Source organism: Brevibacterium sp. 239c, from assembly GCF_900169365.1.
In the GTDB taxonomy this organism is placed as follows: domain Bacteria; phylum Actinomycetota; class Actinomycetes; order Actinomycetales; family Brevibacteriaceae; genus Brevibacterium.
The window spans coordinates 115,344-172,256 of sequence record NZ_FXZH01000006.1 but is presented as its reverse complement, the minus strand read 5'-3'; the positions used below and the strand labels follow the sequence as shown (position 1 = coordinate 172,256).

55 protein-coding genes (2 of these 55 running past the window's edge) are annotated in these 56,913 nt (G+C 62.7%); 37 read left to right on the top strand and 18 right to left on the bottom strand.

The genetic code is table 11. The features are described from left to right. The 21 genes from BSP239C_RS07890 to BSP239C_RS07790 all read left to right on the top strand — a co-directional run. Positions 1-324 carry the 3' portion of a hypothetical protein gene (locus BSP239C_RS07890; protein ID WP_101571606.1) on the top strand. It extends 678 nt beyond the left edge of the window, so only the last 324 of its 1,002 coding nucleotides appear in the window; its start codon lies beyond the left edge, outside the window; the stop codon is at positions 322-324. A gap of 237 nt (positions 325-561) precedes the next feature. Next, positions 562-3,606: a Na+/H+ antiporter subunit A gene (locus BSP239C_RS07885; RefSeq protein WP_101571604.1), complete on the top strand. Its 3,045-nt coding sequence runs from the start codon at positions 562-564 to the stop codon at positions 3,604-3,606. Beyond that, positions 3,603-4,142 (top strand): Na(+)/H(+) antiporter subunit C, encoded by a 540-nt coding sequence (locus BSP239C_RS07880; protein ID WP_101571602.1) that lies wholly within the window; start codon positions 3,603-3,605, stop codon positions 4,140-4,142. The genes BSP239C_RS07885 and BSP239C_RS07880 overlap by 4 nt, the downstream gene beginning before the upstream one ends. After that, complete coding sequence (locus BSP239C_RS07875) at positions 4,139-5,722, top strand: Na+/H+ antiporter subunit D (RefSeq protein WP_101571601.1); 1,584 nt, start codon at positions 4,139-4,141, stop codon at positions 5,720-5,722. The genes BSP239C_RS07880 and BSP239C_RS07875 overlap by 4 nt, the downstream gene beginning before the upstream one ends. Next, entirely contained in the window at positions 5,719-6,312 is a 594-nt protein-coding gene (locus BSP239C_RS07870; protein WP_101571599.1) for a Na+/H+ antiporter subunit E, read from the top strand. Before BSP239C_RS07875 ends, BSP239C_RS07870 begins: the two co-directional genes overlap by 4 nt. Beyond that, positions 6,309-6,947: a monovalent cation/H+ antiporter complex subunit F gene (locus BSP239C_RS07865; RefSeq protein ID WP_101571597.1), complete on the top strand. Its 639-nt coding sequence runs from the start codon at positions 6,309-6,311 to the stop codon at positions 6,945-6,947. The genes BSP239C_RS07870 and BSP239C_RS07865 overlap by 4 nt, the downstream gene beginning before the upstream one ends. Then, a complete protein-coding gene (gene mnhG, locus BSP239C_RS07860; RefSeq protein ID WP_101571595.1) occupies positions 6,944-7,339 on the top strand; it encodes a monovalent cation/H(+) antiporter subunit G in 396 nt (131 codons plus the stop codon). Before BSP239C_RS07865 ends, mnhG begins: the two co-directional genes overlap by 4 nt. After that, positions 7,329-8,081, top strand: coding sequence for a response regulator transcription factor (locus BSP239C_RS07855; protein WP_101571593.1), 753 nt, complete (start codon positions 7,329-7,331; stop codon positions 8,079-8,081). Before mnhG ends, BSP239C_RS07855 begins: the two co-directional genes overlap by 11 nt. Next, the gene (locus BSP239C_RS07850; protein WP_101571591.1) at positions 8,078-9,454 is read left to right on the top strand and encodes a sensor histidine kinase KdpD; all 1,377 of its coding nucleotides are present in this window, start codon (positions 8,078-8,080) and stop codon (positions 9,452-9,454) included. The genes BSP239C_RS07855 and BSP239C_RS07850 overlap by 4 nt, the downstream gene beginning before the upstream one ends. Continuing rightward, on the top strand, positions 9,454-10,146 hold the full coding sequence (locus BSP239C_RS07845; RefSeq protein ID WP_101571589.1) for a hypothetical protein: 693 nt from the start codon (positions 9,454-9,456) through the stop codon (positions 10,144-10,146). The genes BSP239C_RS07850 and BSP239C_RS07845 overlap by 1 nt, the downstream gene beginning before the upstream one ends. Before the next feature lie 44 nt (positions 10,147-10,190). Then, positions 10,191-12,266 carry an alpha/beta fold hydrolase gene (locus BSP239C_RS07840; RefSeq protein ID WP_101571588.1) on the top strand — a complete coding sequence of 692 codons (2,076 nt, stop codon included), beginning with the start codon at positions 10,191-10,193 and terminating at the stop codon, positions 12,264-12,266. Between the two features lie 154 nt (positions 12,267-12,420). After that, positions 12,421-13,329, top strand: coding sequence for an SIS domain-containing protein (locus tag BSP239C_RS07835; RefSeq protein WP_226830945.1), 909 nt, complete (start codon positions 12,421-12,423; stop codon positions 13,327-13,329). Continuing rightward, positions 13,326-14,273, top strand: a complete 948-nt coding sequence (locus tag BSP239C_RS07830; RefSeq protein ID WP_101571584.1) for an ROK family protein — start codon at positions 13,326-13,328, stop codon at positions 14,271-14,273. The genes BSP239C_RS07835 and BSP239C_RS07830 overlap by 4 nt, the downstream gene beginning before the upstream one ends. Beyond that, positions 14,270-15,283: a 1-phosphofructokinase family hexose kinase gene (locus tag BSP239C_RS07825; RefSeq protein WP_101571582.1), complete on the top strand. Its 1,014-nt coding sequence runs from the start codon at positions 14,270-14,272 to the stop codon at positions 15,281-15,283. Before BSP239C_RS07830 ends, BSP239C_RS07825 begins: the two co-directional genes overlap by 4 nt. Further along, the gene (locus BSP239C_RS07820) at positions 15,280-16,125 is read left to right on the top strand and encodes a class II fructose-bisphosphate aldolase (protein ID WP_101571580.1); all 846 of its coding nucleotides are present in this window, start codon (positions 15,280-15,282) and stop codon (positions 16,123-16,125) included. Before BSP239C_RS07825 ends, BSP239C_RS07820 begins: the two co-directional genes overlap by 4 nt. Before the next feature lie 4 nt (positions 16,126-16,129). After that, entirely contained in the window at positions 16,130-16,924 is a 795-nt protein-coding gene (locus BSP239C_RS07815; protein ID WP_101571578.1) for a DeoR/GlpR family DNA-binding transcription regulator, read from the top strand. Further along, positions 16,921-18,120: an N-acetylglucosamine-6-phosphate deacetylase gene (locus tag BSP239C_RS07810; protein WP_101571576.1), complete on the top strand. Its 1,200-nt coding sequence runs from the start codon at positions 16,921-16,923 to the stop codon at positions 18,118-18,120. Before BSP239C_RS07815 ends, BSP239C_RS07810 begins: the two co-directional genes overlap by 4 nt. A gap of 5 nt (positions 18,121-18,125) precedes the next feature. Continuing rightward, on the top strand, positions 18,126-18,695 hold the full coding sequence (locus BSP239C_RS07805; protein WP_101571574.1) for a hypothetical protein: 570 nt from the start codon (positions 18,126-18,128) through the stop codon (positions 18,693-18,695). A gap of 109 nt (positions 18,696-18,804) precedes the next feature. Further along, positions 18,805-19,455 (top strand): hypothetical protein, encoded by a 651-nt coding sequence (locus tag BSP239C_RS07800; protein WP_101571572.1) that lies wholly within the window; start codon positions 18,805-18,807, stop codon positions 19,453-19,455. Between the two features lie 228 nt (positions 19,456-19,683). Then, positions 19,684-20,292: a copper chaperone PCu(A)C gene (locus BSP239C_RS07795; RefSeq protein WP_257930123.1), complete on the top strand. Its 609-nt coding sequence runs from the start codon at positions 19,684-19,686 to the stop codon at positions 20,290-20,292. Further along, entirely contained in the window at positions 20,282-21,595 is a 1,314-nt protein-coding gene (locus BSP239C_RS07790) for a Dyp-type peroxidase (protein WP_257930122.1), read from the top strand. The genes BSP239C_RS07795 and BSP239C_RS07790 overlap by 11 nt, the downstream gene beginning before the upstream one ends. A 1-nt stretch (position 21,596) precedes the next feature. Here the strand turns inward: BSP239C_RS07790 and BSP239C_RS07785 are convergent, their stop codons facing one another. The 7 genes from BSP239C_RS07785 to BSP239C_RS07755 form a co-directional block, all read right to left on the bottom strand. Beyond that, positions 21,597-22,154 carry a methylated-DNA--[protein]-cysteine S-methyltransferase gene (locus BSP239C_RS07785; RefSeq protein WP_219618861.1) on the bottom strand — a complete coding sequence of 186 codons (558 nt, stop codon included), beginning with the start codon at positions 22,152-22,154 and terminating at the stop codon, positions 21,597-21,599. Between the two features lie 132 nt (positions 22,155-22,286). Next, a complete protein-coding gene (locus BSP239C_RS07780; protein WP_101571568.1) occupies positions 22,287-23,285 on the bottom strand; it encodes a glycine betaine ABC transporter substrate-binding protein in 999 nt (332 codons plus the stop codon). Positions 23,286-23,494: 209 nt separating this feature from the next. Then, positions 23,495-24,481, bottom strand: a complete 987-nt coding sequence (locus BSP239C_RS07775) for a glycine betaine ABC transporter substrate-binding protein (protein ID WP_101571566.1) — start codon at positions 24,479-24,481, stop codon at positions 23,495-23,497. Between the two features lie 156 nt (positions 24,482-24,637). Next, a complete protein-coding gene (locus BSP239C_RS07770; protein ID WP_101571564.1) occupies positions 24,638-25,636 on the bottom strand; it encodes a glycine betaine ABC transporter substrate-binding protein in 999 nt (332 codons plus the stop codon). 32 nt (positions 25,637-25,668) lie between these two features. After that, a complete protein-coding gene (locus BSP239C_RS07765) occupies positions 25,669-26,532 on the bottom strand; it encodes a proline/glycine betaine ABC transporter permease (protein WP_101571562.1) in 864 nt (287 codons plus the stop codon). Then, positions 26,532-27,893: a glycine betaine/L-proline ABC transporter ATP-binding protein gene (locus BSP239C_RS07760; RefSeq protein WP_101571560.1), complete on the bottom strand. Its 1,362-nt coding sequence runs from the start codon at positions 27,891-27,893 to the stop codon at positions 26,532-26,534. The genes BSP239C_RS07765 and BSP239C_RS07760 overlap by 1 nt, the downstream gene beginning before the upstream one ends. Before the next feature lie 380 nt (positions 27,894-28,273). Next, entirely contained in the window at positions 28,274-29,074 is an 801-nt protein-coding gene (locus BSP239C_RS07755; RefSeq protein WP_101571558.1) for an alpha/beta fold hydrolase, read from the bottom strand. Between the two features lie 50 nt (positions 29,075-29,124). Here BSP239C_RS07755 and aroD point away from each other — a divergent pair, with 50 nt between their 5' ends. Continuing rightward, positions 29,125-30,000 (top strand): type I 3-dehydroquinate dehydratase, encoded by an 876-nt coding sequence (gene aroD / locus BSP239C_RS07750; protein WP_257930121.1) that lies wholly within the window; start codon positions 29,125-29,127, stop codon positions 29,998-30,000. Between the two features lie 71 nt (positions 30,001-30,071). Here the strand turns inward: aroD and BSP239C_RS07745 are convergent, their stop codons facing one another. Then, complete coding sequence (locus BSP239C_RS07745; protein ID WP_101571554.1) at positions 30,072-30,371, bottom strand: DUF4235 domain-containing protein; 300 nt, start codon at positions 30,369-30,371, stop codon at positions 30,072-30,074. 197 nt (positions 30,372-30,568) lie between these two features. On the opposite strand from BSP239C_RS07745, the gene BSP239C_RS07740 reads away from it, so the two are divergent. Further along, positions 30,569-30,841, top strand: a complete 273-nt coding sequence (locus BSP239C_RS07740) for a hypothetical protein (protein WP_101571552.1) — start codon at positions 30,569-30,571, stop codon at positions 30,839-30,841. On the opposite strand, the gene BSP239C_RS07735 is transcribed toward BSP239C_RS07740, so the two are convergent. Together BSP239C_RS07735 and BSP239C_RS07730 are read right to left on the bottom strand one after the other, a co-directional pair. Next, entirely contained in the window at positions 30,828-31,712 is an 885-nt protein-coding gene (locus tag BSP239C_RS07735; protein WP_101571550.1) for an aminotransferase class IV, read from the bottom strand. The two genes, BSP239C_RS07740 and BSP239C_RS07735, sit on opposite strands and share 14 nt — an antisense overlap. A gap of 47 nt (positions 31,713-31,759) precedes the next feature. Further along, on the bottom strand, positions 31,760-32,863 hold the full coding sequence (locus BSP239C_RS07730; RefSeq protein WP_101571728.1) for a VIT1/CCC1 transporter family protein: 1,104 nt from the start codon (positions 32,861-32,863) through the stop codon (positions 31,760-31,762). A 413-nt stretch (positions 32,864-33,276) separates the two neighbouring features. On the opposite strand from BSP239C_RS07730, the gene BSP239C_RS07725 reads away from it, so the two are divergent. From BSP239C_RS07725 to BSP239C_RS07710, 4 genes are all read left to right on the top strand, one after another. After that, a complete protein-coding gene (locus BSP239C_RS07725) occupies positions 33,277-35,295 on the top strand; it encodes a M28 family peptidase (RefSeq protein WP_101571547.1) in 2,019 nt (672 codons plus the stop codon). 121 nt (positions 35,296-35,416) lie between these two features. Continuing rightward, positions 35,417-35,875: a DUF3817 domain-containing protein gene (locus BSP239C_RS07720; protein ID WP_101571545.1), complete on the top strand. Its 459-nt coding sequence runs from the start codon at positions 35,417-35,419 to the stop codon at positions 35,873-35,875. 128 nt (positions 35,876-36,003) lie between these two features. Beyond that, positions 36,004-37,833, top strand: coding sequence for a flotillin family protein (locus BSP239C_RS07715; protein ID WP_101571726.1), 1,830 nt, complete (start codon positions 36,004-36,006; stop codon positions 37,831-37,833). Between the two features lie 195 nt (positions 37,834-38,028). Next, complete coding sequence (locus BSP239C_RS07710) at positions 38,029-38,937, top strand: cation diffusion facilitator family transporter (RefSeq protein ID WP_101571543.1); 909 nt, start codon at positions 38,029-38,031, stop codon at positions 38,935-38,937. 226 nt (positions 38,938-39,163) lie between these two features. Here the strand turns inward: BSP239C_RS07710 and menC are convergent, their stop codons facing one another. After that, positions 39,164-40,288, bottom strand: a complete 1,125-nt coding sequence (gene menC / locus BSP239C_RS07705) for an o-succinylbenzoate synthase (protein WP_101571541.1) — start codon at positions 40,286-40,288, stop codon at positions 39,164-39,166. A 222-nt stretch (positions 40,289-40,510) separates the two neighbouring features. Between menC and BSP239C_RS07700 the strand changes: the two genes are divergently transcribed. Then, positions 40,511-41,455 carry an FkbM family methyltransferase gene (locus tag BSP239C_RS07700; protein WP_101571539.1) on the top strand — a complete coding sequence of 315 codons (945 nt, stop codon included), beginning with the start codon at positions 40,511-40,513 and terminating at the stop codon, positions 41,453-41,455. A 10-nt stretch (positions 41,456-41,465) separates the two neighbouring features. On the opposite strand, the gene BSP239C_RS07695 is transcribed toward BSP239C_RS07700, so the two are convergent. Further along, the gene (locus tag BSP239C_RS07695; protein ID WP_101571537.1) at positions 41,466-42,638 is read right to left on the bottom strand and encodes a M20 family metallopeptidase; all 1,173 of its coding nucleotides are present in this window, start codon (positions 42,636-42,638) and stop codon (positions 41,466-41,468) included. A 100-nt stretch (positions 42,639-42,738) separates the two neighbouring features. Here BSP239C_RS07695 and BSP239C_RS07690 point away from each other — a divergent pair, with 100 nt between their 5' ends. After that, positions 42,739-44,217: a glutamate-cysteine ligase family protein gene (locus BSP239C_RS07690; protein ID WP_101571535.1), complete on the top strand. Its 1,479-nt coding sequence runs from the start codon at positions 42,739-42,741 to the stop codon at positions 44,215-44,217. Positions 44,218-44,285: 68 nt separating this feature from the next. Here BSP239C_RS07690 and BSP239C_RS07685 read toward each other — a convergent pair whose 3' ends face one another. Further along, positions 44,286-44,582 (bottom strand): cupin, encoded by a 297-nt coding sequence (locus BSP239C_RS07685; protein WP_101571533.1) that lies wholly within the window; start codon positions 44,580-44,582, stop codon positions 44,286-44,288. Positions 44,583-44,708: 126 nt separating this feature from the next. Here BSP239C_RS07685 and BSP239C_RS07680 point away from each other — a divergent pair, with 126 nt between their 5' ends. The 3 genes from BSP239C_RS07680 to BSP239C_RS07670 are packed head-to-tail and all read left to right on the top strand — an operon-like array spanning position 44,709 to position 47,416. Further along, positions 44,709-45,281: a peroxidase-related enzyme gene (locus BSP239C_RS07680; protein ID WP_219618860.1), complete on the top strand. Its 573-nt coding sequence runs from the start codon at positions 44,709-44,711 to the stop codon at positions 45,279-45,281. A gap of 9 nt (positions 45,282-45,290) precedes the next feature. Then, positions 45,291-46,496, top strand: coding sequence for a pyridoxal phosphate-dependent aminotransferase (locus BSP239C_RS07675; protein WP_101571724.1), 1,206 nt, complete (start codon positions 45,291-45,293; stop codon positions 46,494-46,496). Further along, entirely contained in the window at positions 46,493-47,416 is a 924-nt protein-coding gene (locus BSP239C_RS07670; protein WP_101571529.1) for a DMT family transporter, read from the top strand. The genes BSP239C_RS07675 and BSP239C_RS07670 overlap by 4 nt, the downstream gene beginning before the upstream one ends. Before the next feature lie 16 nt (positions 47,417-47,432). Here the strand turns inward: BSP239C_RS07670 and BSP239C_RS07665 are convergent, their stop codons facing one another. From BSP239C_RS07665 to BSP239C_RS07655, 3 genes are all read right to left on the bottom strand, one after another. After that, positions 47,433-47,792 (bottom strand): helix-turn-helix transcriptional regulator, encoded by a 360-nt coding sequence (locus BSP239C_RS07665; RefSeq protein ID WP_101571527.1) that lies wholly within the window; start codon positions 47,790-47,792, stop codon positions 47,433-47,435. A gap of 113 nt (positions 47,793-47,905) precedes the next feature. Continuing rightward, entirely contained in the window at positions 47,906-48,922 is a 1,017-nt protein-coding gene (locus tag BSP239C_RS07660) for an ABC transporter substrate-binding protein (RefSeq protein WP_101571524.1), read from the bottom strand. Positions 48,923-48,925: 3 nt separating this feature from the next. Next, a complete protein-coding gene (locus tag BSP239C_RS07655) occupies positions 48,926-49,513 on the bottom strand; it encodes a peptidoglycan-binding protein (RefSeq protein WP_226830941.1) in 588 nt (195 codons plus the stop codon). Between the two features lie 205 nt (positions 49,514-49,718). Between BSP239C_RS07655 and BSP239C_RS07650 the strand changes: the two genes are divergently transcribed. From BSP239C_RS07650 to BSP239C_RS07635, 4 genes are all read left to right on the top strand, one after another. After that, positions 49,719-50,444 carry a HEAT repeat domain-containing protein gene (locus tag BSP239C_RS07650; RefSeq protein ID WP_257930120.1) on the top strand — a complete coding sequence of 242 codons (726 nt, stop codon included), beginning with the start codon at positions 49,719-49,721 and terminating at the stop codon, positions 50,442-50,444. Positions 50,445-50,606: 162 nt separating this feature from the next. Next, entirely contained in the window at positions 50,607-51,641 is a 1,035-nt protein-coding gene (locus tag BSP239C_RS07645; protein ID WP_257930119.1) for a MerR family transcriptional regulator, read from the top strand. A gap of 29 nt (positions 51,642-51,670) precedes the next feature. Continuing rightward, entirely contained in the window at positions 51,671-53,140 is a 1,470-nt protein-coding gene (locus BSP239C_RS07640) for an LssY C-terminal domain-containing protein (protein ID WP_101571520.1), read from the top strand. 144 nt (positions 53,141-53,284) lie between these two features. Further along, positions 53,285-53,827 (top strand): SRPBCC family protein, encoded by a 543-nt coding sequence (locus tag BSP239C_RS07635; protein WP_101571518.1) that lies wholly within the window; start codon positions 53,285-53,287, stop codon positions 53,825-53,827. Between the two features lie 13 nt (positions 53,828-53,840). On the opposite strand, the gene BSP239C_RS21070 is transcribed toward BSP239C_RS07635, so the two are convergent. Beyond that, entirely contained in the window at positions 53,841-54,533 is a 693-nt protein-coding gene (locus BSP239C_RS21070; protein ID WP_226830938.1) for a MarR family winged helix-turn-helix transcriptional regulator, read from the bottom strand. 86 nt (positions 54,534-54,619) lie between these two features. Here BSP239C_RS21070 and BSP239C_RS07625 point away from each other — a divergent pair, with 86 nt between their 5' ends. Further along, positions 54,620-55,573, top strand: a complete 954-nt coding sequence (locus BSP239C_RS07625; RefSeq protein WP_101571516.1) for a hypothetical protein — start codon at positions 54,620-54,622, stop codon at positions 55,571-55,573. Between the two features lie 4 nt (positions 55,574-55,577). Here the strand turns inward: BSP239C_RS07625 and BSP239C_RS07620 are convergent, their stop codons facing one another. Then, positions 55,578-56,913, bottom strand: the 3' portion of a protein-coding gene (locus tag BSP239C_RS07620) for an acetate--CoA ligase (protein ID WP_101571514.1). It continues 590 nt past the right edge of the window; 1,336 of the gene's 1,926 nt are visible here — the last part of the coding sequence; its start codon lies off the right edge, out of view; it ends in the stop codon at positions 55,578-55,580.

Genomic DNA, 56,913 nt, shown 5'->3' with positions numbered 1-56,913 from the left:
ATCCTCGACGGCTACTCCCTCCTCGTCCCGCTCGGGGACATCCACGAGGCAGCTGGCATCCTCGAAGTTCGTGTGTCCGAGGCTGACTGGGTGCCGCCGATCATTGCCAAGCATCTTCAGATGCCTCTCATCGAATATCACCTGCATTGGATGGATGCCGAGTCGAAGCGCTATCAGCCGGCCCAGACTCGGCGCTTCCGGCGGATGCGCAACCAGGTGGCCAGCCTCGTCGACAGCATCGGAGCGGAACTGCTCATCGGCTGTGACGGCACCGGCCTGGACGAAACCGGCTTCCTCGTCACGAGCAGCCAACTCCGCAGCTGAATCAGTCCGCTCCGTAGCCGACCCAGCCTCGTGCGCGAGCTGCCGCAGGTTTCTGCAACGAATTCTGCACGGGAATGTTCACCGTGTTCGTGGGGAATCTGCACGAATAGTGTTCAAAATGACGGTCGCCAACCGCTCCATTGATTGGGAGATACGTAGTGTGTCGTGAGAAAATACTGGCAAGCACTGCATTCGGGCAGATTATATAAATGACGGAGGTGTCCGCCGGTGATAGTCATGACAGGAGCCTTTTTCGGGGCTGCTGTCATTGCGTACCCACTGGTCAAACGCCTCGGTCGCAACGGGTTCTTCTTTCTTGCCCTGGTGCCGTTCGCTGGGCTGATCCTCACCCTCGCAAAGGTCCCCGATATCTTCGGGACAGCAGGCAGGCCGTGGGTCGAGAGCATGGGCTGGTTGCCGGCGCTCGGTCTCGACGGCATCTTCCGCCTCGACGAACTCTCCTGGATCATGAGTCTCCTGGTCACCGGCGTCGGTGCCCTCGTCTTCGTCTACTGCGCCCGCTACTTCCCGCCGGATGAGCCCGGACTGGCCCGGTTCTCTGCAGTCTTCATGGCCTTCGCCGGAATGATGTACGGACTCGTCCTCGCCGATGAGCTCCTCATGCTCTACCTGTTCTGGGAAGGCACGACGGTCTTCTCCTACCTGCTCATCGGCCACAGCCAATCCCGCCGCCGCTCCCGCCAGGCCGCGCTGCAGGCCCTCATCGTCACCACTGCCGGCGGACTGGCCATGCTCGTGGGCATGATTCTGCTGACCTCAGCGACTGGAACAAGCCAGATCTCGACCCTCATGGAGCGCGCGAGCCTCGATCTGGACACCGGACCGGTCATCGTCACAGCCGTAATCCTCATCCTCGTCGGAGCGGTGTCGAAGTCCGCGCTGATTCCTTTCCACTTCTGGCTCCCCGGTGCCATGGCCGCACCGACCCCGGTCAGCGCCTACCTGCACGCGGCGGCGATGGTCAAAGCCGGAATCTACCTCATCCTGCGCCTGGCTCCGGGCTATCACGCGCTGCCCGGTTGGTCAGAGACACTGCTGACCCTGGGTCTGCTCACGATGTTCATCGGCGGTTGGCAGGCCCTCAAACAGACCGACCTCAAACTCCTGCTTGCCTTCGGCACGGTCTCCCAGCTCGGATTCCTCACGACGATGGCCTCCTTCGGCTCTCCCGACATCACCAAGGCCGCCCTGGCGATGCTCATCGCCCATGCCCTGTTCAAAGCCTGTCTGTTCCTGTGTGTGGGCATCATCGACCACCGTGCCGGCACACGTGACCTGACGAAGCTCTCCGGAGGTTGGAAAGCCTTCCCAGTCGTCGCCGTCTGCGCCACGATCGCCGCGGCATCGATGTCCGGTCTTCCCCCGCTGCTGGGCTTCGCGGCCAAGGAAGCTGTCTATTCGACCCTCCTCGCCTCAGGTGACAAAGCATCGATCATCGCGCTGATCGGCGTCATGATCGGATCGATGCTCACCGTGGCCTACTCGGCACGCTTCGTCTGGGGTGCGTTCTCAAGCAAGGAGGGTGTCGACGACATCGCCCGCCGCGATGAGAAGGTCACCCTGATCATCTCCCCGGTCATGCTCACCGTGCTCACCGTGGTGTTGGGCCCGGCGGTCGGACTCATCGACGGCTACTTCGGAGCCTGGACCTCGACGCTGCCGGCCATCGACCCCGGCGACGGCGACTACCACCTGGCAATCTGGCACGGACTCGAACCGGCTCTGGCTCTGTCAGCAGTCACGATCGCAACGGGCCTCGGACTCTTCTTCGTCCGCGACTCGTTCGCCAAGGTCCAGTCGACTCTGCCCTCGGGCCTCGACTTCCACGACCTCTACAGCAAGCTGATCAGCTGGATGGAGAAGCTGGCCTTGTGGGTCACCTCCCGCACCCAGCGCGGTTCGCTGCCGTTCTATCAGAGCGTGATCTACCTCGTCCTCGTGGCGGGCATCGGCCTGGCCGTGATCACGAATGACACCTGGAACATCGATTTCAAACTCTTCGACACCCCGCTCGACTTCATCGTCGCCGCAGTCCTCATCATCGTCGCGGTGGCAGCGACCCGCGCCAAGAAGCGCTTCACCGCTGTGGTCGTCACCGGAATCTCCGGCTATGCAATGGTCGCCTACTTCGCATTCGTCGGAGCCCCGGACCTGGCGCTGACCCAGGTTCTCGTCGAGACCATCACTATCGTCGTCTTCGTCCTCGTCTTGCGCCGTCTGCCTGCCCGGATCGGTCAGAGCACCGGCCGCTTCACTCCGGCCTGGCGCGCCATCATCGGCGCCGCGGTCGGCGTGACCATGATGCTCGTCGTGCTCATCGCCGCCGGAGTGCGCATCAGCGACCCGGTGTCCGTGGACTTCGGCCAGCTCGCCTACGAGATCGGCCACGGCCAGAACATCGTCAACGTGACCCTCGTTGACATCCGCGTCTGGGACACCCTCGGTGAAATCTCGGTCCTCGTCGCTGCCGGAACCGGCATCGCCGGACTGATCTTCGTGCGCGGCCGTGAAGGACACCTCCATCGTTTCGTCTCCCGCCGTGACGGCACCGAACTGCAGGGACGTGTGCGCTTCCAGCCGGTCCCCGAGGAGATCGGCTACTTCCGCGACCCCCAACGCGAAGACGTGACGCAGCGTCGAGTCTCCTGGCTCATCGCCGGACGCACACTAGCACCACGCAACCGGTCCATCATCCTCGAGGTCACCGCCCGCCTGGTCTTCCACGCCGTCCTCATCTTCTCCCTCTACCTTCTCTTCGCCGGTCACAACGAACCCGGCGGCGGTTTCGCCGGTGGCCTCGTAGCCGGTCTGGCACTGGTCGTGCGCTATCTCGCCGGCGGCAAGTTCGAACTCGCCGAGGCGGCCCGCTTCACCCCCTCGAGCATGCTGGGAACCGGCATGATCATGGCCGTGCTCACTGGCATCGGCGGGTGGATCTGGGGCGACACCGTGTTCAGGTCCGTCTACCTCGAAGGCGATATTCCGGTGCTCGGGCACCTGTCGTTCGGAACCTCGACGTTCTTCGACATCGGCGTCTACCTCATCGTCGTGGGACTCATGCTCGACATCCTCAGATCCTTGGGCGCCGAGGTGGACCTGCACCAGGAGCGCGACGAAATGATGCTGACCAAACGACTCAACCAGTCATACAACCTCTCGGAGACCTTCAGCGTCGAGGCCGAGCACGAAGCGGTCTCGTCGATCCTCGACCGTGTCAATCACCTCGACGTGGACAACGGCGCCGAAGGGGGACGGCTATGACTCTGCCCTTCATCATGGTCCTGGCGATGGGAGTCCTCTTCGCCAGCGGCATCTACCTCATGCTCGAACGCTCACTGACCCGCGTGCTGCTGGGGTTCATCCTCCTCGGCAACGGCGTCAACCTCCTCATCATCCTCACCGCCGGCACAGGAAATCCGCCGTTGACCGACGGGGAGAACCTGTCCACAGAAGGTATGTCCGATCCGCTGCCACAGGCACTCATCCTCACCGCCATCGTCATCACATTCGCGGTCACCGCGTTCCTGCTCGCCATGATCTACCGCTCCTGGCGCTTGGTGCGAGCCGATTCGCTGCAGGACGACACCGCCGACCTGCAGGTGGCGATCACGAAGATGATCGACTCCGAGGCGGAGGCGAGCACGGACTACGACGACACCGAATTCGGTGATGAGGCCGAGAGCCCGATCACCGGCGCCATTGACCTCGACGACGACGGCACCCCCAAAGAACGCGACGCAGGCGAGGACAGCAGCGAAGAAGGTTCCAAGGGAACCACGATGGAGGAGAAGAAATGATCGATCTCCTTCCCGTGCTTGTGCCCTTGCCCGTCCTCCTGCCCCTCATCGGTGCGGGACTGGCGCTGGTGCTGTCGAAGCACTCACGAGCTCAGAACATCGTGTCGATCCTGATCTTGAGTGCGGTCATGGTCATCTCGCTCGTCATGCTCTTCGGCATCGATGCCAACGGCCCGCAGGTCGTGGCGATCGGCGGGTGGGAACCGCCGGCAGGAATCGTGCTCGTCGCCGACAGGCTCTCCTCGCTCATGCTCGTCGTCTCCTCGCTGGTCACCCTGTGTGTGCTCATCTACGCACTCAGCCAGGACGCCAACGACGACTCGAACGAGACCCCGATCTCCGTGTTCAACCCCAGCTATCTGGTGCTGTGCGCGGGTGTCGCAAACGCCTTCCTTGCTGGTGACCTGTTCAACCTCTACGTCGGCTTCGAAATGTTCCTCGTCGCCTCCTACGTGCTGCTGACCTTGGGTGCTACGGCAGAGCGCATCCGGGCGGGCGTGACCTACGTCGTCGTCTCGCTCGTCTCATCGGTCATCTTCCTGGCAGCGATCGGCGTCATCTACTCGGCGACCGGAACAGTGAACATCGCGCAGCTCTCCGAGAGACTGAGCGAGCTGCCGCCGGATGTGCAGATGATTCTGCATGTCCTCCTGCTCATCGGCTTCGGAATCAAGGCCGCGATCTTCCCGCTGTCCTTCTGGCTGCCCGACTCCTATCCGACCGCTCCGGCCCCGGTGACCGCCGTGTTCGCGGGACTGCTGACGAAGGTCGGCATCTATGCGATCATCCGGACCGAGACGCTCCTGTTTGCCGAGTCCTCCCTGCGAGTGCCTCTTCTGATAGCCGCGGCATTGACGATGGTGGTCGGAATCTTAGGCGCGATCGCCCAGTCGGAGATCAAGCGGATTGTGTCCTTCACCCTCGTCTCCCACATCGGCTATATGCTCTTCGGTGTGGCTCTGGGGACCACTGTCGGACTCTCCGCCGCCATCTACTACACGGTCCACCACATCATCGTCCAAACCGCGCTGTTCCTGGCCATAGGTATGGTCGAAATGCGAGGTGGGTCGACTTCGACGAGGTCCCTGGGTGGGCTCATGGTGCTCTCACCGGCATTGTCGATCATCTTCTTCATCCCTGCCCTCAACCTCTCAGGCATCCCGCCGTTCTCCGGGTTCATCGGCAAGGTTGCGCTCTTCGCCGCCGGTTTCGCCGATCACGACTGGCTCGCTGTCTCGCTCATCGTCGCCGGTACGGTGACCAGCCTGCTGACCCTCTACGTCATCGGGCGTACCTTCAACCTGGCCTTCTGGCGCGACCCCGCGGACGCGGAGGAGCCGAACGAGGAACTCGTGGCCGAGTTCGCCGAACGCAAGAAGGCCAAGCTCGCGGGCAAGCCCTGGAAGTCACAGATCGGGGTGCCGGGATCGATGTTCGCAGCCACCACGGTCGTGGTCGTCGCCTCGATTATCCTCACAGTCTTCGCCGGTCCCCTGTGGGATCTGTCCGACCGTGCTGCGGGAAATCTGCAGTCGCCGGTCAACTATGTGACGGATGTGTTGGGCGGTGATGGCTCATGAGCACGAATCGGCCTCCGCGGATGACGAAGGGACGCAGCTTCGTCCAGCAGCTCGTGCTGGTGTTCTTCCTCGTGGTGCTGTGGGTGATGCTCTGGGACTCCGTGTCACTCATGCACATCCTCTCGGGCATCATCCTCGCCCTGGTTGTGACCCGTGTCTTCTACCTGCCCCCGGTGGTGCTCTCCGGTCGGTTCAACATCATCCACGCCCTCAACTACGGACTGTGGTTCCTGTACTCACTCATCCACGCCTCTGTCGAGGTCGCCTGGTTCGCCTTTCGTCCTCGCGCGGTAGGTGCCGGTTCGGTCATCGCCTGTGACCTGCGCACGAGTTCGGATCTGCTGATGACGCTCGTGGCCGATACCGCCAGTCTGATCCCCGGGTCGATCATCATCGACAGCGACAGGGCGATGGGGGTCTTGTATCTGCACGTTCTCGACTGTGATTCCCAGGAGAAGATCATCTCTGCCAAAGCGCAGGTCTATCACATCGAGCGGCTGCTCATCCTGGCTCTCGGCTCTCACCGTGATCTCGCTGCGCTGAAGGTCAACCCCGACCCGATCGCCGACGAATACGGAGATGTCCGATGAGTCAGATCGTGCTCGACACCCTCGTCGTCGTGGCCTCGGTGCTGCTGGCCGCCTCGGCGGTCATGGCCCTTTATCGCATCATCCGCGGACCCTCGATCCTTGACCGCATGATTGCCACTGACGTTGTGCTGGCCTCCATCATGTGCGGTCTGGGCGGGTTCATGGCGCTGTCGGGTCGCACGGACCTTCTGCCCGTGCTCATCGTGTTGGCGATGCTCGGGTTCGTCGGATCCGTCAGCGTCTCCCGGTACGTATCCAAGTCCGATTCCATGACACCCGGCGCCGAGGTGGGCTCACTCAGCGACTTCACCAGCTCCGACTGGCATATGCCCCAGGAATCAGCCGATGGCAGCCAGACCGAAACCGGAAGCACCACCGGCCAGCCAACCGAAGCCGATGGCGGGGAGGAGTGGCCCGATGACGTGGCCCGCGGAATCTCCGACGTCGCTGATGGCCCCGACGCCGTCACCGTGCACGACGACGAAGAGCCCGTGACGGTGGGCCTCGACCAGGGAACCGATCCCGACGCCGAAGGTGAGGGCCTGGGCATAGGGCCCGACCCGGGACCAGACGACTCCGACGACGGTGACCGCACGGGACCCGAACCCGAAGAAGAGGAAGGGGGAAGCAGATGATCCTCGACATCATCTCCGCAGCGCTCATCCTCCTCGGCGGGGTGCTGTCCTTGGCCGCCGCGCTCGGTCTGCTGCGCTTCGGCGACCTTCTGTCTCGCATGCACGCCAGTGCAAAACCTCAGGTCCTGGGGTTGTTGATGGTGGCTGTGGCGATCGGGATCCAGTACCCGACATGGTCGACAGTGACCACGTTGGCGATCATCATCTCCTTCCAGCTCGTCACCATTCCCGTGGCCACGCATATGGTGGGGCGCGCCGGTTATCGCACCAAACACCTGCGTCGTTCTATGCTGTATCGAGATGAGCTCGCCGAGGCTGTCGATCGAGCAGAGGCCAGAGAACTCGCGTGGGAACGCAGAAGAGGAACCGGAACGGACCCCAATGACGGTTGACAATCAACAGCAGCCCCAGCCCTTGGTGCTGGTCGCCGATGACGAACCCGATGTGCTCGGCGCCGTTGTCCCCTTCCTTGAACGCTCCGGTTTTCGGGTGCTCGCCGCCAGCGACGGACTGCTGGCCCTCGACGAGATCCACCGCCACAATCCTGATGTCTGCGTCCTCGACGTCCTCATGCCAGGTGCCGACGGCAGACAGGTTCTGCGACGGCTGCGCCAGGAGGAGAACTGGGTTCCGGTTCTGCTGCTGACTCAGGTCGGAGAGGCCGTCGAGCGGGCGATGGCGCTCGAAGAGGGCGCCGACGACTACCTCAACAAACCTTTCGATCCGCACGAGCTCGTCGCCCGAATCCGCGCAGTGCTGCGCCGGACTCGCAGCGACGGGCCACCCCTGGCCACAGCTCCGGTGCTGGCTTCGAGCTTCGGACTGCGCCTTGATCGTGTGGGCAGGCGCGCCTGGATGGGCAATCGTGAACTGGTCATCACGCCCAAGGGCTTCACCCTGTTGGAATACCTGATGGTCCACAAGGACGAACTCATCGAACGCTCCCGCCTGCTCGAGATCCTGTGGGGCTTCGAAGAGGCCGTGGGCACCCGCGCGGTGGATTCCCGTGTCGCCGAACTGCGCCGTGTCCTCGGTGAGGACGCCGCCGAACCGCGGTGGATCGCCACCGTTCAGGGCCGCGGCTACCGATTCGTCGGTGAGGTCCGAGGCGAAGACGGTCAGAGGACCCCATGACGAAATTTCTGGTCTTCGAGGTCCAGATCTGGCTGTTCCTCCTGCTGCTGTTCCTCGTGCTGGCCGGTTTGGCCATCGGCGCGTATTTCGCCTGGAGACATCTGCGCAGACGTGAGGCCGCACTGCGAGAATCGATCGAGGCAGCGGCGAGCGAGGATTCCCTTGCCAAGCGCAACCGGATGCTCATTCGTCTCGACCATGAGCTGAAGAATCCACTGACCGCGCTGCGCACCTCGGCCGCGAGTATCCGCGACGTCGTCCGCGAAGGCGGCTCGATCGAAGAGGTCGAATCCGCTGCCAAACAGGTCGACATCTCCTCACGCCGAGTCGCACGTCTCCTGGCAGACCTGCGCAAGCTCGCCGACGTCGAGACCCGCATCATCGAATACTCCCGAGTCGATCTCGATCGGCTCATCCACCAGGCCGTCGACGACGCATCGACGGCGCCCGGGGCCGAAGACCGCATGATCGTGGCCACTGTCGCCCGTGCCCCCTGGCGTCTGCCCGATGTCGCCGGTGAGGAAGATCTGCTGCTGACCGCGATTCTCAACCTGCTGGGCAATGCGCTCAAGTATTCCTCTCAGGCCGAGGTCGTCGAACTGCGTGCCAATGAGCAGATCATCGACAGCCACAGGTGGGTTGTCGTCGAGGTCGCCGACACCGGCAGCGGCATTCCACTGACCGAGCAGGAGCAGGTGTGGGACGAACTTTCACGCGGCTCCCGTGTCCGCGCGGTGGCCGGTTCCGGAATGGGGCTTTCACTGGTCAGAGCAATCGTGACCCGCCACGGCGGTTCCGTGCAGCTCTTCAGCCAGGAGGGTGTGGGCACCTCGGTGCGCATGGTGCTGCCGGTCCTCGGCGACGCCGCTCAGGTGACCGTGCCGCCGATGGTCGATCAGGTCGGGCATGCCGCTGCCGGTTCTCATCCGGTCCAGCCCGTGCAGCTTCCCGATTCGGGCCAGACGCCCGGGTTCCTGCCGCCCCGGCAGCCCAACGAGGCGGAGCTTCAGGGCCGGATTTTGGGCTCCCCGCGAAGAACCTCGAAACGACGCCTCGAACGCGTCGACGGCAATCTGGTTCACCGTTCGACGGGAGAATCAATCGGCGGAGGGTTCCCGCAGGACTCCGGTCAGCACTCTCAGTTCAAACCCGGCCCAGGGGCGGGTCGAGGACCCGCCGGGCCACAGTCGGGACCTGTCCCGGGCTCCAGCGGTCCGCAGTCGGGACCACAACAGGCCTGGCAGAACCATCCGCCACAACCTCAACGACCGCCAGAATACCCACCGATGCAGCAGTCCGATTCGGTCGAGCAGCCTCATTCGACCGAGCAGCCTCAGAGCCGTAGTCATCTGCGGCCGAGGGACGAACGGTGATGAGACACGCTGCGAAGGTACGAACAGTCGTGGCCGGAGCTGCACTGCTCAGTCTCGTCCTCAGCGGCTGCTCGGCCCTGCAGATCCGCACCGCAGAACGGGATTCGGGTCCTGTCCGTGTAGCTGTGAAGAAGAACGTCGGAGAGAACCCCACCACGGCACCTGCTGACGACGGAATCCCCGATGGGATGAAGAAGGTCTCGCGCAACCTCGGCGCCGAATGCCCCGTCGACGTCAGCATTGCGATGACGGATGGCTGGTCGGAGGGGTCATCCGGCGACGAATTCCACTCCTTCTCCCGCGGCGAGACCCCCATCGAGAGCGACTCGGTCCTCATCACCTGCTCCAAAGGGTATGAGGACTCTCCACAGTCGATCGTCGACGCGAAGAAGAAATTCACCTTCTCGGAGCCGAAATCCACGGTGACCGCGCAGCGCACAGGCAATTTGGCAGCCGGATACTACTGGACGTTCCAGGGCGAACTCGGCCCGCAGGAGATCGTCGCGATCAACAAGAAGCAGACCGTCATGTACGGTGCCAGGATCGGATACAAGACGAATGGGCGCGTCGTCGAGATCGGGGTCGAGATGCGCTCACTGAAGTCGAACACCGAGGCCGCGGAAGAGTTCAAGCAGATGCTGCCCACCCTCACCATTGACGACGAGAAGGTTCCCGCGCCGAGATTCAAATAGACGTTTCCCGGCCCGAACCTCGGCGATGATCCTAGGATGGGATCATGACGACCAACGACGCTGTGACTGCTCTCCTCGACGCCCGCCGACTGCAAGGCCTCCTGACGAACCAGAGCGGCCATGTCATCGCTCAGTACTCCTTCCTCAACGCCGAGGGCAACACCTACCTCTCCCATCTCGCCGACATCGGCGAGGACAGTCCTCGCCGGATCACCCGGGGAGATCAGTCCATCGGCGCGGCCGCGATCAGCGAGGCCGGAACCATCTATTTCGCAGCCAAACGCACCGGTGAAGACGGCAAGGACGCACAGAGCCCGAGCCTCTGGGCCCTGCCCGAGTCCGGGGAGGCACGCAAGCTCGCCGATCACGACGGCGGATTCTCCCGAATCGAAGTCAAAAGCCAATCCCTGATTGTCCAGTTCCCCGTCCACACCTGGGCCGCGAACGAGGACGAACACCAGGAATTCAGCGAAGAACGCAGCGAATCCAAGGTCAGCGCCATCCTGCATTCCGGGTTCCCCATCCGCCGGTGGGACCACGACCTGGGCCCGGGCCGAGACACTCTGGCGATCGCAGACCTGGACACGATCGGCGACGAGTTCGGCGAGGATCTCTCCGCGGACCTCACGCGCGAGGCCGCCGATTCCGAGGCAGTCGGTTCCGTGGAGTCTGGTACCGACGCAGATTCCTCCACCGGCCTGACTTTTCGCTATCTGCCTCTGCCGCCCGGTCGCCTCGTGGACTGGGCCGTCGATGACGAGGCGCGCTTCGTCCTCGTCCAGGTCGAGAAGCCGATCCCCGGCCAGCTCGAAGCCAGCGAGATCTGGCAGATCGACCTCCACAAACATGCTGCACCTCGCCTGCTGATTGAGGCTGCCGCCGATCACGGGTACGGCATCGATGCCATCAGCCCCGATAGAACCCGCGCCCTGGTCACCCGGGAGCAGTTCTGGACGTCGACGACGAACCTGTCCGCCACGCTCATGGTCCTCGACCTCGACACCGGGTCGCTGAACCCGGTGTGGCCCGAAGCAGATCATTGGTTCGACCTAGTCTGGGCCGATGACTCCACCATCGTGGCCAGCGCCGACGATCACGGCCGGGGCAGCGTCTTCATCGGTGATGTCAACGACGAACAGCCTCGGCGGCTGGTGGGCGGTCCCGGTCAGAAATATACGTTTGCGGGACTGCAGGTGCAGGGACTCACTGTCGTGGCGACCGCCTCGGCGATCGACGTCGCACCCCTGTCCATCGCTATCGACCTGGTCTCGGGCCAGATCAGCGAGCTCGCGAACCCGGCGACCGTCATCGACGGGACCGGCACCCTCACCGAGGTGGCGGCAGTTGGTGACGACGGCACCGCAGTGCGCGCCTGGTTGGCACTGCCCGAGGGGGAAGGCCCGTTCCCGCTCGTCGTCTTCGCCCACGGCGGGCCCTGGGGATCCTGGAACTCCTGGACGTACCGATGGAATCCGGGACCGTTCGTGTCCGCCGGATACGCGGTGCTGCTGCCGGACCCGGCGATCTCCACAGGCTACGGCCAGTCGATGATCGACCGCGGCCAGCAGGAGCTGGGCGGGGCACCCTTTACCGACATCCTCGCCCTGACAGACGCGGCCATCGAACGGACCGACATCGATGCCGAACGCACAGCTCTGGCCGGCGGGTCCTACGGCGGTTACATGGCGAACTGGGTGGCCGGACACGCCAGCGACCGGTTCGCCTGCATCATCACCCACGCCTCCCTATGGAACACGACGTCGATGGGTCGGACCACGGACAACGCCTCCTGGGACGTAGCTATGAGGAAGCAGGCGGGAACGTACTCACCGCACCTGTTCGCCGATCGGATCGAGGTGCCGATGCTCGTCATCCACGGCGACAAGGACTACCGGGTGCCGATCGGGCAGGGCCAGGAACTCTGGTACGACCTGCTCACCCGGTCCAAGACTCCGCTGGATGCAGAGGGACTCACTCAGCACCGTTTCCTGTACTTCCCCGACGAGGGCCATTGGGTGGCCGGCCGCGGCAACGCCGAAGTCTGGTACCGCACGGTCCTGGCCTTCCTCGACAAACACGTCCTGGGTATCGACGCCGAGCGCGCCCGCACGCTGGGGTGAATTCCAGCCCGCAGGTCGACGAGGCGCCAGTGTCGTCGAAACACACAAGAGCGCACGTGAATACTATCTGTCAAGACGGAAATGTGCCATGATTATGATTGTTTGATCATCAATACAATCAGGAGTGTGATCGATGTCGGGTCTTGGTGAGTTCATGGCAGAGGAACTGCGGAGTCAGCCGGAGACATGGGAGCGGACCCTGCACGTCGCTGCCTCCGCTGCTGCCCAGCCGCAGGACGGAGAGCGGGTCGCGGTCATCGGCTGCGGGTCCTCGTGGTTCGGTGCGCAGGTGTTCGCGTCCCTGCGAGAGACGCAGGGCAAGGGCGAGACCGATGCCTTCACCGCCAGCGAGTACCCCACGCATCGGAGCTACGACCGCATCATCGCGATCTCCCGGTCCGGCACCACCACCGAGGTCGTCGACGCACTCGAGAGTCTCGGCTATCGCACACCGGTCACCGCCATCGTCGGCAGCGACGGATCGCCGATCGCACAGCGCGCCACGGACGTCATCGCCCTTGATTTCGCCGATGAGCGATCCGTCGTCCAGACGAGGTTCGGCACCTCAGCCATCACAGCCATGCGCTCTTGGCTGGAGCAGGGGAGCCAGTTGGAGACCGCGATACAGGACGCGAAGACCCTCCTAGCAGGAATTTCGCCCGACTTCTCCGAATTCGAGGACAGCATCCTTGACGCTGAACTCCTCGACGCCGAGCAGTTCAGCTTCCTGGGTCTGGGGTGGACGTGGGGTCTGGCCAACGAGGCCGCGCTGAAGCTGCGTGAGTCCGCGCAGGCCTGGACCGAGTCGTACTCGTCGATGGAGTACCGCCATGGGCCCATCGCCATCGCCGAGCAGGGGCGTGTGACCTGGCAGCTCGGTGATGCTCCGGCAGGGCTGCGCGAGCAGGTCGAGGCCACGGGGGCCAGATTCGTCGAATCCGACCGCGATCCCTTGGCCGAGCTCGTGCGTGTGCACGCGCTCGCACTCATCAGGGCCCGCCGCCTCGGCGTCGACCCCGACAATCCGCGCTCACTGACACGGTCTGTGGTCCTGGACGAATGACGGCTCGCGCAGAGATCCTCCGCGTGGCGCAGAGGCTGAGCCTGGGTGCCGGTCCGGTGGCGCTCGCCGTCGATGTCGGAGGCACCGGGATGAAGGCTGCGCTCTTCGACTCCACCGGGAGGATCGTCGACGCGCTGAGTGCACCCACCCCTGAATGCACACAGAGCGCGGCGGCGGAGGTCATGGATGTCATCGCGGACTTCCGTTCAACCCTCGCCGAGGGCAACCCAGAACACGCCATCGCCGAGGCGGCAGTGGTCATCCCCGGAATCGTCGACGAGGCCAGCGGGACCGGAATCCATTCCGCAAACCTCGGGTGGCGCAACGTGCCGTTCCGATCGCTGCTGAGCCAGATCCTGAATCTCGACGTCAGGCTCTCCCACGATGTGCGATCAGCCGGAAGGGCCGAATTCGAGCTGATCGAGCACACTCCCGACGATGCCGTGATGATCACCATCGGCACAGGCATCGCCGGAGCGATCCGAGTCGGCGGTCGCCTGATCTCCGCGGGCGGCTATGCGGGAGAGGTGGGTTTCACCGAAGTCACCGTCGACACCGCCGAGGGACTGTTCCGGGGACCGATCGAGCACATCGCCTCGGCGTCGTCGATCGCGAAGCGGTACTCCCAGCGCAGCGGGACCACGGTCGCAGGATCCTTGGACGTCCTCGACGCCGTGCACTCGGGTGATCCGATTGCACATGAGGTGTTCGCCGAAGCGGTCGAGGCTCTCGCCGCGATGTGTGCGCAGATCGCGGCAGTGATCGCGCCGGAGACGATCGTGCTGGGAGGCGGCTTGAGCGGGGCCGATGAACTTCTCGACGGAGTGGAGGCGGCGTTGCGGCCGCGGCTGGACTTCCACCGGATGCCGAGCATCCGCCGTGCTGGCTTGGGCCCCGTCGCCGGACTCATCGGCGCCGGGCTGCTGACGAGGGATGCGGCATGAGTGCCGGGCACGCAGAAGCGCGCGCCGCGGATGCGCCGCGCGTGGTCACCGCGACGCTCAGCCCCGCCTGGGACATCACCGTCACCGTCTCGCGCTTGGACCTGGGACGCTCGCACCGAATCGGCCCCGCAGCAGGCAGGCTCGGCGGTAAGGGAATCAACGTGGCCCGTGTCCTCGCCGACACCGGAATCGGAGCCTATGTGCAGGGCCCTGTGGCAGACGAGCACCGGCCCGAGGCCGCCCGCTCGGCCGAGGTCGAAGCTTCGACCGGTGGCACACCGGTGTGGGATCTCACTCCGACTCCCAGCAGGCTGCGATGCAGCTATGCCGTCGTCGAGGGGTCCGGACGTGCCACCGTACTCAACGAGACAGCCTTTGAGCACCCACCCGAGGTGTGGGAAGCGCTGACGGATTCCATCAGTCGACGCCTCTCCGAGCCGGCAGTGTCCGTGCTCGTCCTCTCCGGCTCAACCCCGGCAGACTGCCCCGAAGACTTTCATCCCAACCTGGTGACAGCGGCGCATGCGGCCGGAGTCAGCGTCATCGTCGACACCTCAGGGCCTGGACTGCTCCGAGCGGCTCGGGCCGGTGCCGACTGGGTGAAACCGAACGCGGAGGAACTGAACGAACTGTTCGCCGATGTGGACCTGATCGCCTCGGCGGGGGAGCTGGTTCGTGCCGGCGCAGGCCACGTCCTCGTCTCCCGCGGGGAGGAGGGGATGGTCCTCGTCGACCGGACCGGGCCGCGCTCGAGCGCGCGTCTGGGCAGGGTCCTGCAGGGCAATCCCACGGGAGCCGGTGACGCCGCTGTGGCAGGCGTGGCCCGGTGTCTGGCAGCGAAGTCGCAGGGTCCTGAGCCAGCTCGGCTGCCTGATGAAGACGTTCGCGCCATCCTCAGGGAGGCGGTCGCGCTCTCTGCCTCTGCGGTGCTCATGCCCCAAGCGGGCCAAGTCCACCCCGAGTGGCAGAACCTGCGACACGAGGTCGTCATCACGAAGGAGCAAGCATGACCAGGGCCGCTACGATCGAACTGCTGACCAGCACGGACGCCGCCATCGGTGCATTCAACGTCATCCACCTGGAAACCGCCGAGGCGATCGCGGCTGGCGCTGAAGAGGCAGATGCGCCTGTCATCATGCAGATCTCCGAGAACTGCGTGAAATACCACGGCAGCCTGACCCCGATCGCCCGCGCCGCGATGGCCATTGCGGAATCCGCGCGGGTTCCGATCGCCGTCCACCTCGATCACGCGACCGACGTCGATCTTGTGTCCGAGGCCCTGGAGCTCGGCTTCGACTCCGTGATGTATGACGGAGCGCATCTGAGCTTCGCGGAGAACTGCGCGGCCACTGCCGAGGTGGTCCGTCATGCCCATGAACGCGGAATCGGCGTCGAAGCGGAGCTGGGTGAGATCGGCGGCAAGGACGGTGCCCACGCACCCGGTGTGCGCACCGACCCGAGTGCGGCAGCGCAGTTCGTGACGGAGACTGGAGTCGATGCGCTGGCTGTGGCCGTCGGCACCTCGCATGCGATGGTCGAGCGGACCAGCCGCCTCGACCTCGAACTCATCGCGAAGCTGGCCGTCGGAGTGCCGGTGCCCCTGGTTCTGCACGGCTCCTCGGGCGTCGCCGATGATGAGATTCGCCGTGCTGTAGCCGCGGGCATGGCCAAGATCAACATCTCCACCCACCTCAACAAGGTCTTCTCAGGCTCCGTGCGCGCGACTCTGGATGCTCACCCGGACATGGTCGACTCACGGAAATACCTCGGACCCGCACGTGACGCCTTCGCAGCCGAAACGGCCCGCCTGATCCGTCTCCTTTGCAATCCCATGGGCGAGGACAGAGACTGATTCTATGAGCACGCGTGAGGACCGCCTCGACTCGATCTTGTCGAAACTCGACCGGGAGACAACCGTCGGCGTGGAGGCACTCAGCCAGGAGCTGGGCGTCTCCCTGGCCACTGTCCGCCGTGACCTTGACCTGCTCGAACAGCGCCGGCTCGTCGAACGCACCCACGGGGGCGCCACCAGGCGCGCCGTCGACTATGACCTGTCGCTGCGCTACAAGGAGGCAGCCTCAACAGAGGCGAAGGCGGCGATCGCGCGAGCGGCAGTTGACCGGATCTCCCCGGGCTCCGTGATCGGACTCTCCGGGGGCACGACCACGTTCATGGTCGCCGACGCCCTGAGTCGACGCGACGATCTCCTGCGCGACCTCACCATCGTCACCAATGCGGTCGACATCGCGAACAGACTTGCCATCCACCCGGGCATCAAGGTCATCGTGTGCGGGGGAGTCATCAACACCTCGAGCTTCGAACTCGTCGGCTCCTTCGTCGACTCCGTGCTGCGCAGCATCTGGCTCGACCTGGCGTTCGTCGGCGTCCACGCGATCTCCGCCTCCGCCGGGGGTATGACAGCCAACGAGGACGAAGCCTACGTCAACCGACTGATGGCCGAACGTGCCGAGCAGGCCATCGTCGTCGCCGACTCCTCGAAGTACGGCAGACGATCCTTCGCCTCGGTCGGCGGCACAGAAGTCTTCCAGACGATCATCACCGACTCCCAGCTCGAGGCAGGCGCTGCCGACGAATTGGTCCAGGCCGGGTACGACGTCGAGCTCGCACCGATGCACCAGGAGAGCCCATGAGCGCACAGCCTGCCGACGCGCCCGCGGACACGATCATCCACAACGTCATCATCCTCGACGGCGATCCGGCCGGCTTCACCTTAGAGAGCGCCGATGACTGGCTAGCCGCGGCCGACGGCACCGTCATCTCACGCGGCCGCGGTTCGGGCTGGCAGGACCTGCCCGCCTCGGCGAGAGTCCAGACCATTGACGCAGGAGGAGCGTACCTGGCCCCCTCCTACGTCGACATCCACTGCCACGGGGCAGGGGGATCGAGCGCCGAAGACGGGGAGGCCGGACTCGCGAAGATGCTCGCGATCCATCACCGACACGGAACCCGGGCGCTCGCCCTCTCCTACGTCTCGGACACGATCGAGGGACTCTGCAGCTCGCTGAGCGCAGGAGCAAGGCTCTGCCATGACAACCCTGCTGTGCTCGGTCTCCATGCCGAAGGCCCATTCCTGTCCCCGGACTTCAAGGGTGCGCACGCACCCGAAGTGCTCACAGCTCCCACCCCCGAGGCGGTCGAATCGATCCTTACGGCTGCTGACGGAACGCTGGCTCAGATCACGATCGCCCCCGAACTGCCGGGTGCCTTCGACGCGATCTCACGGTTCGCCTCGGCGGGGGTGAGCGTGGCCATCGGGCACACGGGCGCCGGCTACGAGGAAGCGGCACGAGCCTTCGACGCGGGCGCGAGCATCCTCACCCACACATTCAACGCGATGCCCGGAATCCACCACAGGGCACCGGGCCCGATCCTCGCCGCAATCGAGGCAGGACACGTCACGCTGGAACTCATCAACGACGGAGTGCACGTGGCGGCGCCGCCGGCGCGAATGTTGGCGACCTTGGCTCCTGGGCGGATCGCGCTGATCACAGATGCTATGGCCGCGACTGGGATGGCTGATGGGGACTACATGCTCGGAGCGCTGCCGGTACAGGTGGAGGATTCCGTGGCCCGACTGTTGGGCGAGGACGGTGCGACGGGCTCCATCGCCGGGTCCACGCTGACGATGGACGATGCGGTGATGAGAGCGGTGGCTGAGGTGGGTATGAGCCCGCTTGAAGCCGTCCAGGCCGCGAGTCTGGTACCGCTGCGGGCACTGGGACTCAGCGCCGATGACCAGCACAGTCTGCTGGGCCTCGGAATGCCCGCTGACTACCTGCTGCTGAACGCGGACATGAGCATCCAGCCTGAGAATCTGGCACGATAGGAGACATGGATGCCCTGCTCCTCATTGACACCGACGACGCCAGTTACACCTCCGACGAGAACGCCGAGATCTTAGTCGACATCGTCGGCCGCACTCGCACGGTCGGCGGTGTGCTCATCTTCGCCTCAACGAAGGACGAACTCGTCGACGTCGACGATGAGGAACTGTCCATCTTCGTCCCCGACGAGGAAGATCTCGTGCTGCGATCGGAGAAGCCCGACGTCTTCGACGGCATCCGCGACCTGGCCCCCGGCCTCCACGACATGGGCGTTGACCGCATCGTCATCGCCGGTGGTGACGTGGACACAATCGAGGCTCTCGACGACGCAGAAGATGAATCGGACGACACCTCCGACGACACGGACGCGGCAGGCGACAATGACGACGCCGGTGCCAGAGACCTGCCGGGATCGGTCCGTGCTTCGGCGATGGCCGCACTCGTCTGCAACTTCGACGTCATCATCCTCTCCGACGCGGTGATCGACCCCGAGGGGCAGCCGGTGACCTGGCTGGGCGAGGCCGAAGAGGCCGGAGCCATGATCAAGAAGACCGCCGACACCTGGTTGAGGATGTAACTTCTCTGGCGTCTGATGCCCTCTTAGTTCTACACTGAGTAGAAGTTTTGAGTCTTCTGAGTCTCACCCCTGATGTCAGCCGTGTGCGCAGCCCCAAGAGAGGAGAGGCATGACCGGGTCGAATAAGTCGGTTCGTGCTCTCTTCGCCGCGCTCATTACGACCCTGCTGGCCGTGCTCATGCACGTCGGCGCGGGCGGTACGACCTCTCCCCTCGGCATCGTGATCGTCTTCGTCTTCGTTCTGTGGGCTGCAACGATCCTCGCTGGCCGTCGCCTCGGGTATCTGGCGCTGGGGTCACTGCTCGGTCTGGGGCAGATCCTCATGCACCTGTCGATGGGTTGGTTCACTGCCGCGCCCGCTTCCACCGCTGCCGCGACGACCGGATCGGCCATGGGCCACCAGCAGCACATGAACCACGGGACCGGTGCCCTCGACCTGGGTCAGGTTGCTCCGATGTCGCATCCGATGTCGCACATGGTCGGTGACGGGACGAGTGCAGGTCTGGCCATGGTGCTCGCGCACCTGGCCGCGGTCCTCGTCACCGCGGTGGCTCTCAAACGCGGCGAAGACATCATTCTCACCATCCTGCAGCTGGCACTGGGACCGATCGCCACCGCACTCCGCGCCCTCGCCGAGGCGGTCGGTGTCCTGGCCGAATTCCCTGGCCGAGTCGCCCAGGGCGAAGTCGTTTTGCCCCAGGCCATCACCTCTGCCGTCATCGGCCCCAACTACCGACGCGGACCTCCCGCACTCGTCTGACTTCAGAGCTTCACCAGCGGCGGATACACCGCCGACCACACATCATTGGTGACAGCCGAACACCGTCGTCGGCGAAGCGTACCGTGCGACCGGGTGCCCGAACACCGGGTGCCCGAACACCGGGTGCCCGCCTGCCTCAACGCACCTGCCGCACCATCCGTCACGACCCGTGCCCGGCTGCACCGACAAGCTGAAAGTGCAGACGAAATGCGAAAGAACACCACCTTGATGGCCACCATGTCAGTTGCCTTCATGATCGGGCTCAGTGCCTGTAACCAGAGCCAGGCAAGCGAGCCCGAAGAGGCGAGCAGCTCCCAGATCAGCGTCGACTCCCTGAGCCTCGACGACGCCTGGGTCAAGGCCGCCGACGACGGCATGACCGCTGTATTCGGAGAACTCAAGAACAACAGCGACAAGGACATCAACCTCGTCGCTGCGAAGTACGATGACGCCGACCAGGTCCAACTCCACGAGACTCTCGAAGACAACTCGGGAGGAATGTCGATGCAGGAGAAGAAGGGCGGCTTCACGATCCCTGCGGGTAAGTCCCTGAGTCTCAAGCCCGGTGGCGATCACATCATGGTCATGGGGTTGGCGAAGCCGATCAAGCCGGGTGAGGAGATCTCACTCGACCTCGTCACCGCCGACAAACAGACCATCCCGGTGACCGCCATCGCCAAGGACTACTCCGGGGCGCAGGAGAACTACGCCCCTGGCGAGGCCGACGACGAGGGCGACGGCTCAGACAGCGACCACAAGGACGTGGACCATAAGGACATGGATCACGGGGATATGGATCACGACGAGATGGACCACGGAGATCACGGTGACCACTGAGTCCGCAGAACCCGCACCTCGTCATCACGGGTTCAGCCGCCGGCGCCTCATCGCTTCGGCGGCTGCGGCCGGGGGAACAGGAGTCGTCGGCGCCGTCGCAGGCTTCGGGGTGGGACGATCCGTTGCTGGTGACCGTGCTGAAGCCGCACCGTCCAGAGACCTCAGCGGAGCCAACGGCCCGGTCACCGAACCGTTCTACGCCCCACATCAGGCTGGAGTCGAGACCCCACCCCAGGCGCACGCGCTCTTCCTGGCATTGACGCTGAAACCCGGCATCAAGGCCACCGACGTGACTCGCTGGCTGAGGCTGCTCACCGCCGATGCCGCGGCACTGACACAGGGGAGCGGTCCACTGGCTGACTCCGAACCCGAACTCGCCCATGACCCCGCGCGCCTGACAGTCACCTTCGGATTCGGACGCGGACTGGTCAAGCTGGCGGGTGAGAAATCCGTGCCGAAATGGTTGGGCCCGCTGGAGAAGTTCCCCATCGACGATCTCGACCCCGACCGCTGTACAGGGGATCTGCTCCTCCAGATCTGTGGTGATGACCCTCTGACCCTGGCACATGCCCAACGGATGCTGTGGAAGGATTCCCGGAACTTCGCCGAGGTGGCCTGGCAGAGAGAGGGATTCCGCCGTTCCTACGGCAGCCAAGGGGAGGGAAGAACCCAACGAAATCTCTTCGGGCAGTTGGACGGGACGGCCAATCCCGGGCCTGGATCTGAGGACTTCGCTCGTATCATCTGGGGGCAGGGGACCGGACAGTCCGATGCAGTCCACTCTGCACGCGGGGCACCGCCGGACAACCTCGGCGATCATCTGCCGGAGTGGATGCGCGGGGGAACAACCCTGGTGCTGCGCGACATTGCGATGAACCTCGACACCTGGGACAAGGCTGATCGGCCCGCGCGGGAGTTCGCGACCGGGCGAACACTCGACACCGGGGCACCGCTGTCCGGTTCCGACGAGTTCGATGTCCCCGACTTCGAGGCGGTCGACAAGCGAGGACTGACGAAGATCTCGGCGGCCTCACATGTGGCTCGGGCGCGCGATGGTCTGGGTCCCGAGACACAGATCCACCGGCGCACGTTCAACTATGGAACAGGTGCCGGTCAGGGCGCGGGATTGCTGTTCGCTTCGTTCCAGGCAGATATCGACCGGCAATTCCTTCCGATCCAACGCCGCCTCGCCGAGGTGGATCTGCTCAACGAATGGACCACTCCGATCGGGTCGACCGTGTGGGCGATTCCGCCAGGAGTCAAAGAGGGGGAGTACATCGGGCAGAGCCTCTTCGAAGGGTGATTCAGAACAGTGTTGGGGGAAGTGCATCCTCGAACTCGAGCAGCCAGCGTTTCGTGGCCACCCCCTCGCCACGACGGCCGCCTGAGTACCCGCCGAGGCTGTCGCTGGCGACGACACGATGGCAGGGGATGACCAGAGGAAGTGGATTCATCCCCATGATGCTGCCGATTCCTCTGGCATGGATTCCGGTTCCGCTGCGTTGGGCGAGTTCGCCGTAGGTGACGGTGGTGCCGAATTCGACAGTGTCATTGAGAGTAGTGAGGACCTGTCGCGCAGTCGCGGAGATCGGGCCGAGGTCCAGACGCAGGTCGAAAGTGGTGAGACTGCCGTCGAAATAGGCGCGTAGTTGTCGAAGCGCTTCGGCCAGGAGCGGATTGGATGCATTGAGGTCCGGGACAACGGCGTCGCTGCCTGTGCTGTCGTCGGGCTCAACCCACTTCACACGGACGATGGACTGCCCATAGCTGGTGACGGTGATGGGACCGACGGGTGTGGTCATCGTCGTCTGGGAGAGATCGTCGTCCTCGGCTTCAGTGCGGGGTGCCTCGATCGGATCCATCTCAGGTCTCCTCAGCATCGTCGGATCGGCTCTAGTGGTGGCATTCTCGCAGAAATGCTGGAGCCTTCTACTGCCAACCTAGCGCACACGTGTGGCCCGGTCGATGACAACCGGGCCACACGCATTCGGCATTCAGCCTTCGAGCTTGCCAGCTCGGAAGTCCTTGGCGAAAGCTGGATTGTCACCCAGCCATTCAGCAACCGCCTTTTCAGGTGTCTCCCCGTTGTATTCGTCCTCGGAGAACATGAGGGCTTCCAGGTCTGCCAACTGTTCCTCGGTCATTGCGAAGTTCTTGACCGCCTGAGAGACATAGGGAAACTTCTTCACTGAGTCCTTGTTTCCAACGTTGTACAGGATCTCTTTGTCACCGAACGAATCTTTCGGGTCGTCGAGGTCACGCATGGGGAACTTGCTGTAGGCCCAATGTGGGTGCCATAAGGTGACCGCGACGTTGTCTCCTGCATCGGTGGACTTCTTCACTTGGGCCAACATGGCCGGTGTCGACGAGATCTTATATTCGTATCCTTCGAGACCGTAGTCGGGAATGACCTCTTCCTTGGTCACTTTCGTCAGTCCTGCTCCCGCTTCGATTCCGTAGAGGGTGTTATCGTAATCGTCGCCCATGGTCTTTAGATCGTCGATGGTTTGGGCAGGGGAATCTTCATTGACGGCGATGGTGTTCTGGGCCGCACCGTACCAGCAGCCTTGCAGATCGATATCGTTCTTGACTCTGTCGTAATAGCTTGCGTGGGTCGTGGGCATCATCATGTCCATATGGAAGTCGATGTCGCCCCGCCCCACAGCACTGTAGGCGGGTCCTGCTTCCAACTCCTGGACCTCGACCTCGTAACCATCCTGCTCGAGCAGATTCTTGATGGTGTAGACGCTGGCAAAGGTTTCGTCCCATCCGTTGAAGACCGCGAACTTCACCTTCTTGTCATCATCGGCCTCAAGCGACTCCAGGTCAGCGCCGTCCGCGCCCGGCGCGCATTTCGACCAATCCTTATCACCGGCAGCAGAATCGTTGTCGTCGCCGTATCCTCCACCGCTGTTGCTCGCTCCGCACGCTGACATCATCAGCACGGCTGCGGCGGCGATTCCGCCGAATCGTAAGAACTTCTTGGTCTGCATGACTACTCCTTGTCCATTTGTTTCCCGAGGCGCGGGCGCTGTCGGCAGCGCTGAGAAGATGCCTGAGCGGCCAGGCGTTGCTAACGCGTCTCGTTGCAGCAAGTGAGGGAGGGTTGCAGATAGACGTCTGCAACCCTCCCTCACTGCGATCTCTTCTTGCTCAGTCAGTTCCCTGACTGATGTCGGACTTGTGATCCCGGCAAGTTCGCTTATTTGGCGAGTTCGCCCTTCTTCCACTGGTCGACGAAGTCAGGGTTTTCCTTCAGCCATTTGGCGACGGCCTTTTCGTGGTCCTTGCCGTTGTAGTTGTCCTCGGAGAACATAAGGTTCTCAAGGCTGGCGAGGTGGTCGTCGTCAAGGACGAGGTTCTGGAGCAGCTGTGAGACATATGGGTGCTCTTCGGCTGCGTCCTTGCCGGAGAAGCTGTACACGCGCTCGGCGTCTCCCATGGCATTCTTCGGATCCTTGAGGTCACGAACTGGGAAAGCATCGTAGGCCCAGTGCGGACGCCACAGTGTCACTGCCACGTTCTCATCGGCATCGGTCGACTTCTTCAGCTGTGCGAGCATGGCTGGGGTCGACGAAATCTTGTAGTCGAGGTCCTCGAGACCGTATTCCGGAATCGCCTTTTCCTTCGTGGTCTCAGTCAGACCTGCACCGGCTTCGATTCCGTAGAGTGTGTTGTCGTACTCATCGCCCATCGTTTTGAGGTCTTCGATGGTTTTGGCGGGAGAGTCCTCGTTGACGGCGATGGTGAGCTTGGCATTGTCATACCAGCAACCATGATCAACCATCTTGTCGCCGAACTTCTCCAAGTAGCTTGCGTGGGTCAGCGGCAACCAGGTGTCGGTGACAAAGTCGACGTCGCCCTGGGTGATGCCCGTATAGGCAGGACCGGCATCCAACTCCTGGGTCTTGACCTTGTAGCCGTCGGCTTCGAGGACGTTCTTGATCAGATAGGTGGTGGCATATGACTCGTCCCAGCCGTTGAACACTGCGAACGAAACATCCTTGTCATCATCAGTCAGGTCGCTGGCGTCCTTGGAGCCGTCGCCGGGTGTGCAGTTCGCCCAATCCTTGTCCGATGCAGACTTTGTCTCTTCACCGCCGGCGCCGCCCGAATTCGATGCACCGCAGGCAGTCAATGCGAGGGCACTTGCTGCCAAGACACCGCCAAGTTTGATCAACCGAGACATTTTATTAGTTCATCCTTCTTCATTTTTGTTCTGTTGAGAGTCGCCGGGAGCACAGGCAATCGCACGTGCGGAAGAAAGGGGCAGCATCGCAAGTCATCAGCTTGCAATACTGCCCCTCGTCGCATGACAGCAAACTGTCATCGACGGCAAGCTCGCTTATTTGGCGAGTTCGCCCTTCTTCCACTGGTCGACGAAGTCAGGGTTTTCCTTCAGCCATTTGGCGACGGCCTTTTCGTGGTCCTTGCCGTTGTAGTTGTCCTCGGAGAACATAAGGTTCTCAAGGCTGGCGAGGTGGTCGTCGTCAAGGACGAGGTTCTGGAGCAGCTGTGAGACATATGGGTGCTCTTCGGCTGCGTCCTTGCCGGAGAAGCTGTACACGCGCTCGGCGTCTCCCATGGCATTCTTCGGATCCTTGAGGTCACGAACTGGGAAAGCATCGTAGGCCCAGTGCGGACGCCACAGTGTCACTGCCACGTTCTCATCGGCATCGGTCGACTTCTTCAGCTGTGCGAGCATGGCTGGGGTCGAGGAGATCTTGAATTCGAGGTTGTCGAGACCGTATTCCGGAATCGCCTTTTCCTTCGTGGTCTTCGTCAGACCTGCACCAGCGTCGATTCCGTAGAGTGTGTTGTCGTACTCGTCGCCCATCGTTTTGAGGTCTTCGATGGTCTTGGCGGGAGAGTCCTCGTTGACGGCGATGGTGAGCTTGGCATTGTCATACCAGCAACCATGATCGACGAGGTCATCACCGTACTTCTCGATGTAGCTCTCGTGGGTCAGCGGCAGCCAACCGTCGGTGAAGAAATCGATGTCGCCTTTTGCCACACCGGTGAACATCGGTCCAGCGTCGAGCTCGTCGGTCTTGACCTTGTAGCCGTCTTCTTCCAGGACGTTCTTGATGAGATATGTGGTGGCGTACGACTCATCCCAGCCGTTGAAGATTCCCAGCGATACTTCCTTCTTATCATCGCTGATATCTGCAACGTCCTTGGAGTCATCGCCAGGCTTGCAAGCTGACCAGTCTTTGTCGCTGGCCTTGGTCTCGTCGCCCCCGCCTGCTTCCTCGCCACCTGAGTTCGAGGCACCGCAAGCGGTGAGGGCGAGGGCGCTGGCAGCAAGAATGCCGCCCAGCTTGGTTAGTGTTCTCGTTTTCATGAGATGCTCCTTCATTTCTTGAAATGTGTGGATCAGGAAGATGCCTTGCGTGCCCGTTCAATCGGTGTCCTCTGTCCGAGGGCAGCGGTCACACGGTCGAGGAAGATTGCCACGACGACCACCGCGAGGCCAGCCTCAACGGCGAGTGGGACATCAAGTTGGCTGATGCCGCCGACGACGGCGCCACCGAGTCCGCCCGCACCGACCATGCCGGCGAGGACGACCATCGACAGGGCGAGCATGATGACCTGGTTGACGCCGGCCATGATCGTCGGCATCGCCAGAGGGATCTGAATCTTGCTGAGGATGTGTCCTGGGGAGGCGCCGAACGCTTGCCCGGCTTCAACGACCTCGGTGTTCACCTGGCGGATCGCAAGCTCAGTGAGCCTGACGCCAGGGGGCAGGGAGAAGATGATTGTTGCGATTGCGCCTGGGGTCTGGCCGATGCCGAACATCAGGATCGCCGGCACGAGGTAGGCCAGAGCAGGCATCGACTGCATGAAGTCAAGTATCGGTTTGACGACCGTTGACACCCAGCTGATCTTCGCAGCCAGGATACCGAGTGGGATCGCGATGATCAGCGCGACTATGACTGCGACGAGCACCAGCGCAAGGGTCGACATCGTGTTGTCCCACTGGTCGAGTGTGCGCACGAAGTAGAAGCCGATGAGGGTGAAGAGTCCAAGCTTCCATCCCGATGCGAAATAGGCGATGATCGCGAGAATGACGATCATCACAAAATAGATCGGGGATGAGAAGACGAGGTAGAGAACGTCGTAGAGGCCACCGAGAACGAAGTTGATGAAGTCCAGCAGCCCTTGGAACGCTTTCGTGAACCAGTCGAGGAAGTCGCTGACCCAATCACCGAGCGGAATACGCGGATTCATGAAGTTCATCAGAGGTCCCTCCCTTCTGCGTCATTGTTGGCTTCGACGGCATCACCGGTGGAAGTCGACTCCGTCGGGAGCGTGTATTCCTGAGCGAAAGCCGCACCCTTTTCAGAATCGTTATCGCCAGCGGTCGGTGATTCGACCATCGGCTCCGGTGCTTCTTGGACCGTCGGGAGCTCTCCTGTGGCAGGACCGGGATCGGCCATCGAGTTGAGGAGCGCGACTCGGGGCACGATTCCGAGCAGTCGGCTATTCTCATCGACGACAGTCAACGGCACCTTGGCTGTGGAGCTTGGTGCGAAGAGTTCGGACAGCGGAGTGTCCGGACTGACGGTGATGAGGTCTGTCTTCTCCACGATGTCGCGGATCGTCTGATGGCCTTCCTTGGCAGCCTTCACCACAGTGCGATCACTGACCAGTCCGAGGACAGTGCGGTTATCGTCGAGGACGAGGAGTCCCGAGGAATTGTTGTCCTCAAGAGTCTTCATCGCCAGGCGGGGACCTGCCTCAACGCTGATCGTGGCCTTGGTCTCGCGCATGATCGACGATGCGGTGAGCACGCGAGTGCGATCGACGTCCTGAACGAACTCGGCAATATAGTCATCTGCGGGTTCGGTGAGGATCTCTTCCGCGGTACCGATCTGGACGATCTTGCCGTCGCGCATAACGGCGATACGGTCGCCGAGGAACATTGCCTCATTGAGGTCGTGGGTGATGAAGATGATTGTCTTGTTCAGGCGTGACTGGAGTTCGACCAGCTGTTCCTGCATTTCGCGCCTGATCAAGGGGTCAAGAGCGGAGAATGCTTCATCCATAAGCAGAATGTCAGTTTCGGCCGCAAGTGCGCGGGCCAGGCCGACGCGCTGCTGCATGCCGCCCGACAGCTGCTGCGGGTATTTATCGCCCCAACCATCAAGACCGACAGTCTTCAGCCATTCTTCAGCCTTTTCCAGGCGTTTGGCCTTCGCCATGCCTTGGACCTCAAGAGCATAAGCTGCGTTCTCGCGGACCGTGCGGTGGGGCAGCAGCGCGAAGTGCTGGAACACCATCGAGACGTGTTTTCCGCGGACCTTTCGGATCGTAGACGCATCAGCTTTGGCCAAATCGGTGCCGAGGACCTCGACGGATCCGGCTGTGGTCGACCACAGGCCATTGAGCGTGCGGATCAATGTCGATTTGCCGGAACCTGACAGTCCCATGACGACGAAGATTTCGCCTGCTTCGACTTCAAAGCTGGCATCGATGACTGCGGCTGTGCCGAGTTTGGTGAGGTCTTTGCGGTCTGCGCCCTGTTCGAGTCGTTTGACGACCTCGTTCTGGCGCTTGCCGAAGACCTTGTAAACGTTTGACGCTTTGACAACGCTCACGCGATTCCTCCTTGCATTCTTGACTCTCCGCAAGAACGAGAGGCTTCACCCCCGTTTTGCGATGCGGTGGTGGTCGATCCGAACTGGTTGGATCGCACACTCGCCTCACCGCACACGGATATCTCACTCCCTATTGTAGTTTTGTTCAGGAATTTCGGAAGAGGCTTTGTCGATAGAACGCGGTGTGGCGGACTTGACGACCCATCTGACCTGGAGTGATGTAAAAGCATGCGTTACTTGATTGTTACAAACAGCTCTTGAGGCATATAGGCATAGCCTTATCCGATTTGTTACACAATGCGGATTTTTGATGGTGAACGAGGTTGTCAGCTCTCCGGGGAGATGTGGCCGTGAGTCAGGGACTCTTCAGGAAGAGTTGTTCAAGAGCTGGCGCTCAGGAACCCGAGGATCTCAGGGTTGACCACCTCGGCGAACTCTTCGAAGAAACCGTGTCGACCGCCGGGACAGATGAGAATCCGGGAGCCCGATATGCGCTCATGCAGCAGGTGGGCGTTGTCGACGGGGTTCATGAGGTCAGCATCGCCATGGACGATGAGAGTTGGCGCAGCGATCTCCGGCAGACGGGCCCAGGCGTTGTGGTGAGCGCTGATGCGCAGATGTGCCGCAGATTCCTCGGCGGTCATCGTGTCATCGCCGAGCAATTTGCTGTACCTGGGAGCCACGGTCCAGTTCGGCGTGTAGAAGAGCGAGAACAGATACTGGGTGTGTTCGCGACCGCGCAGCCGCGCCAAGGACTGCCCGACCTCGCGGGGCCGTTTGACGGACTTCGGACCTCCCAGCATTGTGCACCCCAGGACCAATGCGCTGATGAGGTCGGGGAAATCCAAGGCCAGCATCTGAGCGATGCGCCCACCCATCGACGTTCCATAGACAACAGCCTGGGTGATACCTAAATGAGCGAGAACCTCGGCAGCATCGGCGGCGAAGCTCGCCGTCGACAGTTCGCTCAGTTCGCCCCGGCTGCCGCCGGTGCCGCGGTAGTCGAATGTGACGGTGCGAAACTGGGGTTCAAAGTCCGAGCGCAGCTCGTCCCACCATTCGTGAGAGTTCGACTGCCCCTGGAGGAGGAGCAGGGCCGGAGCCTCGGGTGGGCCGCTGACCTGGATGGCGAGCGGGAATCCATCGCGAGTGGTGATCGTGAGCTGGTCCTTGGTCTCCACGTGGTGTTCCTCTCCACTGGTGCGCCGGCCTCAACGCCTAGGCTTGGGCCATGAAGCAATTGCCGTTCCTCAATGATGCCGCAGGTCCCCGATCGGTGCTCGACTCGTCCGCAGCGGCAACGACCCTGTCAGCGGCGACTCCGGCGGTCGCTGATCCACGGCGCCCGGCCATCATCGTTCCCGTCCAGGCAACGGCACCCGACGAGATCGCGCGGCAGTGCAGCGCCATCGCCGATACCGGAGCCGTCGACGTCATCGAATGGCGCATCGATCCCGTGATCGCCGGTATCACGAAGTCGCGGGATCCGAAGCCCGGTGCAGCCGACCCCCAGGGCCTCGCCGAGGCGGTCTTGGGCTTTGCCTCACACGTGTCCGCTGCAGGGCTTCCGGTTCTTATCACGCTGCGAACAGGATACGAGGGCGGAAGCGCGGAGGTGAGCGAAGAAGACTATACGGAGATTCTCAGGGCGATCATTACTGGCCTGGCAGGAATCACTTCAGGAGCCGTATGGGCACTCGATGTTGAGATCGATCGCGGCGGTGCGGCAGAACTCATCGGTGCGGCTCACAACCACGGAATCTCAGTGGTCGCCTCACATCACAATTTCGCCGGAACGGACTCGGCAGAGGCATTGGCAACCACGTTCGCGGCGATGGCTGAGGCAGGGGCAGATGTCGCGAAGATTGCGATGATGCCCACCAGCAGTGCGGATGTCGCGGAGCTCCTGCGGTCGACTGCACTCGCGGAGGACGACTTGGAGATTCCAGTCCTCGGGATCTCGATGGGTCAGCTGGGCAGGGCCAGCCGGGTCATGGGTGCTGACTTCGGCAGCTGTGCAACATTTGCGCAACTCGGGGAGTCGTCGGCACCCGGCCAGATCGCCGTGGCGGATCTGGCCGGGATGATCGACCGACTCTACGGCTGACGGGTCAGCGATTCTGCCCGATCAGCGTGGAGAACGATCAGTGGTGCTGATCGTTCAACGATGTCGACAGATCAGTTGACGTCTTCTTCGATCTGCTTGCGGAACTTCTTGGGCAGAGCATCGTCGCCGAAGTTGTTGCGCACGGTGCTGGCGGCGATACGCTGCACGACGAGCTGAGCCACTGCAACGCCGACACCCGAAACGATCGTCCAGGCCAGAGCCTCGGACATCGAGATCTCGTCATCGACGGGGTTGTTCGGTGCGGGACGTTTGGTCGACTTCTCCCAAGCGAAGGTCAAGGTCTTGCGAGCCGCGAATGCTGCCACGATGGGCGCTCCGACGCCGATGACCTGCCATGCGAGCTTTCCCATGCTCGTGTCCTTTCGTTAGACGCTTTGCCTGCGACGATGATGCGTCGCGCAGATGTCGCTGGAGTGCGAATCCGTTCGTGACCACACTAGCGCAGGACACCGGCTCATACGCAGGAGGCGGAACTTCATACTTTTGAGGGATGTGCACCGCTTAGGCGACCGATAGATTGAAGCTTCAGCGTACGAGAGGAGCAGAAATGCTCAGCAAATGGAAAGTCCTGGTCATCACCGGGCTGTTCGTCTTCGGTGCGCTGAGTTTCATCCTGGGGCTCTTCCCCCTGCTCGCCGACATCTTCTGGATCCTGTGGTTCGCCGGCTGCGGTGCCTGCATCCTCGCACTGATTCTGACAGTCATCGTGCCGTCTCCTCGTTCTGCGGAGAATCGTCGGGCAGCGGGAACGTCTGTCTCAGGTCATCCTGCAGCGGGCCGCACCGCAACGGGCCCGGCCGACGGCATCAGCCGGCCTTGATCAGCGCCTGCAGCTGCGCGGTCAGCTCCTCATCGCGTGAGATCGGGTTTCCATCCAGCTGATTGAGTGACACGGCCGTGCGCATCGAGGACACATACCAAGCGCCGTCGGCTTCGATGACCTCGCTCAGGCTCAGGTCCGCATATTCGGCACTGAAGCCGAGCTCTGCGGCGTGATCGAAGATCAGGCGCTGGGTCGTCCCCGACAGCAGACCTGCTTCCGGGAGCGGCGTGAGGAGAGTGTCGCCTCGGCGAATGATGAGGTTGGATGTCGGCCCCTCGAGGACGACTCCATCGTGAGAGACGAACAGAGCCTCATCGGCACCCTGCTCCGCCGCGTACCTGCCGGCGGCCTGGTTGACCGCGTAGGACAGAGTCTTGGCCCCGACGAGCAGCCAGGGTGCCTTGCTTCCGAGGTAGGCGTCGTAGCCGCGATCGAGGCTGACGGCCGAGATCCCCTGCGCTCGTGCGTGCTTGATCTTCTCATCGACGGGAACGTTGAACGCCCAGCCACGAGGGCTCTGGCTTCCGTCGGGATTCTGGGTGCCGCGTGACAGCGCATAGCGGACCCCGAACTCGGTGGTGGTCGGATCGGCGGCGTGCACCTCGGCGATCACGGTGTCGAGCCCGCGGTCCCACAGCTCCCGATCGGGATCGGGCAGGCCCAGCGCCGAGGCGGAGTCGCAGAATCGTGCGAAATGACGGTCACGTGACACAACGGTCATCCCGCCGCCGATGCGCACGAGAACGGTTTCGAAGATGCCGTCACCGCGATGGGCCGACAGATCCGTGACGGGCAGCTGCGGGGCACCGAGATCGGCCACCTCAACGGTGGACGCGGCGGGGTCGATGAGGACTAGAGCATCGGTCATACCGACAGTCTAGGTTCTTGGGAACCTGCGCCGAGCCTCGGCTGCACTCAGCCTGTGCTGACGCCGAACAGAAGGCCCAGGGCATAGGTCACGGCAGCTGCGCCGAATCCCACGCCGAGCTGCCTCAGAGCACGTGGGGCCGGAGCAGTTCCCGACAGCAGCCCGACGGTGCCGCCGGTGAAGAGCAGCGCGAGTCCGACGAGGCCTGCTGAGAGGAGCACGGCGGGCAGTCCGGTCATGCCGAAGATGTAGGGCAGGATCGGGATGAGCGCACCCGAGGAGAAGAAGCCGAAGCTCGACAGTGCCGCGCCCAACCCGGTGCCCAGTTCGTTGCGGTCGACGCCGGAGTCGATGCCGGGCAGTTGTGGCGCCTTTTCATTCTTCGCCGCCGCGATCGTCCTATGTGCTCGAGCATCGGCTGCGGGGGAGTCCATGCCCCTGGCACGGAAGACGAGAGCGAGCTCATTGGCATCGATGTTGAGATCGGCGAGTGCATGGCGCGACTCGGGATCCGGAGTCGAAGCATCGAGCAGCTCGCGCTGGGACCGCACGGAGATGTATTCCCCGGCGGCCATGGACAGTGCCCCGGCGAGCAGTCCGGACACACCGGTCAGCAAGATGACATGGTTGCCCACGCCCGCTGCCCCGACGCCGAGGACGAGAGCGAGGTTCGACACCAGGCCGTCGTTGGCGCCGAACACGGCGGCGCGGAAATTTCCTGACAGGCGGGCTCGGGAGCGGGCGGCGAGAGCGCGGACGACCTCGGCGTGGATGCGCTCATCGGCGGCCATCTCTGCCGATGCCGCTTCCTCGTCGTCGTAGGGTGAACTCGTCTCCGACTGCTGTGCCAGAGCCAGAACGAAGACCGACCCGAACAGTCGGCCCAGGACTGCGAGGCTCAAAGTGACCAGATCGGGAGTCCGCCTCTTCTGTGCATGCTCGCCGAGGAGGTCGATCCAGTGCTCCTGATGCCGAGACTCGGCGGTGGCCAGAGCAAGCAGAATCTCCCGATCTTCACCGGAGCGACGCTCGGCCAGATTCCGGTAGACACGCTCCTCGAGTCGCTCGTTCGCCAGGTATCTCTGCCAGCGTCTGATTGTCCTGCGATCGTGCTCTTGGCGCGCATCGGGGACTGTTGATTCGTCGTTCATCACTGGTCAGATTCTACTGGAAGTAGACGTGCAAATTCAATACTTGCGCAAACGAGTAAGTGTTGGTTGTTATCAATTCGTTACCTCAAACGCTCAGAGCATGGACTAGATTAAAGCTCAATGTGAGTTGTGTCACCGTTTCGTTATAGATGTATGTATTTCGTTACCAATAGCGAAGACATTGCGAAACGTGAGAATCAAGCTTCCCCTTGAGTTCGACAGGTTGGCACCGGTGCAGCTGTCTACTTCTGACAGTGCCGGCGCCTCCCGTTCGTGCTCAGCTATTCGTGTGCTGCGATTACCCCGTGGGTGACGTCCGGTCGATGACCGGACGCGGTCAGAGATGCCCGCTCGCAGTTGTGTGCGAACAGCAGCCATGGTTCGTCTGGCACCTGAGGAGCGAAAGGAACTCTATGAAGTTGCGTACTAAAACCTGGTTGGCGGTCACCGCCGCCACCGGTCTGGCTCTCGGTGGATTCAGTCCGGCCCTGGCGGCCGGGAACGCGGGACCGAGTGAACACACCGATATGGGCGTCACCGGAGGCGCCGTAATGGATCATCTGCAGAAGATCTCCGACATCTCGACGTCGCATTCCGATGAGGGATTCCGCGCGTTGGGAACGCCCGGCTATGAGGAGGCCGTGGAGTACGTCGAGAAGACTCTCGAAGCAACCGGCAAGTTCGACGTCGAACGACAGGCCTTCGAGGTTGACGATCAGACATTCGATGAGGTCGCTGTCAGCGTGGACGGCGAGAAGCTCGAAGTCACTCCGGCCAGCTACACAGAGGGTACCGAAGAACCGCTGACTGACCTGTCTGTGGCGCTGCCGGTCGACGAGGACTACAGCGACCTGGCCGGTGGTCAGCTCGGCTGCGCAGCCAGCGACTTCGACGACAGTGCGAAAGGTGCACTCGTCCTCGTGGCACGTGGCAGCTGCTCCTTCGGAGAGAAGACCCAGGCGGCCACGGACGCCGGAGCCGCAGCGGTCATCCTCTACAACAACGACACCTCAGCACCCGATGAGGAGCTCAACGCCACCCTCGGTGAACGTGTTGAAAACGGTGCCCCCACCGTCGGTGTCAGTTACAACGTCGGCAACGACCTGCTGACCAAGATCGGGGACGCTGCCGAGGATGAGCCGCTGCTGGCGGACTTCACCCTCGAAACCGAATACACCACCTCGAAGACATGGAACGTCATCGCCGAGACCAAGGCCGGCGACCATGACAACGTCCAGATGTTCGGCGCCCACCTCGACGGCGTCAACGAGGGTCCGGGTGTCAACGACAACGGTTCCGGTACGGCCGCACTGCTGGCCAGCGCCGAGGCCCTGGCCGAGCAGCCGACCGAGAATGACAACGCCATCCGCTTCGGCTGGTGGGCTGCAGAAGAGGTCGGACTCGTCGGCTCGACCCATTACGTGGAGAGCCTGGATGAGTCAGAGCTCTCGAAGGTCAAGTCGTACATGAACTTCGACATGATCGGCTCCGACAACTTCATCGTCGGCACGCTGGATTCGGACGGCTCCGATGTGCCGATCCCCGATGACGTCACTGTGCCCGAGGGCTCGGCGGAGCTTGAGGAGATCTTCACCGACTACTTCGCCGACAACGATCAGCCCAACGTCGGAACGGACTTCTCGGGGCGTTCGGACTACCAAGCGTTCATCGACAACGGTATTCCCTCCAGCGGACTGTTCTCCGGAGCCGATGGCACCAAGACGGAGCAGGAAGCCGAATGGTTCGGCGGAACCGTTGGCGATAAGCACGACACCAACTACCACCAGTCCACGGACACGATCGAGAACGTGAACCAAGAGTCTCTCGACATCTTCGCGCCGGCCATCGGCTATTCGGTGCACACGCTGGCCTACGATCTCAGCGATGCCCCAGGCCCGAGCGACCCTCCGACTACGTCACCGACAGATCCTCCGACGGAGACTCCTACCGAGACGCCGACGGATGATCCGACGCGGGCCCCGGGTGAGCGGAGTCTGAGCATTGATCCTAAGACGATCGATCAGGGTGACTTCGTCGGTGAGAAGGGCGTCCAGGTGGCAGCCTCCGGCTGTACCCCAGACACCTCCGCCACGATGACGGTGGAGCCGCAGAACGGCAACATCGAGAAATTCGAGCAGGCCGCGACGGCAGATGCCGATTCCGTGGCCAAGTTCGGTGTCCGCGGTCTCGACGAGTCCAAGGCCGCAACCTATGTCGGCACCTACGACGTCACGGTCGACTGCGCAGGCGGTGACCCGCTGTCCGGTTCCTTCGAGGTCCTGGCCGCCGACAGCGACGGTCCGGGTGCCGGTGACGGCGGCGAAGAGCTGCCGCGCACAGGTAATGAGGCGCTGCCTCTGGTGATCTCGGCGGGAGCACTCATTGTGCTCGGCGTGATCATGACCATGGGAGCTCGCCGCCGCAAGGCCTGAGCATCCCCCGAATGCCACGCGGGCCGGTGACTGAAAAAGTTCACCGGCCCGCGTGCCCATTCACGGCCGTCAGCTTCAGGGCCTTCAGCGCTCGCCCATCTTGTTCAGGCAGAATTGCCGTGTGACTCCCAAACTCTTCTTCAAGACCTTCGCTATTGCAGAGACCATCACCTGGACACTGCTCATCATCGGCATGATCCTCAAATACACCCATATCACCGAGATCGGTGTGCGCATCGGCGGTGGCATCCACGGGTTTGTCTTCATCTGCTTCGTCATCGCCGTCATCGGCGTCGGCACCTCACAAATGTGGAGCAAGAAGCGTATCGCCACGGGCCTGGGCTCGGCCATCATTCCCTACCTCACGATTCCCTTCGAAGTCTCCGTGGCCAAGGCCGGAGCACTCGAGGGTGGCTGGGGGCTGGGCGCGAACGGACGCACCCCGCGCAACTGGTTCGAGAAACTCACCTCCTGGGCGATCCGCTCACCATTCCTGGCCATCGGCGCCGGAATCATCCTTGTCGTCATCGTCTTCAGCGGGCTGCTGTTCCTCGGCCCTCCCGGTGACTGGGGCAAGTGAACCTGAGAACCACCTCGGCGCTGGACGGCTCTGTGCAATAGTCGGGGCCTGCCCTAGGATGAGGACAACGGGCCCGATATCCACCTTTGGGCCGCCATGAACATCCTCGAATGCTGGAAGGCCCACTGATGGACCTACTTCTCGGCGCCGGTGGTATCGGCGTCCTCGTTCTCATCGTCATCATCGCAGCTATCGTCATGCTGCGGTCCTACAAAATCGCTTCCCCTTCGGAAGCACTGATCATCACCGGCAGAAATGCCAGCGGTTCCAGCGGCAGCGGTCGCATCGTCATCGGCGGTCGCGCGGTCGTGTACCCGGTCGTCCAGAAGGCGTTCTTCCTGTCGCTGTCCTCACGTCAGATCGCCGTCGCCATCGACGGCATCTCGATGAACGGCATTGCGCTGCGCCTGCATGGCGTCGCTCAGGTCAAGGTCGGCGGCACCGAGGAAGATGTGCGCAAGGCCGCGCAGCGTTTCCTCGACCAGCAGGACCAGATCGAGCCCTACAGCACGGAAATCCTCTCCGGCACCCTGCGCGCCGTCGTCGGCACGCTCACCGTTGAGCAGATCATTCAGGATCGTGCTTCCTTCGCCGCTCAGGTGCAGGAAGAGTCCGCGCACTCGATGAACAACCAGGGTCTGGTCATCGATACCTTCCAGATCTCCGCGGTCGAGGACGAAGGCAGCTACCTGCGCGACTGGGGCCGCCCCCAGGCCGCCGAGGTCGCCAAGAACGCCGCCATCGCCGAGGCGAACGCCAGCCGCGCATCGTCCGTCGAGGAAGCGCTGCAGAACGAATCGACCCAGAAGCAGCAGGCTCTGACCGATCAGGCCATCGCCGAACAGCAGCAACAGCTGGCTCTGCGCCGTGCGGCGCTGAAGGAAGAAGCCGATCAGCGGCAGGCGTCGGCCGACAACGCGGGTCCCTTGGCGAACGCGGCAGAGAAGCAGAAGTTGCTCGAACGTGACCGTGTGGTCGCGAAGGAAGCCGCAGAACTGCGCGCCGAACAGCTCGACGCTGAGGTCAGGCGCCCCGCAGACGCAGAACGTTACCGTCAGCAGGCAGAAGCCGATGCCCGCGCTTACGAGATCGAAGCTCAGGGTCGGGCCGAGGCTGCAGCCGAACTGCATCGTCGGTCCAAGGACGCAGAGGCCATCCGCCTCGAAGGTGAAGCCCAGGCCGATTCGATCAAGGCCCGCGGTGAGGCAGAAGCCGGGGCCCTCCAGGCTCAGGCAGAGGCTTACAAGAAGTTCAACGATGCGGCCGTGCTGTCGAAGGTCCTCGAGGTCCTGCCGACCATCGCCGGCGAACTCGTCGCACCGTATGCGAACATCAAGGATCTCTCGATCGTCTCAACCGACGGAGAGTCCAAACTGGCGAACTCCGTGTCGAACAACCTCGCACAGGTGCTCGAAGTCGTGCGCGGCACCACAGGCATCGACCTTGGCAACCTGGTCGACAAGGCCCAGAATCAGGGCGGATCGAAGACCGCCAGCGGGTGGGTCCACGATGACTCGACCACGTTCGATGAATCGGGCGATTCCAGCGGGGCTGGATTCGCAGGGTCTGAATCGGACGACTCTGGATCGGAGGCCTCTGCCGATGATGACCAGGTCGTCGAAGGCCAGGTTTCCGAGGCGAACGGTTCCGAAGGGAGCGGCTCCAAGGGCTCCAGGAATCACTCGGGCCGCGGAGGGTCGAAGCCTTCCGGACTGGGGGATCCCAGCGCCTGGTCGGGTGGGAACTTCGACCCGAAGGACTACCTCGACGAGAACGGTGAGCTCGACCTCAGCCACATCGGAGACGATGTGAAGAAGGCCACCGGAATCGATGTGCAGTCCTATATCGCCGATGCGCTGCGCCGGCGCGACGGCCATGATGGTGACTCCGACGGCTCCGGATCGAACGGTACTAAGGGCGGTTCGAAGGGGCCGAAGGGTGGTCCTGACAAGAAGTAGTCTGTGCTGTGATCGGCACTGACGGCAGCCTCGGGTGATCCGAGGCCTCTGTGCAGAATTGATGCGTGCGCGCTCGGCATTTGGTGCCGGGCACGTACGTATTCTGCGGTCTGAATGTCATGGTGAGATCGCGTGATGGCGCACTGATTCATAAAGACATGCGCATATGTTAATGTGATTGTGTAGGAGGTTCCCATGGCACATGACCACTCACACACTTCAGGTTCGCGTCGACGCTTGGCGATCGTCTTCGGCATCGTTCTGGTGATCTTCGTCTTCCAGGTGATCGGCTCGATCATGACCGGCAGCCTGGCGCTGCTGATCGACACCGGTCATAATTCCGTCGACCTCATCGGCATCGGGATCGCGCTCTTCGCAGCCACGTTGGTCCGTAAGCCGCCGAAGGGTCAGAAGACCTGGGGGTTCCGTCGGGCCGAGGTGCTTGCCGCCGGGGCACAGGCAACTCTGCTGCTCGGTCTTGGTGTCTACAGTCTTATCGAGGGCATCCGTCGCTTCTTCGTTCCGCCCGAGGTCCCCGGCCCCGAACTGATGATCTTCGGCGCCGTCGGTCTGGCCGGCAACATCGTGTCGATCATCATCCTCAGCTCCTCCAAAGAACAGTCTCTCAACCTCAAGGCTGCTTTCCTTGAGGTCATCGCCGATGCGCTGGGATCTGTCGCCGTCATTCTCGCCGCGGTCTCGATCTGGCTCTTCGACTGGACTCGCGCCGACGCGGTGGCTGCCCTCTTCATCGCTGCATTGATCGTGCCCAGGGCGTTCTCCATCCTGAAGGAGACCGGGTCGATCCTGCTCGAGGTCGCACCCAGGGAACTCGATCTCGACAAGGTCAAGATGCACATCGAGGGGGTCGATCACGTCCAAGAGGTTCACGACCTGCACGTGACTCGCATCGATTCCAACCTCCCGGTGCTCACCGCGCATGTGGTCCTCGCCGACGAGTGCTTCTACGACGGTCATGCCCCACGAATCCTCGTCGCGCTGCAGGAGTGCTTGGCTGAGCACTTCGAGGTCGCGATCGAACATTCGACGTTCCAGTTCGACAGGGCGAAGGATGCGGCATTGGAGACCCACACCCACACCTGAGGCTGTCGGCCCCCGCCACAGCTGTCGCTCGATTTCGTGATCGGCGGCTGCCGGCTTCGGTGATCAACCGCCGCGAGACGCAACAGTCGGTAAGTTCTGGTCGATTCCAGCGCTGGGACCGACCAGAACTTACCGACTGTTGGGACCAGCCACGCTGCTCTGCCCGCGGGTCAGGCCTGCGGCTCTGCAGTCTCGCGAGTACTGCGGCTCTGCCCGCGTGAGGAGCTCAGCTCCGCGGCAGGATCTGCACCGAGTCGGTGCGGAACTTCTCGAGCCTCTCGGGGTTGATCGAGACGCCGAAGCCGACACCGGTGGGTACGTCGACCTTGCCATCGTGCATGATGATCTCTTCGGTGATGTCTTCGTGGAAGAAGCGATTCGAGCCAGAGATGTCTCCGGGCAGGGTGAACCCGGGCAGCGAGGCGAGTGCGGCATTGGCGGCACGGCCCAAACCGGTCTCGACCATTCCTCCGTGCCACACCGCCACACCATGGGCGGCGCAGAGGTCGTGGATTTTCTTCGCTTCGATGAAGCCGCCCACTCGTCCGGGCTTGATGTTGATGACAGCGGCTGCACCCATGGAGATCGCATCGGCGGCGGCCTCAGCAGAGTCGATCGACTCGTCGAGGCACATCGGGGTCTCCATCAGCTTCGCGAGCTCACCGTGCTGGCGGATGTCGGCCTCTCCCAAGGGCTGTTCGATGAGGAGGAGGCCGTACTCGTCGAGCCTGCGCAGGTGGGAGGCATCGACCAGGGTGTAGGCGGCGTTGGCATCGACCTGGAAGCCGAAGTCATCGCCGAAGGCCTTGCGCACGGCAGCGATGGGGGCGATGTCCTTGCCCGGTTTGATCTTGAGTTTGATGCGGGCGTACCCCTCTTCCAGGTAGCCGCCGATGACCTTGACAGTCTCTTCGACGGAGTCCTGGATGCCCACGGAGACTCCGGAGGGGACGGAGTCGACGACGCCGCCCAGGTAGCTCTTGAAGGACTGGTCATTGAGCTTGAGTTGGGCCTCGATGACCGCCATCTCCAGCGCCGACTTCGCCATCGGATGGCCGATCACGTGACGCAGGTGCCAGGACACGGTCTCCGCTGTCAGGTCATCGACGCCAAAGAGGATCGGCGCCAGCCAGCGCTTCGTGACGTCGATGCCAGATGCCACGTATTCAGAGGAATAGAGGGGGGAGATCATCGCCACCGACTCTCCCCAACCCGTGATCTCACCCTTGGGAGTGTCGAAGGTGGCCTCGACGAGGTAGCAGTCCTTCTCCGTCTCCCGCATGAACGAGGTCTCGAACGGAGTGACCAGAGGAATCGACACCTGGTGGAGAGTGATTGACTTGAGCTTCATGCGCCATGCACCTTCTTTGTGATTGGGGCTGATGATCCTGTCACCCAGCTTATAACCACTCGCAGAACCGCCTCGGCGGGCATCGGAGTCTGGGACAGAACGGCACACAGCGATGTGCGGCAGGTTGCGTTGCTCATCTCATGGCCGTGCTGCTTCTGGAGACAGCTGTGTCGACATTGATACTGTGAGTCAAAGATCGCGCTCAACGTAAGGGAGAGCCTCGTGAACGACTACCTGCGGTCACTCAAGGGCCGGAAGCAGAAGTGGTTCGGACTCAAACTGCCAGTCAAGACTGCCCTCGCGCAACCGTATCTCCACCCGATGTTGAGAACGGTGGCACCCCACATCAACGGCATCAAGATCGGCCGGCTGCCCGCACCGATCGGCCTCACCGAGGTGCGCGGGCGTGCCGGAGGCGCCGGCTTCTATCTAGTCGATCCCTTCCGCTGTGAGATCGCCAAGGAATTCTACTGGGGCAAGGGCCGCCGCACGGAGGCCGAGGACGCCTTCGCGCTCGACCTCATGGTCGACCTGTCCCGCGACGCGGACGTGTTCCTCGACATCGGCGCCTATACAGGGGTGTTCACCATGGCCGTTCTGGCGGCGAACCCGGCGGCCGTCGCACACTCCTTCGAGATCATCCCCGCCGTCGTCACCGGCTTGGAGAAGAACGTCGCCCGCAACCACCTCGGCGATCGGGTGACTGTTCATCCGACGGGCGTCGGCAAGCCCGGCACCACCATGCAGGTGCCCACCGGTGACGGAGGATCGGCATTGCCATCGTTCTATGGGACCGGCATGGACTTCGACTCCGGTGCGCAGGTGCGCTTCACTTCGCTCGACGAGCTCCTCCCGGATCTGCCGCCCGGCCGTCCGCAGGTGACCGTGAAGATTGATGTGGAAGGTGCCGAGAACGACGTGCTCGACAACGGTCGAGAACTGTTGGGCACACTGCAGCCGGACATTCTGTGTGAGGTCCTCGACGATAGGGCACAGCCCGAACAGCTGATGCGCATCCTCGACCGCTTCGACTACCACTACTATCTCGTCGGCCCCGATCACCTCAGCGCCAAAGACGAGATCGTGCCCGACCCGCATCTCCGTGACTGGCTCTTCACCACGAAGAACCCAGAGGACATGCGGGTCGCAGGCTACCCGGTCAAGTGAGCGGCTGCTCTCAGCTCTGCAGCTGATCGGCGATGAGGGCCGCGAGCAGAGCTGTGCGCGGGGCGATCTCATCGATGACCGCGTGCTCGTGTTCGGCATGTGCCCCATCACCCACGGCACCCAGGCCGTCAAGTGTCGCAATGCCGTCACCGGCGGTGAAGTTTCCGTCCGAGGCACCGCCCACGGAGACACCTTCTGGTGCAGGAAGGCCGAGTTCAGCGGCCAGGGCGGTGGCACGTTCAAAGAGTGCGGCTGATTGCTCACGTTCGAACGGGGGACGGTTGATTCCGCCGATGACCTCGATCGATGAACCTTCCAGCTGAGGGCGGGTGGCGAGCTCACGCATGGCGGCATCTATACGGTCGAGCTCGGCGGCGGTGCGTGCACGCACATCCACATCGACGCGTGCCTCGGCGGGAACCGTGTTCGAGGTGGTGCCCGCGCTGATCACGGTCGGGACCACCGAGGTGCCGGCCGAAGCGTCGGCAAGATCGGCGACGAGAGGCAGGTGAAGGGCCAGGGCCATACCGGCGTTGATCCCCTTCTCCGGCTCGAGCCCGGCGTGGGAGGCCTTGCCTGCGAAGACGAGGGTGTAATTGCTCGTGCCCTTGCGCTCGACCTTGAGTGCACCGCCGGCGCTCGCCTCCATCACATACACGGCCTTCGCCTCGGCCGACTCGGCGCGAATGAGATCCGAGGACGAGATCGACCCGATCTCCTCATCACCGGTGACCAGGATCGACAGACCACTGAGGCCACCCTCGCCGAGGTGCTCGCGCAGGATCGCGCTCGCGTGGATGCTCATAATCGCCCCGGTGAGCATGTCGAAGCTGCCCGGTCCGCGCAGGATACCGTCGTCGGTGGAGAAGGGAATGCGGTCCAAGGTTCCGTGCGGCCACACCGTGTCCTGGTGGTTGAGAAGGACCACACGAGCCGGACCCGAACCGAAGCGCAGGCGCACATGGGCGGTGTCCTCGACGGTGATGACCTCCGCGGTGGCCTCGAGACGCTCACGCAGCAGTTCGACGAAATCCTGGGCACCGGCGGCCACGGCTTCTTTGTCGTGCGACGGCGTCTCCTTCGTGATGACGCGTTTGATGTCATCGAGGATGAGGGGAAGGCGGTCGGCGGCTTTCGCAACGAGGTCAGCGGACTGGAGTTCTGAGGACAGAGAGGTGGTCATGCGCCGATTCTACGATGGGGTCTGCAAGACCGGTTGCGGCGTCCGCATCATGTTCGGAATTCGGCAAGCGCAAACACTAAGTCTGTGGTTTGCTTGACCCATGGGTGAGCAAGTCAGTTCCAAGCGGTACACGCCGGAAGAACGCACGCTGTATCGAGAGAAACTCGCGGAGAACCTCGAGCTCTTCGACACGTATCTGCGCCACGCGGAGTTCAAATCCGCGGGCACGATCGGTCTGGAGCTCGAACTCAATCTCATTGACTTAGACAATCAGCCGAGCCTGAACAACACGAAGGTTCTCGAACGCCTCGACGACGAGTACCAATCGGAGATCGGCGGCTTCAACCTCGAACTCAACCACCCTGTGCTCCAGGTGGCCGGACGTGGGCTGAAGACCTTGGAGGCGGGAGTGGCCCACCGGCTCGGCAAGGCTCAGAAGGCCGCCGAGGCGGAAGGTCTGAAGGTCACGTCGATCGGAACGCTGCCGACCCTGAGCACCCAATTCCTCACCGAAGAAACGTGGATCACCGAGGAGAACCGCTACGAGGCGCTGAGCAACTCGATCGTCGATGCTCGCGGTGAATATGTGCGCATCGAACTCGACGGCGAAGAGAAGTACAAACACGAATTCTCCGACATCGCCCCGGAAGCCTCCTGCACATCGATGCAGCTGCACCTGCAGGTCGCACCCAACAAGTTCGCCGAGGCGTGGAACGCGTCCCAGGCGATCGCTGCAGCCCAGGTCGCGATGAGTGCGAACTCCCCGTTGTTCGTCGGCCGCAAACTCTGGCACGAATCCCGGATTCCGGTGTTCACCCAGTCCATCGATACGCGCACCCCCGAGCTCGTGAATCAGGGAGTTCGGCCACGGGTGTGGTTTGGGGAACGCTGGATCACGAGCGTCTTCGACCTCTTCGAAGAGAACGTCCGCTACTTCCCACCCCTGCTGCCGGAGATCAAGGACTTCGTCGAGTTCTCCCAAGCCGATGCTCCGAAGCTCTACGAACTCAACCTGCATAACGGCACCGTGTGGCGCTGGAACCGACCGATCTACGACTCCTCTGACTCCGGGGCCCACATTCGTGTGGAGAACCGGCTGCTCCCAGCCGGGCCGACCCCCGTCGACATGGTTGCCGATGCCGCTTTCTACTACGGTCTGGCCGAGTTCCTCGTCGGAGAGAACCGTCCCGTGTGGTCGCGAATGTCCTTCCGTGAGGCGGAGGAGAACTTCTTCGCCTGTGCCAAGGACGGCATCCATGCCCGCGTGACGTGGCCCAAGATCGGCCACATCGACGTCGCGGACCTTGTGCTCGACGTCCTCATCCCGCAAGCTCGCAGAGGCCTGAGCCGTCTGGGCATCGACAAAGACGTCATCGACGAGTACATGTCGATCATCGAAGGTCGGGCCGAACTGCGTGCCAACGGCGCGACTTGGCAGCTGAGGATGCTCGACCATCTGGCACCGAACAGCGCCCCGGACTCACCGGAGCGCCGAGAGGGACTCAAGGCGATGATGGACGCCTACGTGAAGAACCAGGCCTCAGGCGAGCCCGTCCACACCTGGGACGTGCCCGTCTGAGGCAAGCAGGGACTCGCCACGCTCAGCAGCGGTGGTGCGGGCCTGAACTGGTGCCGAGCTGTGTTGAATCAGAGGCGTTCGACTTCGACGAAGACGATGTCGTCGGTCCCGTCTGGATTTGAGACCTCATGTTCGGATCCTGCCGCGCGTGTATAGCTGACTCCCGCCTCGAGGTCGGCGACCATCGACGTTCCATCCGAGCTCCGCACGTGCATCGCATCGGTGACCATCGGAATCACGACGTACTCATACTCATGTCTGTGCATGGGGATGACCCCATTGGGCTGGATGGTCCACCTGGTCACGCGGAAGACTCCGTTGTCGAGCTGGACCTCACCTGTTGAACCGGTGTTCTCATCGCTCATGATTGACACTCCTTCTCATCGTCATCGATAGTCTGCTCCACACCCTATCCCTGAGCACAGTGGCACCCCAGCCCGGTCCGTGGCCCGCAGCACATAAGTCAGGCTTCGAGGGTTAGCATGAGCAGTATGCGCTACCCCTACGCTGACATCGACGATGTCGAAGACGATATCCGCGACACCATTCTGGCCGTCTCAGAGAAGTCGGGCTTCGTGCCCAATGTCTTCCTGTCCCTGGCCCGGCGACCCGCCGAATTCCGTGCCTTCTTCGCCTACTACGACGCACTGATGGAGAAGGACACCGGGAACCTGACCAAGGGCGACCGGGAGATGATCGTCACGGCCACCTCGGCGGTGAACAACTGCCTCTACTGTGTCGTCGCGCACGGAGCCGTGCTGCGGATCATGGAGAAGAAACTGCATGTGGCAGACCAGGTGGCCGTCAACTACCGGCAGGCCGACATCACCGACCGCCAGATGGCGATGCTCGACTTCGCGATGAAGGTCTGCAAGGAACCCTGGACCGTCGGTGACGCTGATTTCACCGTCCTGGCCGAGCACGGATTCGATGACGAGGACGCCTGGGACATCGGCGCAATCACCGGCTTCTTCGGCCTCTCGAACCGCATGGCGCACATCGGGGGAATGATGCCCAACCCCGAGTTCTACCTCATGGGCCGCGTCCCCCGTGAGAGGAAGTGACCGATGACCATGAGCACCCACACGAGCGCACCCCGGGTCTCCGATCGAGCCGGACTGGTTCAACCCTTCGCAGCCATGAACATCGTGGCCAAAGTCCAGGAGATGACGCGCAACGGCCGGGACACCATCGCCATGTGCTTGGGCGAACCGACACAAGGTGCGCCGGGTCCGGTGCGCAGGAAGGCCGCCGAGGTTGTCACCGACGGCACGAACCTCGGCTACTCCCCGATCTTCGGGATCCCCGAACTGCGCGCAGCCATCGCCGGGCATTACCGCGACTGGTACGGCGTGGACGTGCCCACCGACAGAATCGCGATCACCACAGGCTCCTCCGGTGCCTTCCAGACGGCGTTCCTGACCTGCTTCGATGCGGGTGATCGCGTCGCGCTCGCCCGCCCGGGCTACGGCGCCTACAAGAACATCCTCGCCGCTTTGAACTGCGAGATCGTCGAACTCGACTGCGGAGCAGACCACGGGTTCCAGCCGACTGTCGAGCTCCTCGAACAAGCACACGCGAAGGCTCCGCTCAAAGGACTCATGCTCGCGTCGCCGGCGAATCCGACGGGCACGATGATCACCGGCGACCACCTCGGCGAACTCATCTCCTGGTGTGCCGAGCACAGTGTGCAGGTGATCTCTGACGAGATCTACCACGGCATCAGCTACATCGGCACGCGTGGTGAGACCGCGCTGACTCATGACGACAATGCCATCGTCATCTCCTCGTTCTCGAAGTACTGGGCGATGACCGGTTGGCGACTCGGCTGGGCGATCCTGCCAGAATCGCTCACGAGTGCGGCCCAGAACGTGACCGGAAATCTCTCGCTGTGCGCCCCGGTTCCCGCCCAGTATGCGGCGGTGGAGGCATTTACCGAGGAATCCTATGCGGAATGTGAGGCCGCGGTGGAGTCCTTCGCCCGTGCCCGAAAACATGTCCTCGAAGCGACTGCTGACCTGGGCTTCACCGATATGGCGCCGCCCGATGGGGCGTTCTACATGTATGCCCGCATCGATGAGATCCTGCAGCGGTCGAATGATGACATCGTCACCGCGACCGATTGGTGCCAGTCGCTCCTCGAGTCCACCGGGGTCGCCTTGGCGCCGGGTGATGACTTCGACTCCCTCAATGGGTCCCGCTCGGTGCGACTGTCGCTGGCCGTCGGTGCGGACAAGACCGCCGAGGCGCTGGATCGAATCCTTGCCTTCATGAGATGACTCCGAACTCGCCTGCAGCTCAGAACCGGAGTTCGTCTGGGCTGCCGACACTGGGCATCATCGTCTCTGCGCTGCTCCTGGGCTCGGCCGGACTCTTCGTCATCCTCGCCGATGCGAGCGCCCCGACCGCAGCATTCCTGCGCTGTTGGATCGCTGTCATCGTCCTGGCGCCTCTGGCCATCCGCGAACTCCGACGTCACGGGATGCTGCCGTCCCGGGCGCTCGTTGTCGCGGCAGTCTCGGGTGCGGCGCTGGGCATCGACTATGTGCTGTGGGCACAGAGCGTCCTCGATGCTGGAGTCGGTGTCTCCACAGTCCTCATCAGCGTTCAGGTCATCGTGTTTCCGGCGCTGGTGTGGGTCTTCGGAGGAACACGTCCGGGCTGGCTGTTCATTGCATGCATCCCCGTCATGATCGCGGGCATGCTGCTGACCGGGGGAGTCTTCGGCGCCGATGCCGGAGCGGCGAACCCGGGACGTGGGGCGATCTTCGGAGTGCTGTCTGGAATTCTCTACGGCGTCTACATCTTCGGCATCCACCACTGCCGGAAGGCGGCACCGAACTTCGTGGTCGCACCCGTCGCAGTGGGCACACTTGGGGCGGGAGTGATGACGGCGATCGCTGGTGTGACTCTCGGCGGCCTCGACTTCGACCTGGGCTGGGCCGGGTGGGCATGGATGGTGGCGCTGGCTGTCTTCGGTCAGGCCCTGTCATGGGTGCTGCTGAGCATCTCGAGCCCGCTTGTGACGGTGTCGCGGACGGCCGCCCTCATGCTGCTCCAACCGCTGTCGGCCGTGGTATTGGGCGCGGCCATCGCCGGGGAGCGACTGCAGCCGGCGCAGTGGATCGGCGCGGTGCTGGTTGTTGTGATTGTCTGGGTCGTCGGCGGCGGTCCGGAGGCGCTGCGCAGTCGACGGTGACCCATTCAGGAACAGCTCAGTGCTCGTGGCCTTCGACTGTGTGGGCCAAGGCATCAAGGATGATGTGAGCGACGTGGTCGTCCTTGAGCGAGTAGTAGGCTTCGCGGCCGATCCGGTTGACCCCGACGAGGTGGAGGCCGCGCAAAAACTTCAGATGCTGGGACACCAGGGGCTGCGACAGCTCGGTCGACTCGACGATGTGCGTCACGGTCGCCTCACCGTGGGCGAGGACCAGGAGCATCTTCAATCTGGACGGTGTGGCCAGTGCTTTGAACAGGTCGGCGGTCTCGGAGATGGCTTCGAGATTGTCCTCGGGGTTGCGCAGGAGCTGCTCGACTGCGGCATTGACCGGGGTGGAATCTGAAGTGGAAGCCATGGATAGAGATTACCGGAAATTCTGCAACGTGAACTCACGCCCACATCGCTGCAGGCGGACAGGCCGCAGGCACGCGGTCGGCAGAAGACTCGAACACCGTGCGGCGTTCGAGTTCAGAGGACGCCTTGTTCGGCCTTGCTGAGATCGTCAGGAAGGTTGTGCAGCAGCCAGTCGTAGCTCAACGGCGACAGGTTGGTCAGAGCTGCGAATGTGGTGTCATCGAGCACGGTGTAGTGCTTGCCGCGAATGACCTTGACCTCCCGATAGAACGGGTCCTCCAGCTCGTCTTCATCCAGCATCGCCTGGTCGGCACCAGAGCCGGCATCAGCACCAGTGCCAGCACCAGAGTCAGGGAAATGTATGAGGAGGACATCGGCGTCGAGCTGGTCGACCTGCGGCTTCGTCACCGAATGCTTCTGGGCCGAGTAATCTTGCGCTGCGGAATCTTGGAGCATGCCGATGCCGGTGAAGAAGCTGTCGTCGCTGCCGGCATACGACAGGTAGTCGATCGACTCGGCCTTGACGTCGGCGAGGGCATACGTCGTGTCTTCGAATTCGAGGTGGTGGTCAGCGGCTTTCTCGGATTGACCTGTAACGTCCTCGACGACTTCTTGGGCCTCTTGTCCCTTATTCAGCGCAGTGGCGACGGCGGCGGTCCTGTCGGTCCACGTTGCATCGTCTTCGGCGGCAACGACGGGGGCGATATCCGAGAGCTCATCGAAATGCTCACCGGCATCGTCGAGGCCGGTGGCGAGGATGACATCGGGTTCTGCTTCACGGATCGCCTCGGCGTCTGGACCCTTCTTCGGGTCATACAGGGTCGGAGTCTCCATGCCGGCATCATCAAGTGTCTCCATGGCCCACGGGCTGGCTTTCTTCCCCGATAGAGCCGGTGCAATGACCGGATCCGCGCCGAGCGCCACAGCTATGTCGAAGTCGACCGAACTGGTCACAGCAATCTTCTCCGGCTGTGTCTTGATCGTGGTGCTGCCATAGGGAGAGTCGAGCGTCTGCGGATAGGGACCTTTGGCGTGACTTACCTGATTCGGTAGGAGCGAGCATCCGCTGAGTGCCAGAACAGCAGTGAGCCCCAGGGCGGGCAAGGCCAATGGCCTCTGTTCGATTCGCACCGCTCAGCTCAGAGCTTCGACGTCGTCCTGGGTGCCGATGAGGTCGTCTGCCAGTGACTCCCACTGCTCGTAGGCATCAGGCAGGCCGGATCGCTGTACGGCTTGTGCGGCTTCGGTGGGGCTCATCGTGTGCCAGTCTTCGATCTGTTCGAGACCGGGATTTTCGATATCCGGATTGATTCCGTAGAAGGATTTCGTGGCAAAGATGGGGTCGTTGAGGCGCTCTGGTTCGCCCCATCCTTGAGAAGGACGCTGCTGGAACAGGCCGATCGAGTCGCGGTCACCCGCGTCGAGGTTGCGCAGCGAGGATTCCTGGAGGGCTGTCATGAGGGCGATTCTGATTGCCCGGTCGTCGAAGTCGCCGCCCCGCCCGATGCCGATGATGAGCCGGGCGTTGTCGATCTGCTGCTCGGTCAGCTGATTCACGGTAGCCATCTGCATCTGCCTGATCTTAGTTGAGCCGAAGGAGACAGGGGAATTGACGATGATGACGGCGGCGACGACCAAGGCCATCACCGCTGCTCCCAGACCCATCAGGGCACCACGAAGCACGGACCGAGATCCGTTGCGGTGTCGAGTCTTACCAGCCATGAATATAACGATAATGCAACAAACTGAGGGACGCATGTGTCCACGCCGTGCTAATAATCACAGAACGGTCACGGGGCTGGATTTTTTGGGCGCCGACGTTGGTGACTGAACTCTGAAGCAATCTCGTGATGTCTGTTTGTTATCGCGAACCAGCTTGACCTTGACACGGTGTCAAGGCCTTCACTGGCTGTAGGAGGTGGACACAATGACCAATCCACACATCACCGAATCGCCTGTGCAGCACATCTCGCACCATGATTCGCGGCCCTCACCGAAAACGGAGTCCGTCGTCGCGGCGTTGTCGTCGTCGAACCCGCAGCAGCGACTGCAGGCGGCACTGTCTGTCGGAACCACAGCCGAGAGAAGCCACCTCGGTGCGCTCGTACAGCGCTGCAGATACGAACCGGACTTCTTCGTCCGTGACATGCTCACCTGGGCAATCACCCGGATGCCCGCGGAGGAGGCTGTGCCTGCGCTCATTGTCGAGCTGAGCTCAGATGTGCCGCAGGCCCAGAGCCAGGCATTGCACACGCTGTCGAAGATCGGTGACCCTCGCAGCTGGTCGGCCATGAGCCCGGAAAACATCGGAGACAAGCTGATCGCTCATTCCGACACCGAGGTGGCTCGCAGTGCGTGGAGGGCCGCCGTGGCGCTTGTCCCCGGTGATGACCGAGAGACGTTGGCATTGTCCCTCGTCACCCAGCTTGGACGGGGTGACATGGACACGCAGAAAAGCCTCAGCAGAGCCATCGTCTCCCTGGGCGAGGATCTCGTGTCAGTGCTCGATGAAAGACTGCAGGCAGAGGAAGAAACAGTGCAGACACACGCTCTGGCGACCCGGGACATGTTCACCGATCCGGACGCCGGTTTCGCTCACGCCTTGAGTGAAGCCAAGCGCGTGGTTGCACTGGGGTCCGAGGCATCAGCATAGGTCGACTTTGGGAAGGGGTGACCGGGGTGGCGCTGCCGGGTGGGGCAAGCTCGCGCAGCGCTGCGTGCGGCGCCTCGGGCTCCTTCCTCATGGATTGGGCGCGTTAAAGGCAGAGCGATGACAGAGTGGCCTGTCTATAGTGGAGACAGGAGAGGGGTGCTGATGCTGATTGGCGAAGTGGCCAAACGCTCAGGCGTGAGTGCTCGGATGCTGCGACACTACGAATCCCTGGGCCTCATCGATCCCAATGAGCGCACCCCGAGCGGGTACCGGGAGTATTCCGCGGACGATATCGGGAGAATCTTCCATATCGAAGGACTGCGCAAACTGGGAATGTCGCTGGCAGAGATCGGACCCCTTCTCGACGATCCCGCATTCGATCCCAGTCGAGTGATTGACGAGCTGGTCGAGACCTCGAAGCGACGCATCGCAGTCGAGCAGGAACTGCTGTCGAACCTCGAGCGGATCGACCGCCTCCACCACGCCGATGGGGAGGCGCTGCTGCTGACCATCGATCTCATGCGCTCCCTTGAATCCGGCGACGTCATCCAGCGGCACAAGGCAGCGCTGGGCAGCGGTGTCGACGGAGCTGTGCCCGTTGAGTCCCTGTCCGCAGCCGTTCTCAACGAGCCGGTGCTCAATGCTGCCGGAGCCATGCGCTGGGCCTTGGCTCAGTCGGGACCCGAAGCGGTCCGCTACCTGGCGAAGGGGATGGGAGACCTGTCCGTCGTCGTCCGGCGCAATGCTCTGCAGGCGCTCGATGAAATCCGGCGCAATACCGCGAAGGAAGAACTCGGGTCCGTTGCGGAAGCGACCATCACCGCCTCCCTGCATTCCGGTCTCGGCGACACGGATCTTCAGGTGCGCAGCGGCGCCGCACTCATTCTGGGGCAGATGAGGGATCCTGTCGCGGTTTCGGATCTGCTTGAAATAGCGATGGAGGGACCAAAGGACATTGAGGCCGCCGAAGCGCTTGCTGCTTTCGTCAACGAAGCCCGGAGGAAGGGGAGCGAGCTGAAGTCGCGAGACGGATCATGTCGGATCTGCGCCGGCACGCCCGTTCCCCAGAGGCGACAGTGCGGTTCCGAGTGCTGCAGGTTCTCATTGAGATTCCGGGTGCTGAAGTCGATGACTTCATCGCCGAACTGTGCACCGACGAAAGCTTCGAGGTCGCAGCAACGGCGACCGCGACCCTGAATCGGCGCCGCGATCATTAAACTTGTCCCATGACCTCCGGAACCACGACGCCCGAACCTGGGCCCGATCGCTCGCCCGCCTCTGCGAAGAGACGACAGCGGCAGCCGTTCGCATTCCGTCGCCACCATTTCACTGTCACCGGGGTCCTCGACTATCTCTTCTTCCTCTTCGGAGGCGCCTCGTCAACGTGGCTGGCGATGCTGATCCTGTTCAAAGGGTTCTCACTGGGCTGGTGGCAGGTGCTGACCCTGCTCGTATTCTGGGGAGTGGTCTCCTACCTGGCACTTCCGCGACTGCACCGCATCCTCTCCCAGATCTACGTCCCAAACTATTTCATCGGTCGAGCCCGGACCTCGGATGGCCTGCTCGGAGATCCTGTCAACCTCGCATGGCGTGGTGACGAGACTCAGATCCATCACGCGATGAAAGCCGCAGGCTGGATCCTTGCCGATGGCATCACCCCGGCCTCGACCTGGGAGATCATCAGATCCACTCTGACGCGTCGGAGCTACCCCAAAGCGCCAGTGTCGCCATTGCTGCTGTTCGGCAGGCGGCAGGACTTCGCTTATCAGCAGGAGGTCGACGGGGATCCGGGGCAGCGTCACCATGTGCGGTTCTGGAAATGTCCCAGTGGCTGGTTGCTGCCTGGTGGGCATCAGGCGGACTGGCTGGCCGCGGGCACCTACGACAAGAGCGTCGGGATCTCGCTGTTCACATTGCAGTTCACCCACAAAATCGAAGAGAACACCGATGTCGAACGTGACTACATCGTTGACACGGTGGCTTCGGCCGATGACGCGGTTGTCGTCCAACACGTCCAAGACTTCTCGACCGGCTACCACTCACGCAACGGCGGCGGAGACGCGATCATCACGGACGGCGATCTCCCGATCATCGAAGTTGCCGAAGTGGATACAGACGAATCCGATTCCCCGGACCGACTCGAACTGGCACTCGATGCGACCCAGATCTACACCGATGCTCGGTCGGTCAGAGAAGTGACGAAGACGCTGTGGCACAGACGACCGCTGCAGACTGTCGTCGGTGCCGCACTCGTTCTCATCCTGCTCCTCTTCCAAGCCTGGGACGTACTGGGCACGGTGCTCGACTGGGACGGCCTGCGCACCGAGGTCGTGGACTACAGTGCCGACATCGAAACCCTCGGCAACGAAGCGGCAACACGGATCGTGGCGGGAGTGCTCATCGGACTCAGCCTCCTCATCGGGTGCCTGCAGGTGATCGCGAGCATCTCTGTGTTCCGAGGCAGCAATCGAGCCCGATTGTGGATCTTGACCCTCTCCACGGTGTCTGTGATCGTATCGATGACGAACTACTTCACCGGAGACCGGGACCTCGCGACCAACATGTACGCCTTGACGACGATTGCCATGCAGGTCGCCGTGCTGCTGTCACTGTCAAGCGATTCTTCACGGCTATTCACCCGTTTCAGCACCGCAGAGCTGCGAGCCGAACGTCAGGAACGGGGCCTCGAAGACTGAGCGCATGTGCAATCAGGATTCGCCGGCATGCATCGATGGTGCGAGAAGTCGTGGACTGTAAACACTGTGTATCCTGGCCTCGACTGCATTCCGGCGGCGCGAACCAGCCATCGGAACCGGATTCAAGCGAAGAGGCGGAACTCCATGACCGAGCCGACACCTGACTCATCTGCCCCCACCGACGGGGGCAAGGTTCCCGCAGAGGCAACCACAGCCTCCGACGGCGCAGTCTTCGACACGATCGACCCGGCGCTCAAAGTGGTCAGCATCGAAATCGAGGTCGCCGCATCAGCCTCGGAGATCTTCGAACTCGTCGCCGATCCTGCCCGCCAACCCGAATGGGACGGCAACGACAACCTCGGCACAGCCGCAGCGGGGCAGAGACCGACCGGAGTCGGAACCTCCTTCATCACCACCCTGACCAAGGGCGTCGACCGCGAGAACCACATCGTCGACTTCGAAGAGGGCAGGCTCATCGCCTGGAAGCCCTCCGAAGTCGGCGGTGAACCCTTCGGCCAGAAATGGACGTGGGAGGTCACAGCGACAGGAGACCGTTCAAGCCTGGTTCGCCACACCTATGACTGGACCGAGTTGAGAGACCTGCAACGACTGCCACGTGCGCAGTCGACAAAGTCTGAGAACCTGCTGGCATCAGTTGAGAGGCTCAAGGCACTCGCTGAACGCTGAACGCTTCAGCTGCTCATCGTGGCCAGGCATCTGCCAGGCGTGAGAGCAGCTGCGCTAAGAGGGCACGCTCTTCATCGGTGAACCCATCGAGGGCCAGGTCGACGTTCTCGCGCTGGGCTCCCCGGAACCTGCTCGAGATCGCTCTGCCCTTATCCGTCAACGCGATGAGAGTGCGACGGGCATCATCAGGGTCAGCCTCACGTCGCAGCAGTCCCAGCTCGACGCCCTGTGACACGAGGCGGGAAGCACGCGGCTGATCGACCCCGATCGATTCACCGATTGCGCTGACGCCGAGAGAGCGGCCGGCCTGAGCTAGGGCGATAAGCAGTCGCAGCTGTGCTCGTCCACCGAAGTGAGCCCCGAACTTGCCTTTCCACTCGTGTTCTCCCTCGTGCCGATCGCGATTGCTGTCCCGGAGACGCTCGTCGTGGGGCGCGCCTTTCGTGCGTGGATCGCGCGGACTCTGAGGGAAATATTCATCCTCGTCGCCGTGTGGGCGCCGACCGCGTCCGAACGGAAAGTCTCCCCGTCCTGGTCCGCCGAATCTGGGATGGCCATCGCCGCCAGCCGCAGCTCCGGGAAGCCCGAATCCGCGCGGACCGCCACCGAGCCCGCGCCTCCACTGCAGGCGCGTGAGCGCCTCGGCGATCCTCTGGCTGGCATCGTCCGTACCCCTACCCTGATCGCGCTTCCCGTCATTGCTCATACCCCAATTTTACATGTTGGTTGACATGCTTTCTAATTGCATGTCATGATACATATACATGTCAGATGACAAGTAAAGGAGATGGCATGAACTCGCTCAACAGCGACAAGCAGAATGACAGCACCATCAATGGTCGAGAAGGCCGTGATGAACGTGCTGATGAGAACAGCGACCGTGCTGATGAAGGCAACGAGAAGCTCCACGAGGCTCTCAGTGAGGAAAGTGCAAAGATGAATGACGAAGACGACAATGAATTCGACCAGACGCGCGCCGCGGGGAGTGAGCGTTCCGACGTCCGCGACGAGAGCCCAGAGGTAACGGACCTGCTCAGGCAAGCGAGCCTCCTGCTGCGCCGAAAGTTCTTCACCGCAGCGAAGGCAGGGGAATTCGGACACCGCGGCCAGGGGATCCGTGAGCAGGTTGCCGCCGCGGTCGATGAGGCGCTATCGGAGAGGGAGCTCGAATCCCTGACGGGCTCTCTGGACAAAATCGTTGACGTGCTCGGCAGGAATGCAGAGGGCGCTAGCGCTGAGGGCAGGAATGATGAGTGGGATGAGCGCCGAGAGTTCGCTGGACGGCGCGGCTACGCGGCTCGTCGCGAATGCGCCCGCCGTTTCGGCGCTGAAGGACGATCCGCCTTGGGCCAGGAGTATGGGTTCGGAGGTAGGCTCCGGTCAGAGTTCGGCCCTGAACCCGGACGTGACTTCGAGTCAGAGTTCGGACTCGGACACGTACGAACACTCGGGCGCGGATTCGACTCTCGTGGTGACCGCGGCCCACGGCGGAATCGGAATCCGCGTCGCGAGCGGGATCTGGAAGATGGTTGGGGCTCACGCCGGGAATGGGCAGAGGGCAACGTGGACGAAGGGCGCTTCGACCATCACCGCCGTGACGGAGGCTGTGGGTCACATGCTCACAGCGCCGACCACCGGGGCAGAAGCCACCGCGCCGGGGGCCGACGCGGAGGCAAGGGCCGGATGGTCGGAGCTGCGTTCGAACACGGATTCGCGGCAGGCTACAAACGCGGTGTCCGGTCCTGAGGGCTCAGCCGCGCTGGAGCACTGACTCCAGCGCGTCGAGCACTGCAGGGTCCTCGATCGTCGAGGGCACGGCCGGAGAATCGACTCCGTCGGCGATCTCGCGCATCGTCTTGCGCAGGATCTTCCCCGACCGGGTCTTCGGCAGGGCGGAGACGATATCGACCTGTTTGAAGGCGGCCACGGGGCCGATCTCCTTGCGGACCAGCGCCACGAGTTCGGCGATGACCGCATCCGGATCGGCCGCCTCGGCGGAATCACCGAGCACGACCAGCGCACGCGGATTCTGCCCCTTCGTGTCATCGTGAACACCGATCACCGCGGTCTCCGTGACTGCCGGATGGGAAGCGATGACGGCCTCGATGACACCCGTGGAAAGGCGGTGTCCGGCGACGTTGATGACATCGTCGGTGCGGCCCATGACGAAGACATACCCGTCTTCATCGAGATATCCCGAATCACCGGTCAGGTAGTAGCCGTCGAAGGCCGACAGGTACGAGGACACGAACCTGGAGTCATCGCCCCAGACGGTGGCCATCGTTCCCGGTGGCATGGGCAGCTTCATGACGATGAGTCCCTCTTTGCCAGCCGGCATGGGTTTGCCTGAAGGGTCGAGGACTTCGACCTGGAAGCCCGGCACCGGCTTCGTCGGGGACCCCGCCTTGAGCGGGAACCGGGTGAGGCCAAGCGGATTGGCGGCGATCGGCCAGCCTGTCTCCGTCTGCCACCAGTTGTCGACGACGGGGATGTCACGACCGGTCGCCTCGGCGAGGATGTTCGTCGTCCACTCATAGGTATCCGGATCGAGGCGTTCACCGGCGAGGAACGAAGCCCGCAGACTGGACAGGTCGTACTTCTTGATCAGGTCGCCGTTCGGATCTTCCTTACGGACCACGCGCATGGCCGTCGGCGCAGTGAAGTGGACGTTGACCTTGTGGTCTTCGATGATGCGGAAGAAGGTGCCGGCATCTGGGGTGCCGACCGGTTTGCCCTCGAACAGGACCGAGGTGACACCGGCCAGCAGCGGCGCGTAGACGATGTACGTGTGCCCGACGACCCAGCCGACGTCGGAGGCGGTGAACATCGTGTCGCCGGGGTTGAGCCCGAAGAGGCTGGGCATCGAGAATGCCGATGACACTGCGTAGCCGCCGGAATCTCGCACGATGCCCTTCGGTTTGCCCGTCGTGCCGGAGGTGTAGAGGACATAGAGCTCATCGGTGGCTTTGACGGTGACAGGGTCAATGCCTTCAGGCGTATTGGCCAGCAGCTCCGCGTAGTCGAGATCGTTCTCGCCCATCGCGCAGCGATGCTCGTCGCGTTGGACGATGACGGTGAACTCCGGC

Excerpts from the sequence above, each read along its gene's own strand:
- BSP239C_RS07795 (WP_257930123.1), top strand. The coding sequence starts at position 19,684 with ATGGCCACCATGTCAGTTGCCTTCATGATCGGGCTCAGTGCCTGTAAC.
- BSP239C_RS07780 (WP_101571568.1), bottom strand. The coding sequence starts at position 23,285 with ATGCAGACCAAGAAGTTCTTACGATTCGGCGGAATCGCCGCCGCAGCC.
- BSP239C_RS07640 (WP_101571520.1), top strand. The coding sequence starts at position 51,671 with ATGACCTCCGGAACCACGACGCCCGAACCTGGGCCCGATCGCTCGCCC.
- BSP239C_RS07855 (WP_101571593.1), top strand. The coding sequence starts at position 7,329 with ATGACGGTTGACAATCAACAGCAGCCCCAGCCCTTGGTGCTGGTCGCC.
- BSP239C_RS07690 (WP_101571535.1), top strand. The coding sequence starts at position 42,739 with ATGGGTGAGCAAGTCAGTTCCAAGCGGTACACGCCGGAAGAACGCACG.
- BSP239C_RS07845 (WP_101571589.1), top strand. The coding sequence starts at position 9,454 with ATGAGACACGCTGCGAAGGTACGAACAGTCGTGGCCGGAGCTGCACTG.
- BSP239C_RS07675 (WP_101571724.1), top strand. The coding sequence starts at position 45,291 with ATGAGCACCCACACGAGCGCACCCCGGGTCTCCGATCGAGCCGGACTG.
- BSP239C_RS07655 (WP_226830941.1), bottom strand. The coding sequence starts at position 49,513 with ATGGCTGGTAAGACTCGACACCGCAACGGATCTCGGTCCGTGCTTCGT.
- BSP239C_RS07715 (WP_101571726.1), top strand. The coding sequence starts at position 36,004 with ATGGACCTACTTCTCGGCGCCGGTGGTATCGGCGTCCTCGTTCTCATC.
- BSP239C_RS07815 (WP_101571578.1), top strand. The coding sequence starts at position 16,130 with ATGAGCACGCGTGAGGACCGCCTCGACTCGATCTTGTCGAAACTCGAC.
- BSP239C_RS07805 (WP_101571574.1), top strand. The coding sequence starts at position 18,126 with ATGGATGCCCTGCTCCTCATTGACACCGACGACGCCAGTTACACCTCC.
- BSP239C_RS07625 (WP_101571516.1), top strand. The coding sequence starts at position 54,620 with ATGAACTCGCTCAACAGCGACAAGCAGAATGACAGCACCATCAATGGT.
- BSP239C_RS07735 (WP_101571550.1), bottom strand. The coding sequence starts at position 31,712 with ATGACCGATGCTCTAGTCCTCATCGACCCCGCCGCGTCCACCGTTGAG.
- BSP239C_RS07680 (WP_219618860.1), top strand. The coding sequence starts at position 44,709 with ATGCGCTACCCCTACGCTGACATCGACGATGTCGAAGACGATATCCGC.
- BSP239C_RS07835 (WP_226830945.1), top strand. The coding sequence starts at position 12,421 with ATGGCAGAGGAACTGCGGAGTCAGCCGGAGACATGGGAGCGGACCCTG.
- BSP239C_RS07740 (WP_101571552.1), top strand. The coding sequence starts at position 30,569 with ATGCTCAGCAAATGGAAAGTCCTGGTCATCACCGGGCTGTTCGTCTTC.
- BSP239C_RS07665 (WP_101571527.1), bottom strand. The coding sequence starts at position 47,792 with ATGGCTTCCACTTCAGATTCCACCCCGGTCAATGCCGCAGTCGAGCAG.
- BSP239C_RS07775 (WP_101571566.1), bottom strand. The coding sequence starts at position 24,481 with ATGTCTCGGTTGATCAAACTTGGCGGTGTCTTGGCAGCAAGTGCCCTC.
- BSP239C_RS07840 (WP_101571588.1), top strand. The coding sequence starts at position 10,191 with ATGACGACCAACGACGCTGTGACTGCTCTCCTCGACGCCCGCCGACTG.
- menC (WP_101571541.1), bottom strand. The coding sequence starts at position 40,288 with ATGAAGCTCAAGTCAATCACTCTCCACCAGGTGTCGATTCCTCTGGTC.
- BSP239C_RS07770 (WP_101571564.1), bottom strand. The coding sequence starts at position 25,636 with ATGAAAACGAGAACACTAACCAAGCTGGGCGGCATTCTTGCTGCCAGC.
- BSP239C_RS07765 (WP_101571562.1), bottom strand. The coding sequence starts at position 26,532 with ATGAACTTCATGAATCCGCGTATTCCGCTCGGTGATTGGGTCAGCGAC.
- BSP239C_RS07685 (WP_101571533.1), bottom strand. The coding sequence starts at position 44,582 with ATGAGCGATGAGAACACCGGTTCAACAGGTGAGGTCCAGCTCGACAAC.
- BSP239C_RS07800 (WP_101571572.1), top strand. The coding sequence starts at position 18,805 with ATGACCGGGTCGAATAAGTCGGTTCGTGCTCTCTTCGCCGCGCTCATT.
- BSP239C_RS07875 (WP_101571601.1), top strand. The coding sequence starts at position 4,139 with ATGATCGATCTCCTTCCCGTGCTTGTGCCCTTGCCCGTCCTCCTGCCC.
- BSP239C_RS21070 (WP_226830938.1), bottom strand. The coding sequence starts at position 54,533 with ATGAGCAATGACGGGAAGCGCGATCAGGGTAGGGGTACGGACGATGCC.
- BSP239C_RS07865 (WP_101571597.1), top strand. The coding sequence starts at position 6,309 with ATGAGTCAGATCGTGCTCGACACCCTCGTCGTCGTGGCCTCGGTGCTG.
- BSP239C_RS07885 (WP_101571604.1), top strand. The coding sequence starts at position 562 with ATGACAGGAGCCTTTTTCGGGGCTGCTGTCATTGCGTACCCACTGGTC.
- BSP239C_RS07710 (WP_101571543.1), top strand. The coding sequence starts at position 38,029 with ATGGCACATGACCACTCACACACTTCAGGTTCGCGTCGACGCTTGGCG.
- BSP239C_RS07650 (WP_257930120.1), top strand. The coding sequence starts at position 49,719 with ATGACCAATCCACACATCACCGAATCGCCTGTGCAGCACATCTCGCAC.
- BSP239C_RS07635 (WP_101571518.1), top strand. The coding sequence starts at position 53,285 with ATGACCGAGCCGACACCTGACTCATCTGCCCCCACCGACGGGGGCAAG.
- BSP239C_RS07730 (WP_101571728.1), bottom strand. The coding sequence starts at position 32,863 with ATGAACGACGAATCAACAGTCCCCGATGCGCGCCAAGAGCACGATCGC.
- aroD (WP_257930121.1), top strand. The coding sequence starts at position 29,125 with ATGAAGCAATTGCCGTTCCTCAATGATGCCGCAGGTCCCCGATCGGTG.
- BSP239C_RS07870 (WP_101571599.1), top strand. The coding sequence starts at position 5,719 with ATGAGCACGAATCGGCCTCCGCGGATGACGAAGGGACGCAGCTTCGTC.
- BSP239C_RS07850 (WP_101571591.1), top strand. The coding sequence starts at position 8,078 with ATGACGAAATTTCTGGTCTTCGAGGTCCAGATCTGGCTGTTCCTCCTG.
- BSP239C_RS07830 (WP_101571584.1), top strand. The coding sequence starts at position 13,326 with ATGACGGCTCGCGCAGAGATCCTCCGCGTGGCGCAGAGGCTGAGCCTG.
- BSP239C_RS07810 (WP_101571576.1), top strand. The coding sequence starts at position 16,921 with ATGAGCGCACAGCCTGCCGACGCGCCCGCGGACACGATCATCCACAAC.
- BSP239C_RS07880 (WP_101571602.1), top strand. The coding sequence starts at position 3,603 with ATGACTCTGCCCTTCATCATGGTCCTGGCGATGGGAGTCCTCTTCGCC.
- BSP239C_RS07820 (WP_101571580.1), top strand. The coding sequence starts at position 15,280 with ATGACCAGGGCCGCTACGATCGAACTGCTGACCAGCACGGACGCCGCC.
- BSP239C_RS07825 (WP_101571582.1), top strand. The coding sequence starts at position 14,270 with ATGAGTGCCGGGCACGCAGAAGCGCGCGCCGCGGATGCGCCGCGCGTG.
- BSP239C_RS07745 (WP_101571554.1), bottom strand. The coding sequence starts at position 30,371 with ATGGGAAAGCTCGCATGGCAGGTCATCGGCGTCGGAGCGCCCATCGTG.
- BSP239C_RS07670 (WP_101571529.1), top strand. The coding sequence starts at position 46,493 with ATGACTCCGAACTCGCCTGCAGCTCAGAACCGGAGTTCGTCTGGGCTG.
- BSP239C_RS07645 (WP_257930119.1), top strand. The coding sequence starts at position 50,607 with ATGCTGATTGGCGAAGTGGCCAAACGCTCAGGCGTGAGTGCTCGGATG.
- mnhG (WP_101571595.1), top strand. The coding sequence starts at position 6,944 with ATGATCCTCGACATCATCTCCGCAGCGCTCATCCTCCTCGGCGGGGTG.
- BSP239C_RS07695 (WP_101571537.1), bottom strand. The coding sequence starts at position 42,638 with ATGACCACCTCTCTGTCCTCAGAACTCCAGTCCGCTGACCTCGTTGCG.
- BSP239C_RS07725 (WP_101571547.1), top strand. The coding sequence starts at position 33,277 with ATGAAGTTGCGTACTAAAACCTGGTTGGCGGTCACCGCCGCCACCGGT.
- BSP239C_RS07785 (WP_219618861.1), bottom strand. The coding sequence starts at position 22,154 with ATGGATCCGATCGAGGCACCCCGCACTGAAGCCGAGGACGACGATCTC.